The organism is Blastococcus sp. CT_GayMR16 (assembly GCF_004570875.1).
Lineage (GTDB): Bacteria > Actinomycetota > Actinomycetes > Mycobacteriales > Geodermatophilaceae > Blastococcus_B.
Window position 1 is genome coordinate 1 of sequence record NZ_SPQK01000005.1, and the last position, 56,702, is coordinate 56,702.

The 56,702-nt window shown below is 72.9% G+C and carries 55 protein-coding genes and 3 tRNA genes (1 of these 58 running past the window's edge); 14 read left to right on the forward strand and 44 right to left on the reverse strand.

The features are described 5' to 3' along the window. From E4P38_RS07725 to E4P38_RS07780, 12 genes are all read right to left on the reverse strand, one after another. Nucleotides 1-2,302, reverse strand: a 2,302-nt coding sequence (locus E4P38_RS07725) for an AAA family ATPase (RefSeq protein ID WP_167760490.1), incomplete at its 3' end; no start/stop codon positions are given. Between the two features lie 86 nt (nt 2,303-2,388). Continuing rightward, entirely contained in the window at nt 2,389-2,580 is a 192-nt protein-coding gene (locus E4P38_RS07730; protein WP_135131206.1) for a hypothetical protein, read from the reverse strand. A gap of 150 nt (nt 2,581-2,730) precedes the next feature. Beyond that, the gene (locus E4P38_RS07735) at nt 2,731-3,000 is read right to left on the reverse strand and encodes an acylphosphatase (RefSeq protein WP_135131207.1); all 270 of its coding nucleotides are present in this window, start codon (nt 2,998-3,000) and stop codon (nt 2,731-2,733) included. Then, nucleotides 2,997-3,869 (reverse strand): bifunctional DNA-formamidopyrimidine glycosylase/DNA-(apurinic or apyrimidinic site) lyase, encoded by an 873-nt coding sequence (mutM, locus tag E4P38_RS07740; protein ID WP_135131208.1) that lies wholly within the window; start codon nt 3,867-3,869, stop codon nt 2,997-2,999. Before mutM ends, E4P38_RS07735 begins: the two co-directional genes overlap by 4 nt. Nucleotides 3,870-3,872: 3 nt before the next feature. Then, nucleotides 3,873-4,619, reverse strand: coding sequence for a ribonuclease III (gene rnc, locus E4P38_RS07745; RefSeq protein WP_135131209.1), 747 nt, complete (start codon nt 4,617-4,619; stop codon nt 3,873-3,875). 25 nt (nt 4,620-4,644) lie between these two features. Next, nucleotides 4,645-4,824: a 50S ribosomal protein L32 gene (gene rpmF, locus E4P38_RS07750; RefSeq protein ID WP_135131210.1), complete on the reverse strand. Its 180-nt coding sequence runs from the start codon at nt 4,822-4,824 to the stop codon at nt 4,645-4,647. Nucleotides 4,825-4,826: 2 nt separating this feature from the next. Next, nucleotides 4,827-5,366: a DUF177 domain-containing protein gene (locus E4P38_RS07755; RefSeq protein WP_245160872.1), complete on the reverse strand. Its 540-nt coding sequence runs from the start codon at nt 5,364-5,366 to the stop codon at nt 4,827-4,829. A gap of 254 nt (nt 5,367-5,620) precedes the next feature. After that, nucleotides 5,621-6,277 carry a hypothetical protein gene (locus tag E4P38_RS07760; RefSeq protein WP_135131212.1) on the reverse strand — a complete coding sequence of 219 codons (657 nt, stop codon included), beginning with the start codon at nt 6,275-6,277 and terminating at the stop codon, nt 5,621-5,623. Then, a complete protein-coding gene (gene coaD / locus E4P38_RS07765) occupies nt 6,274-6,762 on the reverse strand; it encodes a pantetheine-phosphate adenylyltransferase (RefSeq protein WP_135131213.1) in 489 nt (162 codons plus the stop codon). The genes E4P38_RS07760 and coaD overlap by 4 nt, the downstream gene beginning before the upstream one ends. After that, nucleotides 6,759-7,313 (reverse strand): 16S rRNA (guanine(966)-N(2))-methyltransferase RsmD, encoded by a 555-nt coding sequence (gene rsmD, locus E4P38_RS07770; protein ID WP_135131214.1) that lies wholly within the window; start codon nt 7,311-7,313, stop codon nt 6,759-6,761. Before rsmD ends, coaD begins: the two co-directional genes overlap by 4 nt. Nucleotides 7,314-7,371: 58 nt before the next feature. Continuing rightward, entirely contained in the window at nt 7,372-9,576 is a 2,205-nt protein-coding gene (gene recG / locus E4P38_RS07775) for an ATP-dependent DNA helicase RecG (RefSeq protein WP_135131215.1), read from the reverse strand. A 4-nt stretch (nt 9,577-9,580) separates the two neighbouring features. Further along, nucleotides 9,581-11,188, reverse strand: coding sequence for a DAK2 domain-containing protein (locus E4P38_RS07780; protein WP_135131216.1), 1,608 nt, complete (start codon nt 11,186-11,188; stop codon nt 9,581-9,583). A gap of 172 nt (nt 11,189-11,360) precedes the next feature. On the opposite strand from E4P38_RS07780, the gene rpmB reads away from it, so the two are divergent. Then, nucleotides 11,361-11,552 (forward strand): 50S ribosomal protein L28, encoded by a 192-nt coding sequence (gene rpmB / locus E4P38_RS07785; protein WP_029339036.1) that lies wholly within the window; start codon nt 11,361-11,363, stop codon nt 11,550-11,552. 134 nt (nt 11,553-11,686) lie between these two features. Here the strand turns inward: rpmB and E4P38_RS07790 are convergent, their stop codons facing one another. From E4P38_RS07790 to E4P38_RS07805, 4 genes are all read right to left on the reverse strand, one after another. Beyond that, nucleotides 11,687-13,570, reverse strand: coding sequence for an HNH endonuclease signature motif containing protein (locus E4P38_RS07790; RefSeq protein WP_167760491.1), 1,884 nt, complete (start codon nt 13,568-13,570; stop codon nt 11,687-11,689). A gap of 139 nt (nt 13,571-13,709) precedes the next feature. Continuing rightward, nucleotides 13,710-14,339, reverse strand: a complete 630-nt coding sequence (locus E4P38_RS07795; RefSeq protein WP_135131218.1) for a cytidylate kinase-like family protein — start codon at nt 14,337-14,339, stop codon at nt 13,710-13,712. Next, nucleotides 14,327-14,869 carry a GNAT family N-acetyltransferase gene (locus E4P38_RS07800; RefSeq protein ID WP_135131219.1) on the reverse strand — a complete coding sequence of 181 codons (543 nt, stop codon included), beginning with the start codon at nt 14,867-14,869 and terminating at the stop codon, nt 14,327-14,329. Before E4P38_RS07800 ends, E4P38_RS07795 begins: the two co-directional genes overlap by 13 nt. Next, the gene (locus tag E4P38_RS07805; RefSeq protein WP_245160873.1) at nt 14,853-15,893 is read right to left on the reverse strand and encodes a thiamine-phosphate kinase; all 1,041 of its coding nucleotides are present in this window, start codon (nt 15,891-15,893) and stop codon (nt 14,853-14,855) included. The genes E4P38_RS07800 and E4P38_RS07805 overlap by 17 nt, the downstream gene beginning before the upstream one ends. Before the next feature lie 83 nt (nt 15,894-15,976). On the opposite strand from E4P38_RS07805, the gene E4P38_RS07810 reads away from it, so the two are divergent. Further along, the gene (locus tag E4P38_RS07810) at nt 15,977-16,210 is read left to right on the forward strand and encodes an Lrp/AsnC ligand binding domain-containing protein (RefSeq protein WP_135131221.1); all 234 of its coding nucleotides are present in this window, start codon (nt 15,977-15,979) and stop codon (nt 16,208-16,210) included. A 68-nt stretch (nt 16,211-16,278) separates the two neighbouring features. Beyond that, nucleotides 16,279-16,782, forward strand: coding sequence for a DUF3515 domain-containing protein (locus tag E4P38_RS07815; protein ID WP_245160874.1), 504 nt, complete (start codon nt 16,279-16,281; stop codon nt 16,780-16,782). A gap of 4 nt (nt 16,783-16,786) precedes the next feature. On the opposite strand, the gene E4P38_RS07820 is transcribed toward E4P38_RS07815, so the two are convergent. Further along, nucleotides 16,787-17,449, reverse strand: a complete 663-nt coding sequence (locus tag E4P38_RS07820; RefSeq protein ID WP_135131223.1) for a hypothetical protein — start codon at nt 17,447-17,449, stop codon at nt 16,787-16,789. Further along, nucleotides 17,446-18,573, reverse strand: coding sequence for a D-alanine--D-alanine ligase family protein (locus tag E4P38_RS07825; protein ID WP_135131224.1), 1,128 nt, complete (start codon nt 18,571-18,573; stop codon nt 17,446-17,448). The genes E4P38_RS07820 and E4P38_RS07825 overlap by 4 nt, the downstream gene beginning before the upstream one ends. 62 nt (nt 18,574-18,635) lie before the next feature. Between E4P38_RS07825 and E4P38_RS07830 the strand changes: the two genes are divergently transcribed. Continuing rightward, nucleotides 18,636-19,421 carry a CDP-alcohol phosphatidyltransferase family protein gene (locus E4P38_RS07830; RefSeq protein WP_209308999.1) on the forward strand — a complete coding sequence of 262 codons (786 nt, stop codon included), beginning with the start codon at nt 18,636-18,638 and terminating at the stop codon, nt 19,419-19,421. On the opposite strand, the gene E4P38_RS07835 is transcribed toward E4P38_RS07830, so the two are convergent. Genes E4P38_RS07835 through E4P38_RS07845 form a run of 3 tightly spaced genes read right to left on the reverse strand, consistent with a single transcriptional unit; the run spans nt 19,392 to nt 22,329 of the window. Next, nucleotides 19,392-20,522, reverse strand: a complete 1,131-nt coding sequence (locus tag E4P38_RS07835) for a cystathionine gamma-lyase (RefSeq protein ID WP_135131225.1) — start codon at nt 20,520-20,522, stop codon at nt 19,392-19,394. The two genes, E4P38_RS07830 and E4P38_RS07835, sit on opposite strands and share 30 nt — an antisense overlap. Further along, nucleotides 20,519-21,514, reverse strand: coding sequence for an NAD(P)H-dependent glycerol-3-phosphate dehydrogenase (locus tag E4P38_RS07840; protein ID WP_135131226.1), 996 nt, complete (start codon nt 21,512-21,514; stop codon nt 20,519-20,521). Before E4P38_RS07840 ends, E4P38_RS07835 begins: the two co-directional genes overlap by 4 nt. Further along, on the reverse strand, nt 21,511-22,329 hold the full coding sequence (locus E4P38_RS07845; protein ID WP_245160875.1) for a lysophospholipid acyltransferase family protein: 819 nt from the start codon (nt 22,327-22,329) through the stop codon (nt 21,511-21,513). The genes E4P38_RS07840 and E4P38_RS07845 overlap by 4 nt, the downstream gene beginning before the upstream one ends. Before the next feature lie 129 nt (nt 22,330-22,458). Between E4P38_RS07845 and cofC the strand changes: the two genes are divergently transcribed. Genes cofC through E4P38_RS07860 form a run of 3 tightly spaced genes read left to right on the forward strand, consistent with a single transcriptional unit; the run spans nt 22,459 to nt 26,113 of the window. Beyond that, nucleotides 22,459-23,088: a 2-phospho-L-lactate guanylyltransferase gene (gene cofC / locus E4P38_RS07850; RefSeq protein WP_245160876.1), complete on the forward strand. Its 630-nt coding sequence runs from the start codon at nt 22,459-22,461 to the stop codon at nt 23,086-23,088. A 39-nt stretch (nt 23,089-23,127) separates the two neighbouring features. Then, nucleotides 23,128-25,200: an RNA degradosome polyphosphate kinase gene (locus tag E4P38_RS07855; protein WP_245160877.1), complete on the forward strand. Its 2,073-nt coding sequence runs from the start codon at nt 23,128-23,130 to the stop codon at nt 25,198-25,200. Next, the gene (locus tag E4P38_RS07860; RefSeq protein ID WP_245160878.1) at nt 25,184-26,113 is read left to right on the forward strand and encodes an NUDIX hydrolase; all 930 of its coding nucleotides are present in this window, start codon (nt 25,184-25,186) and stop codon (nt 26,111-26,113) included. Before E4P38_RS07855 ends, E4P38_RS07860 begins: the two co-directional genes overlap by 17 nt. On the opposite strand, the gene leuD is transcribed toward E4P38_RS07860, so the two are convergent. Continuing rightward, nucleotides 26,106-26,720, reverse strand: a complete 615-nt coding sequence (leuD, locus tag E4P38_RS07865; RefSeq protein ID WP_135131229.1) for a 3-isopropylmalate dehydratase small subunit — start codon at nt 26,718-26,720, stop codon at nt 26,106-26,108. The genes E4P38_RS07860 and leuD overlap by 8 nt on opposite strands. 16 nt (nt 26,721-26,736) lie before the next feature. Then, nucleotides 26,737-28,149 carry a 3-isopropylmalate dehydratase large subunit gene (gene leuC, locus E4P38_RS07870; RefSeq protein ID WP_135131230.1) on the reverse strand — a complete coding sequence of 471 codons (1,413 nt, stop codon included), beginning with the start codon at nt 28,147-28,149 and terminating at the stop codon, nt 26,737-26,739. A gap of 69 nt (nt 28,150-28,218) precedes the next feature. On the opposite strand from leuC, the gene E4P38_RS07875 reads away from it, so the two are divergent. Both E4P38_RS07875 and E4P38_RS07880 read left to right on the forward strand, forming a co-directional pair. Then, nucleotides 28,219-28,920, forward strand: coding sequence for an IclR family transcriptional regulator (locus E4P38_RS07875; protein ID WP_135131231.1), 702 nt, complete (start codon nt 28,219-28,221; stop codon nt 28,918-28,920). 40 nt (nt 28,921-28,960) lie between these two features. After that, entirely contained in the window at nt 28,961-30,064 is a 1,104-nt protein-coding gene (locus tag E4P38_RS07880) for a sulfite oxidase (protein WP_135131232.1), read from the forward strand. A 209-nt stretch (nt 30,065-30,273) separates the two neighbouring features. Here the strand turns inward: E4P38_RS07880 and E4P38_RS07885 are convergent, their stop codons facing one another. Further along, the gene (locus E4P38_RS07885) at nt 30,274-30,732 is read right to left on the reverse strand and encodes a MarR family transcriptional regulator (protein WP_135131233.1); all 459 of its coding nucleotides are present in this window, start codon (nt 30,730-30,732) and stop codon (nt 30,274-30,276) included. 62 nt (nt 30,733-30,794) lie between these two features. Here E4P38_RS07885 and E4P38_RS07890 point away from each other — a divergent pair, with 62 nt between their 5' ends. Next, a complete protein-coding gene (locus E4P38_RS07890; protein WP_135131234.1) occupies nt 30,795-31,163 on the forward strand; it encodes a VOC family protein in 369 nt (122 codons plus the stop codon). Between the two features lie 195 nt (nt 31,164-31,358). On the opposite strand, the gene E4P38_RS07895 is transcribed toward E4P38_RS07890, so the two are convergent. From E4P38_RS07895 to E4P38_RS07940, 10 genes are all read right to left on the reverse strand, one after another. Further along, entirely contained in the window at nt 31,359-31,646 is a 288-nt protein-coding gene (locus E4P38_RS07895; protein WP_135131235.1) for a hypothetical protein, read from the reverse strand. A 16-nt stretch (nt 31,647-31,662) separates the two neighbouring features. Next, the gene (locus E4P38_RS07900; protein ID WP_135131236.1) at nt 31,663-33,348 is read right to left on the reverse strand and encodes a sodium:solute symporter family protein; all 1,686 of its coding nucleotides are present in this window, start codon (nt 33,346-33,348) and stop codon (nt 31,663-31,665) included. Nucleotides 33,349-33,371: 23 nt separating this feature from the next. Beyond that, on the reverse strand, nt 33,372-34,529 hold the full coding sequence (gene galK, locus E4P38_RS07905) for a galactokinase (protein WP_135131237.1): 1,158 nt from the start codon (nt 34,527-34,529) through the stop codon (nt 33,372-33,374). Further along, a complete protein-coding gene (galT, locus tag E4P38_RS07910; protein WP_135131238.1) occupies nt 34,526-35,611 on the reverse strand; it encodes a galactose-1-phosphate uridylyltransferase in 1,086 nt (361 codons plus the stop codon). Before galT ends, galK begins: the two co-directional genes overlap by 4 nt. 92 nt (nt 35,612-35,703) lie before the next feature. Continuing rightward, nucleotides 35,704-35,779, reverse strand: a tRNA-Glu gene (locus tag E4P38_RS07915). Nucleotides 35,780-35,866: 87 nt separating this feature from the next. After that, nucleotides 35,867-35,939, reverse strand: a tRNA-Glu gene (locus E4P38_RS07920). A gap of 61 nt (nt 35,940-36,000) precedes the next feature. Further along, nucleotides 36,001-36,072 (reverse strand) — tRNA-Gln (locus tag E4P38_RS07925). A gap of 78 nt (nt 36,073-36,150) precedes the next feature. Further along, nucleotides 36,151-37,110, reverse strand: a complete 960-nt coding sequence (locus E4P38_RS07930; protein WP_167760492.1) for a CPBP family intramembrane glutamic endopeptidase — start codon at nt 37,108-37,110, stop codon at nt 36,151-36,153. Between the two features lie 152 nt (nt 37,111-37,262). After that, complete coding sequence (gene gltX, locus E4P38_RS07935; protein WP_135131240.1) at nt 37,263-38,747, reverse strand: glutamate--tRNA ligase; 1,485 nt, start codon at nt 38,745-38,747, stop codon at nt 37,263-37,265. Next, nucleotides 38,744-39,556 (reverse strand): fumarylacetoacetate hydrolase family protein, encoded by an 813-nt coding sequence (locus E4P38_RS07940; RefSeq protein WP_135131241.1) that lies wholly within the window; start codon nt 39,554-39,556, stop codon nt 38,744-38,746. Before E4P38_RS07940 ends, gltX begins: the two co-directional genes overlap by 4 nt. Nucleotides 39,557-39,574: 18 nt before the next feature. Between E4P38_RS07940 and E4P38_RS07945 the strand changes: the two genes are divergently transcribed. Continuing rightward, nucleotides 39,575-39,976, forward strand: a complete 402-nt coding sequence (locus E4P38_RS07945) for a VOC family protein (protein WP_245160880.1) — start codon at nt 39,575-39,577, stop codon at nt 39,974-39,976. 1 nt (nt 39,977) lies between these two features. Here E4P38_RS07945 and E4P38_RS07950 read toward each other — a convergent pair whose 3' ends face one another. The 3 genes from E4P38_RS07950 to cimA form a co-directional block, all read right to left on the reverse strand. Next, nucleotides 39,978-41,588, reverse strand: a complete 1,611-nt coding sequence (locus E4P38_RS07950; protein ID WP_135131242.1) for a thiamine pyrophosphate-dependent enzyme — start codon at nt 41,586-41,588, stop codon at nt 39,978-39,980. A 3-nt stretch (nt 41,589-41,591) separates the two neighbouring features. Continuing rightward, entirely contained in the window at nt 41,592-42,578 is a 987-nt protein-coding gene (locus E4P38_RS07955; protein WP_135131243.1) for an ABC transporter substrate-binding protein, read from the reverse strand. Between the two features lie 148 nt (nt 42,579-42,726). Then, a complete protein-coding gene (gene cimA, locus E4P38_RS07960) occupies nt 42,727-44,343 on the reverse strand; it encodes a citramalate synthase (RefSeq protein WP_135131244.1) in 1,617 nt (538 codons plus the stop codon). Between the two features lie 220 nt (nt 44,344-44,563). Between cimA and E4P38_RS07965 the strand changes: the two genes are divergently transcribed. Continuing rightward, nucleotides 44,564-45,034: a hypothetical protein gene (locus tag E4P38_RS07965; RefSeq protein WP_135131245.1), complete on the forward strand. Its 471-nt coding sequence runs from the start codon at nt 44,564-44,566 to the stop codon at nt 45,032-45,034. Here E4P38_RS07965 and E4P38_RS07970 read toward each other — a convergent pair. Together E4P38_RS07970 and serA are read right to left on the reverse strand one after the other, a co-directional pair. Further along, complete coding sequence (locus tag E4P38_RS07970) at nt 44,969-45,991, reverse strand: 3-isopropylmalate dehydrogenase (RefSeq protein WP_135131246.1); 1,023 nt, start codon at nt 45,989-45,991, stop codon at nt 44,969-44,971. The two genes, E4P38_RS07965 and E4P38_RS07970, sit on opposite strands and share 66 nt — an antisense overlap. Before the next feature lie 16 nt (nt 45,992-46,007). Continuing rightward, nucleotides 46,008-47,621 carry a phosphoglycerate dehydrogenase gene (serA, locus tag E4P38_RS07975; protein WP_245160881.1) on the reverse strand — a complete coding sequence of 538 codons (1,614 nt, stop codon included), beginning with the start codon at nt 47,619-47,621 and terminating at the stop codon, nt 46,008-46,010. Between the two features lie 133 nt (nt 47,622-47,754). Between serA and E4P38_RS07980 the strand changes: the two genes are divergently transcribed. Together E4P38_RS07980 and E4P38_RS07985 are read left to right on the forward strand one after the other, a co-directional pair. Beyond that, nucleotides 47,755-48,495 carry a hypothetical protein gene (locus E4P38_RS07980; protein WP_135131247.1) on the forward strand — a complete coding sequence of 247 codons (741 nt, stop codon included), beginning with the start codon at nt 47,755-47,757 and terminating at the stop codon, nt 48,493-48,495. Nucleotides 48,496-48,621: 126 nt separating this feature from the next. Then, the gene (locus tag E4P38_RS07985) at nt 48,622-49,146 is read left to right on the forward strand and encodes a hypothetical protein (RefSeq protein WP_135131248.1); all 525 of its coding nucleotides are present in this window, start codon (nt 48,622-48,624) and stop codon (nt 49,144-49,146) included. A gap of 62 nt (nt 49,147-49,208) precedes the next feature. On the opposite strand, the gene ilvC is transcribed toward E4P38_RS07985, so the two are convergent. The 5 genes from ilvC to E4P38_RS08010 all read right to left on the reverse strand — a co-directional run. Further along, nucleotides 49,209-50,279 (reverse strand): ketol-acid reductoisomerase, encoded by a 1,071-nt coding sequence (ilvC, locus tag E4P38_RS07990; protein WP_167760500.1) that lies wholly within the window; start codon nt 50,277-50,279, stop codon nt 49,209-49,211. Next, a complete protein-coding gene (gene ilvN, locus E4P38_RS07995) occupies nt 50,276-50,803 on the reverse strand; it encodes an acetolactate synthase small subunit (RefSeq protein ID WP_135131250.1) in 528 nt (175 codons plus the stop codon). Before ilvN ends, ilvC begins: the two co-directional genes overlap by 4 nt. An 85-nt stretch (nt 50,804-50,888) precedes the next feature. Further along, the gene (locus E4P38_RS08000; protein ID WP_245160882.1) at nt 50,889-52,778 is read right to left on the reverse strand and encodes an acetolactate synthase large subunit; all 1,890 of its coding nucleotides are present in this window, start codon (nt 52,776-52,778) and stop codon (nt 50,889-50,891) included. Between the two features lie 208 nt (nt 52,779-52,986). Then, nucleotides 52,987-55,794 carry a GGDEF domain-containing protein gene (locus tag E4P38_RS23835; protein WP_135131251.1) on the reverse strand — a complete coding sequence of 936 codons (2,808 nt, stop codon included), beginning with the start codon at nt 55,792-55,794 and terminating at the stop codon, nt 52,987-52,989. Beyond that, nucleotides 55,761-56,702, reverse strand: partial view of a GGDEF domain-containing phosphodiesterase gene (locus E4P38_RS08010; RefSeq protein WP_135131252.1) — the 3' end only. The gene runs 1,707 nt beyond the window's last position; only the last 942 of its 2,649 coding nucleotides appear in the window; the start codon falls outside the window, past its right edge; it ends in the stop codon at nt 55,761-55,763. The genes E4P38_RS23835 and E4P38_RS08010 overlap by 34 nt, the downstream gene beginning before the upstream one ends.

Consider the following 56,702-nt stretch of genomic DNA (forward strand, 5'->3'; position numbering starts at 1 on the left):
CGAACTCCTCCGCGCTCGCGGCGATCTCGGACGCCGACCACCAGCGGTGCGGCTCGTCGCCGAGGAGCGCCTGCTCGGCCCGTACGCGGGCGGCGAGGTGCCGCTCGGCCTCGGCCGCGGCGGACCGGGCCGCCGCTCCCAGCTCCGCGAGCTCGGCGGCGACGGCGGAGCGGCCGCGGTCGGCGGCCTGACGCTCGGCAAGGGCAGCGTCGACGTCGGCGGACCGCAGGGTCGCCACTTCCCGCGCCGCGGCCAGTTCGTCGGCCAGCGCGGCAGCCTGCGCCTCGGCGGCGATCAGCTGGGCCGCCGCCTCGTCGACCCGCGCGCGGACGACGAGGTTCGAGGGAGCCTCGCTCTGCCCGCCGACGGCCCAGTCGGCGCCGACGAGGTCACCGGCCGCCGTCACGGCGCGCACCCGCGGGTGGGTCCGGACGACTGCCACGGCGGCGTCGAGGTCGGTGACGACGGCCACGCGCTCCAGCGCCCGCGCGAGCGCGGGCTGCAGCTCGGCCGGCGCCTCCACCGCGTCGAGCGCCCAGCGGACGCCGTCCGGCAGGGTCGGCCAGCCGTCCCGCGGGACCGGCGGGAGCCCGCCGGTCACGAGCAGGCCGGCCCGGCCCCCGTCGGACTCCTTGAGGTGGGCCAGCGCCGCGGCGGCCTCGGCGACACCGGAGACGACGACGGCGTCGGCCATGCCGCCGAGTGCGGCGGCGATCGCGAACTCGTCGCCCGGCTGCACGGTGAGCCGGTCGGCCACGGGTCCGCGGACGCCGGCCAGGTTCGCACCGAGCACGGCGGCGGCGCCGTCGGCGGGGGTGAGGCCCTGCGCGAGCGCGTCGCGCCGGGCCTGCCAGGAGGCGCGGTCGCGCTCGGCGGCCCGCTCCGCCTCGGTCAGTTCGGTCACCAGGCGGGCTGCGGCGGCGTGCGCGGCGACGGCGTCCTCGTGGGCGGTGACCAGGGCGATGTCGCCGTCCTCCTGGTCCTCCAGCTGCGCGCGACGGTCGGCCAGGCGCTCCGCGGCCACCTCGGCGCGATCGGCCGCCTCGCCCGCGGCGAGCGCGAGTCGCTCGATCTCCGCCTGTCCGGCGGCCATCCGTGAGCGCGCTGCTGCGACCTCGCCGGACAGCCGGGCGAGGCCTTCACGACGGTCGGCGAGCGCGCGGGCCGCGGCGACCCAGGCCTGCTCGGCCGCGGTCAGCGCGGCCTCGAGCTCGGCGCCCTGCCCGACCACCAGTGCCAGCCGGTCCCGTGCGGCGACGAGCCCGTCGCCCAGCTCCGCCTCGGTGGCGGCGATCCGGTCGGCCTCGGCGTCGAGCTGGTCGGGGTCGCGTCCGGGGGCGGCGGCCGGCCCGGCCGCGGACAGGTGACGGTGCCGCTCGGCGGCCAGCTGCGCCACCCCGCGGAACCGCTCGGTCAGAGCCGACAGCCGGTACCAGGTGTCCGAAGCGCCCTCCAGCCGCGGGGCGCTCTCCGCGAGCGCGCTCTCCAGCGCCGATTCCCGCCGCGAGGCGAGAGAGAACTCCCCCTCGACGGTGGCCCGGCGCGCGCGTGCCGCCGTCTCGTCGGCGACGTCGCGGTCGAGGGCGTCACGCAGCTGGACGAGGTCGTCGGCCAGCAGGCGCAACCGGGCGTCGCGCAGGTCGGACTGCACGCCGGCGGCCCGGCGGGCGACCTCGGCCTGCTTGCCCAGCGGTGTGAGCTGGCGGCGCAGTTCGGTGGTGAGGTCGGCGAGGCGGTCGAGGTTGTGCCCCATGCCCTCGAGCTTGCGGAGCGCCTTCTCCTTGCGCTTGCGGTGCTTGAGGACGCCGGCGGCCTCCTCGATGAAGGCCCGGCGGTCCTCGGGGCGGCCGGACAGGACGGCGTCGAGCTGCCCCTGCCCGACGATGACGTGCATCTCGCGGCCGATCCCGGAGTCGCTGAGCAGCTCCTGGACGTCGAGCAGGCGGACCTTGTCGCCGTTGATCTCGTACTCGCTCTCGCCGGAGCGGTACATGCGGCGGGTGATCGACACCTCGGTGTAAGCGATCGGCAGGGCGCCGTCGGCGTTGTCGATCGTGAGCGTCACCTCGGCCCGGCCGAGAGCGGGGCGGAGGTGCGTGCCGGCGAAGATGACGTCTTCCATCTTGCCGCCGCGGAGGCTCTTGGCCCCCTGCTCGCCGAGCACCCAGGCGATGGCGTCGACGACGTTGGACTTGCCGGACCCGTTGGGGCCGACGACGGCGGTGATCCCAGGCTCCAGCCGCAGCGTGGTCGCGGACGCGAAGGACTTGAAGCCCTTGAGCGTCAGGCTGGAGAGGTGCACAGAACGGAGACCCTAGTGGAGCGTGCGCCCCGAACCCCGGATTTCAGGGGTTTCTGGTACCGATGTGACGGAGGGGTTCAGGCCGTTCAGGCGAGCGCGGGCTCGGCCCTGTCGCCGGCCAGCGAGAGCAGCTCGTGGGCGATGGCGGCGTCGCGCTGGGCGCGCAGGTCCTCGAGCTCCCGCTCCAGCCGGCGCACCCTGGCCCGCAGGACTGCGTTCTCCTCAGCTACTCGGAGTTCCGCGGGTGCGACGACGTGACCGAACAGGGCCTTGGCCATAGCTGAAGCGGCCTTTCCGAGCGAGAGGGTGAGCCCGGCGCCCCGGGAAGCCGGTCGGCGCGAGCTGTGGTATCCCCAGGGTGACAGGCCCGACCACGCAGGTCAACGCGAAGACTGCCTACTCCCCGTGTCGGGGGTATGTCGCGTTCGTCACGCTGTGGTGAAGCCCTGGCTCCCCTGCACCTCGTCGACGTGATGGTCGACCCGCCGCACGGCGCCCGGGGCGCGCGGCCCGTCGAGGGCGTCGAGCACGGACTGGACCGACTCGGCCGGCCCCTCGAGCACGACCTCGACCCGCCCGTCGGGGAGATTGCGGGCCGACCCCGCCAGTCCGGCCGAGGTGGCGAGCTCGCGGACGTACCAGCGGTACCCCACGCCTTGGACGTGACCGGAGACGACGGCGACGGTGCGAACGGTCATGGCCTGCGGACTCTCGGCCGCGGCTGGCACTGCGGGCAGCTGTAGCTGGAGCGGTTCATGAACGACTCCCGGCGGATCGGCGTCCCGCAGCGAGGGCAGGGCCGGTCGGCCTGGCCGTAGACGGCGAGGAACCGGGAGAAGTAGCCGCTCTGCCCGTTGACGTCGACGTAGAGGGAGTCGAAGGAGGTGCCGCCCTGCGCCAGCGCCTCCCCCAGCACGTCGCGGACGCCGTCCAGGAGGTCCGCCACCTGACCGCGGGTGAGCTTGTCGGTCGGCCGGGCGCCGTGCAGGCGGGCCCGCCACAACGCCTCGTCGGCGTAGATGTTGCCGACCCCGCCGATCAGGGTCTGGTCCAGCAGCGCGCGCTTGACCTCGGTGTGCCGACGGCGCAGGGCGGCGGAGAAGGCGTCCACGTCGAAGGTCTCGTCCAGCGGGTCGATGGCGATGTGTGCCAGCCGGTCGGGGATGCCGCCGTCGCTGTCCTCGACCGCGAGACCGCCGAAGGTCCGCTGGTCGACGAAGCGCAGCTCCCGCCCGCCGTCGGTGAACGTGAAGCGCGCGCGCAGGTGGGTCTCGTCGGGCTGGGACGGCTTCTCCACCAGGAGCTGACCGCTCATCCCGAGGTGGGCGACCAGGGCGCGGCCCGACGCGGTGCCGTCGGCCTCCCGCATCGGCAGCCACAGGTACTTCCCGCGGCGGTGGGCGTCGGTGACGGTGCGGCCGGCCAGGGCGGCCACGAAGTGGTCGGCGCCCTCGAGGTGACGACGGACCGCGCGGGGATGGTGGACCTCGACGGTGGCGATCGTCCGCCCGGCGACCCACTGCTCCAGGCCGCGGCGGACGACCTCGACCTCAGGAAGTTCCGGCATCGCTCAGCTCTCGGGGACGGCGTCCGACAGTGCGCGCCAGGCGGTCTCCGCGGCCTCCTGCTCGGCGGCCTTCTTGGTCCGTCCCGATCCCTGGCCGTAGACGGTGCCGGCGAGGACGACCGCGGCGGTGAAGGTCTTCGCGTGGTCGGGGCCCGCGTCCTCGACCTCGTAGATGGGGGCGCCGAGCCCACGGGCGGCGCCGAGCTCCTGGAGGCTGGTCTTCCAGTCCAGGCCGGCGCCGCGGGTGGCGGCCTCGACCAGCAGCGGGTCGAAGAGCCGGTGCACGACCTCCGAGGCGGTGTCGAGTCCGCAGCCGAGGTGCACGGCCCCGATCAGCGCCTCCACGGCGTCGGCGAGGATCGAGTCCTTCTCCCGGCCGCCGGTGGTCTCCTCGCCGCGGCCGAGCAGCAGGTGCGGCCCGATCCCGCCGTCGCCGAGACGGCGGGCCACGCCGGCCAGCGAGGTCATGTTGACCACGGAGGCACGCAGCTTGGCCAGCTGGCCCTCGGGGAGGTCCGGCTGACTGCGGTAGAGCTCGTCGGTGACGACCAGCCCGAGCACCGAGTCACCCAGGAACTCCAGGCGCTCGTTGGTCGGCAGGCCGCCGTTCTCGTACGCGAACGACCGATGGGTCAGCGCCAGCCCGAGCAGCCCGTCCGGCAACTCGACGCCGAGAACGTCGTTCAGCCAACGGGCTGCCTGGTCGGCGTGCGCCTCGCCACCCGGCGCGGGTGGTGCGGCACCTGCCACGACGAAGCGAGACAGGGTGCTCAGCTCAGACCGAGAGGACCTGACGGCCGTCGTACTGGCCGCAGTTGGCGCACGCCTGGTGCGGGGGCTTCAGCTGGCCGCAGGCGCGGTTGGGGCACGGCGACAGGGTCGGCGCGGTGGCCTTCCACATCGAGCGGCGGGATCGGGTGTTGGAGCGGGAAGTCTTCCGCTTCGGGACAGCCACGGTCAGTTCTCCTCAGTGGTGGGGCTCTCGCCGGGGGTGCCCGGCGAGGAAGAAGGGGCGGAGGCAGCAGGCGTGCCGAACTTCTCGGCCAACCCGGCCCAGCGGGCGTCCACGATCTCGTGGTGGTGGTCGGCCGGGAGGTCGTCGAGACGCTGGCCGCAGTCGACGCACAGCCCGGCGCAGTCGTCGGTGCAGACCGGCGCGAGCGGCAGGTTCAGGACGACGGTGTCGCGCACCAGGGGCGCCAGGTCGAGGAAGTCGCCGTCGATGCGGCGGACCTCGTCCTCCTCGCTGGTGGCCTCGGTGGTGCTGCCCTCGTAGGCGTACAGCTCCTGCACGTCGAGGTGCAGGGTGTCCTCGAAGGGCTCGAGGCAGCGGGCACAGGACCCGGCAACGGGGACGTCGAGCTCACCGGTGACCAGCACGCCCTCCATCACCGACTCCAGCCGCAGGTGCACGTGCACGTCACCGCCGGTGGGCACGCCGATGAGCTCCACGCGCCAGCCCTCGAGGGCCGGCAGCGTGCGGTCGATCTCCTGCATGGATCCCGCGCGACGGCCCAGTTCCCGGAGATCGAGCCGCCACGGGTTGCCTGCGGGGCGCCGGTCGGCCCTGGTGCGTGGACCAGGGGACACAGCGCCTGAGCGGTTCGGGGCAGCAGCAGACATGTCAGTACTCGCGGTAGGCAGTGGGGTGGAGGGCCGCCCGGGGCCACCCCAGGAACAGCGGGGCCAGCGGCGGTCGGACCAGGCGTCGAGACTACCCGATCCCCTTCGGGGGGCGGCGGGCAGCGAGGTCAGGGTTCGCGCAGCGTGCTGCGGGCCTTCTCCACCGAGTGCAGCATCCGCTCCAGCGTCGTCCCGAAGTCAGCGAGCCGGCTGTCGACGTACTGGTCGACCTCCGCGCGCATGCGGGCGACGTCCGTGGCGGTCTGGGCGCCGAGCTCGTCGGCGCGGGAGACGGCGCCGCGGTAGACCTCGGTCTCGGTGATCAGCCGTTCGTGCTCGGCGAGCGCCTCGGCGATCAGGGCCTCGCGGTGTTCGCGCCCCTCGGTGATGAGCCGCTCGGCCTCGGCCTCCGCGTCGGCGAGCAGCTCCTCGGCCTCGGCCTGGGCGCGGACGAGCAGCTCGTCGCGCTGGCGGCGGGCGGTGCCGAGGAGGTCCTCGCGCTGGCGCCGCGCCGTGGACAGCAGCTGCTCGCTCTCCCCGCGGGTCCGGCCGGTGAGCCGCTCGGCCTCCGCCTGGGCCTGCTGGAGGATCTCGGTGCGCTGCTCGACGATCGCGCCGGCGGCCTGGACGTCCTCGGGGAGGGACTCCCGCAGGTCGTCGAGCAGGTCGAGCAGGTGGTCGCGCGGGACCATGCAGGACCCGGACATCGGCACGCTGCGCGCGTTCTCGATGACCGTCGTCAGCTCGTCGACGGTCTCGTAGAGGCGGTACACCACTTCGGTCATGAGCTTCCGCCCTTCCGGGCGTGCTCGATGAGCCGGTCGTTGACCGCCTTGGGCACCAGCCGGGAGACGTCGCCGCCGAACATGGCGACCTGCTTGACCAGGCTCGATGACAGGTGGCCGACCTGCGGGGCGGTCGGGACGAAGAGGGTCTCCACGGCGGCGAGCTCGCGGTTCATCTGCGCCATCTGCAACTCGTACTCGAAGTCGCTGACCGCGCGCAGGCCCTTGACGATGACCGGGATGTCGTTGGCCTTGCAGTAGTCGACGAGCAGGCCCTGGAAGCTGGCGACGACGACGTTGGAGAGGTCCGCGACGGCCTCGCGCAGCAGTTCCATCCGCTCGTCGACGGAGAACAGGCCCGCCTTGCCGGGATTGACCAGCACGGCGACGACGAGCTCGTCGTACAGGCCGGCAGCCCGGGTGATGACGTCGACGTGACCGTTGGTGACCGGATCGAAGGATCCGGGGCAGACGGCACGCCTCACGAGGAGCGACCGTACCGGAGCTGAGCCTCTCCGTACCGCCGGTCGCGCAGACCGACGAGGGGTGTCGGCCACTCCCACTCCTTCTCACGGGCCGGGCGCTCCACCACCACGACCGCCTCGGGAGCCAGCCACCCGCCGTCGACCAGCGCCCGGACCACGTCCTGGACCTCCTCGACGGGGGTCGCGTAGGGCGGATCGGCCAGCACCAGGTCGAATCGGGCGGGCGGCGCGCCGCCGAGCACAGTGGGCACCGAACCGGCGACGACGCGGCCCCCCGGCAGACCGACGGCGGCGAGGTTCTCCTTGAGCACGGGGAGCACGCCCTGCGAGGACTCGACGAAGACCACGGTTCCCGCCCCACGGGAGAGGGCTTCCAGTCCGAGGGCGCCGGAGCCGGCGTAGAGGTCGAGGACGGCGGCGCCCCGGAGGTCGAGCAGGGCCTTCATGGAGTTGAAGAGGGCCTCGCGGGCGCGGTCGCCGGTGGGCCGGACGCCTGCGCGCGGGACCTTCAGGCGCCGCCCGCCCGCGACGCCGGAGATGAGGCGCGTCACGGCCCCGTCCCGAGGCTCGCCCCGAGCGTGCGAGGGGTGAGGAGGACGGGGTCCTTCATCATGCCTTCTCCAGCCACTCGGCGCGCTCGTCGGTGGCGAGCGCGGCGACCTCGGCGGCCAGCCCCGGGTGGTCGGCGAGTCCCCGTTCGGTCTCCAGCAGCGCGGTGGCCTCGGCGCGGGCCGCGGCGATGAGGTCCTCGTCCTCCAGCAGCGACAGCATCCGGATGCCCGAGCGCTTGCCGGACTGCGCGGCACCGAGCACGTCACCCTCCCGGCGGGTCTCGAGGTCGAGCCGGGCGAGCTCGAACCCGTCGGAGGTGGCGGCGACAGCGGCGAGCCGCTGGCCCGTCGGGGAGTCCGTCCTCGCGTCGGTGACGAGCAGACAGAGGCCGGCGTGCCTGCCACGGGCGACGCGGCCGCGCAGCTGGTGGAGCTGGCTCACGCCGAAGCGGTCGGCGTCCATGACGACCATGACCGTGGCGTTGGGGACGTCCACACCGACCTCGACCACCGTCGTCGCCACGAGGACGTCGATCTCGCCGGCGCCGAAGGCACGCATGCGGGCGTCCTTGTCCTCGGGTCCTAGCCGCCCGTGCAGGACGTCGAGCCTCAGTCCGGCGAGCGGGCCGTTGCGCAGGATCTCGGCGACGTCGAGTACGGCCAGCGGCGGGCGGCGGTCGCTGACGGGGCCGTCGTCCGGGGCGCCGTCGGCGTCCTCGGGCTCGTCGTCGGCGCCGGCAGCGTCGGTGGGGCTGTCCCCGATGCGGGGGCAGACGACGTAGGCCTGCCGCCCTGCGGCGACCTCCTCGCGGAGCCGCTCCCAGGCGCGATCGAGCCAGCCGGGTCTCTCCGACTGCGGGACGACGGAGCTGGACACCCCGCCGCGACCGCTGGGGAGCTGCCGCAGGGTCGAGATCTCCAGGTCGCCGTAGACGGTCATGGCCACCGTGCGCGGGATGGGCGTGGCGGTCATGACGAGCACGTGCGGCGGCCGGTTGCCCTTGGCGCGCAGGGCGTCGCGCTGCTCCACGCCGAAGCGGTGCTGCTCGTCGACGACGACCAGGCCGAGGTCGGCGAAGTCGACGCCCTCCTGCAGCAGGGCGTGCGTGCCGATGACGATGCCCGCTCGGCCCTCTGCGACGTCCGCCCGGGCTTCGCGCTTCGCGGCGGCCTTGAGCGAGCCGGTGAGCAGGCTGACGCGGGTGCCCGCCGGATCGCCGTCGAGCTCGCCGGCCCGGCCGAGCGGACCGAGGAGCTGCCGGATGCCGCGGGCGTGCTGCGCGGCGAGCACCTCGGTCGGGGCGAGCAGGGCGGCCTGTCCCCCGGCGTCGACGACCTGTGCCATGGCGCGCAGCGCGACGACGGTCTTGCCGGAACCGACCTCGCCCTGCAGGAGCCGGTGCATCGGCTGGTCGCGGTCGAGCTCCACCGCGAGCTCCTCCCCCACCTCCCGCTGGCCCGCGGTGAGCTCGAACGGGAGGGCGGCGTCGACGGCGTCGAGCAGACCCCCGTCGCGGCGCGGCCGCGCGATACCCGGCTCCAGTGCCGCGGCCCGACGGCGGGCGGCGAGGGTCAGCTGGAGGATCAGCGCCTCGTCCCACTTGAGCCGGAGGCGGGCCCGCTCGACGTCCTCCCCGGTGGTGGGCCGGTGGATGTCGAGCAGAGCGGCTGCCAGCCACGGGAGCCCGTGCCGCCGTCGGATCTCCTCCGGCAGCGGGTCCTCGACGAGCTCGGTGAAGCCGCCCGATGCGCCGAGCAGCAGCTTGACCGACTTCTGGATGACCCAGCTCGAGACGTCCTTGCTGGCGGGGTAGATGGGCACGAGTTCGCGGGCCCAGTCGTCGTCGCTGTCGTCGTCCCCGCTGAGCAGGTGCATGTCGGGGTGGGTGAACTGCAGCTGCCCCTGGTACTTGCCGACGGTGCCGGCGAACAGACCCCAGGCGCCGTGCTTGAGCCCGGAGTGCCGGTAGTTGAAGAAGACGAGCTTCATCGAGCCGGCGCCGTCGCCGACGGTGACCTCGGTGATCGTGCCGTGGCGCTGGCGCATGCGGCGGCTGTTCACGCTCGTGATCTGGGCGAGAATGGTGACGCGGTCGCCCTCCTGCAGATCGTCCAGCCGGGCCATCTCACCGCGCCGGGCGTAGCGGCGCGGGTAGTGGCGGAGCAGGTGACGCACCGTGTGCAGCGAGAGCTGCTCGGCCATCCCCTTCGCCGTCTTCGGTCCGAGCACCTTGCTGAGCGGTGTCTCGAGGGTCACCGCCATGATGTCACTCGACCCCGACCTGCAGGAGGATTCCGTCGGGGCCGCCGCCGTACCTGGTGACCTCGATGGTGGGGTGCTGGGTCGCCAGGTGCCGGCAGACGACGTCGCCCAGGGCCTCGTCGGAACCGACCACGAGGGTCGCCATCTCACCGCCGGCCGACAGCAGGCGGTCGAGGAGGTCACAGGCGACGGCGGCGAGGTCGCTGCCGATCACCACGACGTCGCCCTCGGCCGAGCCCAGGGCGTCACCGGGCTGGCAGCGACCGGCGGAGGTGAGCGCCTCCTGCTCGGCGACGGTGACCTCGGCCCAGCGGGTCGCCGCCGCGGCCTCGGCCATCGCGATGACATCGTCGCCGAAGCGGCGGGCCGGGTCGGTGACTGCGATCGCTGCGAGGCCCTGCACCGGTGACCGGGTGGGGACGACGCCGACGTCCCGGCCCACCTCGCGGGCGCGGGTGGCGGCGCGGGCGGCGACGGCGGAGAGGCCGGCGTCGTTGGGCAGGACGACCACCTCGAGGGCGACGGAGGCCAGCACCTCGGCGAGGATCTCGTCCTCCGTGACCCCGTCCGGACCGCAGGCGACGACGCGGACCCCTTCACCCCGGAAGAGCTGGGCGAGCCCGTCGCTGGCGACGACCGCGACCACGGCACGGGTGCCCGGGACGGGAGCGGACGGCAGGACCGGCGCCAGCGGGGAGACCGAGATCCGATAGGGCCGCCCGGCCTCGATGCCGGCCTCGATGGCCGCACCGACGTCGGCGCAGTGGACGTGGACGTTCCACTCCCGGCCGGTCGGGGTGTCGACGCCGACGACGACGAGGCTGTCGCCGAGCGCGGCGAGGCCGTGGTGCAGGCGTGCGACGGCGTCCTCGTCGCTGTCCGCGAGCAGGTACTGGACCTCGCTCCCAGGGCCCGCTGGCGGCTGGTGCGGCAGGTGCTCGCCGGTGTGGTGGTGGCCGTGGTCGCGGCGGGCGAGCGCGGGACGGGACGGCTCGACGCCGGTCACCGTGGTCACGAGCGCGTCGAGGACGAGGCAGAGGCCGGCGCCCCCGGCATCGACGACGCCGGCCTCGCGCAGGACCTCGAGCTGGCCGGGGGTCGCCTCGAGGGCGACGCGGGCGCCGTCGGCTGCGGCGCGGACGACGTCGGACAGGTCGGCGTGACCGGCGTCGACGGAGGCGACCGCGGCCTCGGCGCCGAAGCGGGCGACGGTGAGGAAGGTTCCTTCCTCGGGATCGGCGACGGCCGTGTAGGCGGTCTCGGCGGCCTTCTGCATGGCGGCGGCGAAGGCGGGACCGTCGGCGGGCGGCTGGCCGGCGAGCTGGTCGGCCAGGCCGCGCAGCAGCTGGGCGAGGATCGTGCCGGAGTTGCCTCGCGCTCCGAGCACCGCGCCGCGGGCGAGGATCGACCAGGCGGACTCGGTCGTCCTCGGGCCTTCTGAATCGAGCGCGGCGATGGCGGCCTGGGCCGTCAGCAGGAGGTTGGTGCCGGTGTCGCCGTCGGGTACCGGGAAGACGTTGAGGTCGTCGAGCCGGCTACGGGACTCGGACAGGACCTCGACCGCGGCCCGGTACCAGTCACCGACCGCGGCGTCATCCAGCGCCTGCAGCACGGGCGGAGGGTACCCATGTGTGGTGACAGGACCGGTTGACGCGACCGATCCCACGCCCGGTGAGGGGGTGCGGCGACGCCTTCCCCCCGGAGCGGTTAGACTTCTGGACGGTCTTGATGCGGGTGCTGCCTTGCCCCGCCGTCTGTGAACGATTCTCTGGGAGTGATTAACCGTGGCTGCCGTGTGCGATGTGTGTGGCAAGGGGCCCGGTTTCGGTATGTCGGTGTCGCACTCGCACCGCCGCACGCCGCGCCGTTGGAACCCGAACATCCAGTCCGTGCGGGCGCTCATCGCCCCCGGAAACCGTCGTCGGATCAACGCGTGCACCTCGTGCATCCGCGCCGGCAAGGTCGTGCGCGCCTGACCTGAGGGTCTGCGCGTCCCGGTAGTCCCGGGTGAACCCCGGAGGTCCTCGACCTCCGGGGTTCTTCGCGTTTCGAGCACGTGCGCGCTGCGAGGCGCACCCAGGGACGACACGCCACCCTCCGAGAGTCGCCATCAGAACGGTGCCTCCTGCCCGGGCGCAGCCTCGAGCGAGCCCGGGCGCCATAGGCGGAGCCGTTCCAGCGTGCTGGGGCCCCGGGTCGCGGTAGCCGCCGACGGTGACTGTGACGGTGACGCTGTCGGTGGCGGGAGGTTGTCGTCGGTGCCGTAGCGGGGTGGTCGGGTGGTGACGGTGTCGCCGCTGGGGGTGGTCCATCGCAGGGCGCCGTCGGGGAGGGGGGTCATGGTCCAGCCGGGTGCCTGGTGGCTGAGTCGGTGGTGGTGGCGGCACAGGCAGCACAGGTTGGTCTCGCTGGTGGGTCCGGTCGGCCAGGGGGTGTTGTGGTCGAGGTCGCAGCGGATCGCGGTGGCGCGGCAGCCGGGGAAGCGGCAGCGGCGGTCGCGGGCGCGCACGAACCGGGCGAGCGGGGCCGAGGGGCTGTAGCCGGGGCTGTCCGGTGGTGGGGCGAGTCCGGGGCCGGTGGGCGGGTGGTGGCAGGCCCGTTTTCCGGTGCGGCAGGCCCTGCGGCCGCAGGTGGCGGTGTGCCGGATCCAGGTGGCGTCGGTGAGGGCGAGCAGTTGGCCGGAGATTTCTTCGACGACCGCGATCTGCGGGAGGTGGGCGAGGCTGGTGCCGGCGATGGTGCGGAGGCCGAGCAGGTCGGCCAGCCGCCCCGCGGGGGGCTCCATCGCGACGGCGGCGGGCTCTTCCGCGGGGGGCTCGATCGCGGCCGGCTCGACCGCGGCGGCCTCGCCCGCGTCGCCGTGGGTCTCGGTTTCGGGGGCTTCAGGTCGCGGGAGCAGGCCGAGGGTGTGGGCGAGTTCGCGCACCAGGACCGCCGGCACCGGGTGGCCGTCGACCTCGCCGGGTCCGCCGCCGCCGGTCAGCGTGTCCACGCCGGCGACGACGGTCAGCCCGATCCGCACCGGACCGTTGCTGCCCGGCCGCAGGATCAGATCCACCAGGCAGTCGATCATCCGCTGGTCCTTGGTCCGGGTGTCGCCGGGCGTGCGGCAGTCCTCGGCGTAGGCCTCCAAAGCCTTCCGGCACGCCTGCGCGACCGGCAGCGGCAGCGTCGCCGACAGGCTGCCCATGCCGTCCTCACCCGGATACACCCGCACGCTGCGGTCCCGGATCGCGGCGGCCAGCCGGCGGGCGGCCGCCGCGGCGTCGGCGCGCAGCACCGCCCGCCGGGCCGCCACCTTCAGCTGGGTCACCGTCCTGCCCTCGGCGCCGCCCAGCAGCCGGGCCTCGACCTCCGCCCGGGCCTCCTCGGTCACCGGCCCGACGATCTCGGCCATCGCCCGCGCGTGGTCCCAGCCGATCACCCCGGCCTCCAACGCGGCCAGCGTCGCCGGCAACCGCTCGGTCAGCGTCACCGACTCCGCCAGCAGCCCGGCCGCGGCACGCGACGACAGCCCGAAGGCGACCATCACCTCATCGACGGCCCACTCGCTCACCGCCGTCAACGCTTCCGCTCGGGCCGCCCGCGACGCGACCGCCGCCGCCCCCACCTCCTCATCGGGCCGGTCCAGCACGACCGCCGGCCGAGACCTGGCGAACGCGGCCAACGACCGGGCCTGCACCGCCGCCAACCGACGCTGCTCCACCTGCGCCGCACTCGCCGCGGCCAGATGTTCCGCACCGGCCTCCAACAGCCCGCGGAAAACCGTCAGCCCCGGGAACCGGTCGTCGCCAGCCGCGCCGTCGTCGACGGGCGCGGATTCGCCGGCAGGCGGGACGGGCTCGGGCCCGTTCACCTGAGGACGCTCGGGCGGTTCGTGCCGCGGACACACGTCGACGAGGTATCGGCGCCCCGACAGCTCGACGAGCCAGCGAGCCAGCACCGCCTCGAACAGGGACACCCGCGGGGGAGGCGGCGTCAGCTGTTCGATCATGTGTTCGATAGTAGCCGACTCACACGCCTCTGACCAGCGCGAACACGGCCTGTGGACAGTGCCTGGCGATGTGGAAAACATCGCGGCGGAATCCTCGCGGCACCGCACAGTGGCGACATGCAGCAGCGCCCACCAACCCTCAGACGGGGCCTATCCCCCGCCCCCGCGCCGCGGTCACCACGAGCTCGACGACCGCCTCCACTGGCAGCGCCGTGGTGTCCACCACCAGGTGGTAGTGCTGCGCCGACGCCGGATCGCACCGGTAGAAGTGCCGCACGTAGGCCTCGCGCGTCCGGTCGTTGGCCTCCATCTCGCGCAGGATGTCCTCTCGGGACCGCCCCGACCGCTCGATGGCCGACTCCAGGCGGCGCTCCCGCGGACCGTCCAGGCGCACGTGCAGCGCGTCCGCCCGCTCCTTCAGCACGAGTGCCCCGGCACGGCCGAGCACGACTCCTCCGGCCCCGTCGGCGATCTCGGCCAGCACCCGCTCGGTCTGCTGCCGGTACGCCCGGGCGTCGGGCAACGCCGACATCGGGAGCACCCCGCCGACCGGATCGGGCATCGTGCCCAGGGAGGCGACGAGCCGCCACAGCCCGCGCAGGACCGTCTCGTCGTTCGCCTCGGCCTCCGACACCGTCACACCGAGCCGGCCGGCCACCTGCGCCGCGATCGCCCGGTCGTGGAACGGCAGCCCCAGCCGCTCGGCGACCGCCCGCGAGACCTCCGCCCCGGCCGCTCCGTACGCCGCCGACACGGTCACGATGCCCATGACGACCCCTCCTCGCCCGACTCCGGGGCCACAGCCAGCTCCTTGCCCAGGAACACCGCCTCGGGCGAGCACGCGTAGATCCCGTAGCCGCCGACCGGGAGGTACCCGAGATCCGCGTACAGCGCCAGGGCCTCCGGCTGCTGCTGCCCGGTGTTCAGCACGACCGAGCCGTGGCCCGCCCGTGCGGCGCCGTCCTCCAGTGCCGCGACGATCACCTGGGCAAGCCCCTTGCGGCGGAAGGCCGGCTCGACGTAGACCCGCTTGATCTCCGCCACGCCCTCGGGCAGCGCTCGCCACGCTCCGCACCCCGCCGGCACGCCGTCCACCTCGGCGACCAGGAAGATCCCCAGCGGCGGCAGGAACTCCGCCGGATCCACGACGGCGGCGTCCCGCCCGCCGTAGCGCCGCACGTACTCCTCCTGCACCTGCTCCACGAGGTAGTGCGCCACCGGGTGGTCGTAGGGCAGTGGCCGCAGACTCGCCCGCGTCCCGTCGCGCAGGACCACCTTTCGATCAGCCGAAGTGGACATGCCCGGCTCCCTCCGCTCCGACGGCCCGGACGACGTCCGCGGCCGACTCGCCGTTCACGAGCACTCCCGGCCTCTTCCCGCCCTTGCGGACCTCGCCGATCACGGTCCAGCCCTCGGGCAGCACCGCACGCGGTGAGAACGTCGCGACCAGGGCGTGGTCCTCCCCGCCCGTCAGCACCCACGCCATCGGGTCGACCCCCAGCGCAGCGCCCACCTGCTGGAGCGGGCCGGGCGGCTCCAGGCACGCGCGCTCCAGCGCCGCCCGGTCCAGGTCGACGACGACGCGGCTGTCGGACGCGATGTGCCCGACGTCGGCCAGCAGGCCGTCGCTCACGTCGCACATCGCCGTCGCGCCCGCCTCGGCAGCGGCCGGACCGGCCGCGTACGGCGGGGTGGGCCGGCGGTGCGCCGCCACCGCGGCGATCGGGCTGGTGAACCCCCGGCGCAGGACGGCGAGACCGCAGGCGGCCCAGCCGAGCCGCCCGGCCAGCGCCACCACGTCGCCCGCACGGGCGCCGGACCGCAGGACGGGCGCCCGCCCACCCAGGTCGCCCAGCGCAGTCACGGAGAGCACCACAGCGGCACTGTCGGCAGCGGCAGCGACCAGGTCGCCACCCACCACGGCGGCACCGAGCGGTGCGCACTCCGCTGCCAAGCCCGCGGCCACACCCTCGAGCCAGGCCGTCTGGGTGGTCGACGGGCAGGCCAGCCCGACGAGCAGGGCGGTCGCCGTCCCACCCATGGCGGCGATGTCGGCCAGGTTCGCGGCGGCGGCCTTGTGGCCGATGTCCTCGGCCGTCGACCAGTCACGCCGGAAGTGCCGGCCCTCGACCAGGACGTCGGTGCTCGCCGCGACCCGGCCGTCACTGGTCCGGAGGACGGCGGCGTCGTCCCCCGGCCCGACTTCGGCGGCGCGCGCGGAACCGGCCTGGGCCAGTACCCGGGCGATCACGCCGAACTCCCCGACGACGCGGACGCTGTCGGCCGGGTCACCGCGAGGGACGAGGGGGCGGGGGCGAGTCACCTGCCCCATCCTGCCGCTGCGGTAGGTTGCCGAACTGACCGCCACCCGGCGGGCGGCAACGAAGCCCTGAGGAAAGGTCTCCCGTGGTCCACGCCTACATCCTCATCCAGACCGAAGTCGGCAAGGCGGCCCAGGTCGCCGCGACCATCGCCGAGATCGACGGCGTGTCCACGGCCGAGGACGTGACGGGTCCCTACGACGTGATCGTCCGCGCCGAGGCCGAGAGCGTCGACGAGCTCGGCCGGCTGGTCGTCGCCCGCGTGCAGTCCGTCGACGGCATCACCCGTACCTTGACCTGCCCCGTCGTCAACATCTGAGTGCCCTGACCGAGAACCCCGACCCGCTGCGGCGCATCGCCCTCATCGCGGCCGCCGTCCTCGTACCGGTGATCGTGGCGTTCGCCGTCCTGGTGAACGTCCGCGGCGGCACCGAGGACACCGGCGGGCCGGCCGAGGTCGCAGGCGACACGTCCTCGCCACTGGAGGACCTTCCGGTGCTCCCGGTCGAGGTGCCCCCGGTGACGCCCGACGCCGACGCCGCCTGCCCCGCGCTGATGAGCGCCCTGCCCCTGGAGCTGTCCGGGGAGCCCTCCCGCCGGGTGCAGTCGGACTCGCCCTACGCCTACGCGTGGGGCGACCCGGCGATCGTGCTGGTCTGCGGCGTCGACCGCCCGGCCGGATACGTGGTCGGGGTCAGCGCCATCCAGATCAACGGCGTCCAGTGGTACGTCGACACCGACGACCCCGAGACCACCGTCTGGACGACGGTCGACCGGCCCGTCTACGTGCAGATCTCCCTGCCGGCGTCGGTCGACAGCGCGCCCGTCACCGCGCTGACCACGCAGATCGCCCAGGCCCTCCCCTACCGGGAGCCGCGACCCGGCCCGTGAGCGGTCACGGCGGCAGCCGGTCCAGCTGCGCCTCGACCACCGCCCGGACCTCTTCCTCGGCCGCGCCCAGGGAGTCGGCGACCGAGGTCACCGCGACGCTGAACCGCCCGTGGCCGCACCAGGCGAGCGCGGCAGGGCCGCCCAGCGCCTCCTGCCCGTCCGCGTCGTCCACGGTGAGCATCCGACAGCCACCCGGCAGCTCCGCCGGGTTCTCGTGGAGGACACCGTCGTAGTGCTCGGCGTCGTTACGCGCGAGGTCCTCGGCGTACGCCCCCGCACCGGCCCGCGACTCGAACTGGTCGACGAAGACACCCGTCATCGGTCCGGAGCCGGTACCCCAGAACCGCTCCCACCCGTGGCGGTAGCCGTAGCCCTCGAGCACGTCCCGCTCCCGGGCCGGGTCGTCGGAGTAGTCGGCGATGTCGTCGACGGCCTTCGCCCCCGCCGGCGGCTCCAGCTCCTGGTCGGGCAGCCGCGGCAGACCCGAGGGCACCTCGCCGACCACGAGCGCGCCCAGGTCCGCGGAGGACTCCGGGAACGTCCCGGTCTCCGCCGCCGCCGGCACCCCGTCGACGTAGCGGGAGCAACCGACCGTGGCCGGCAGGCACGGCAGGACGACGAGCAGGACGGCGGTCCGGAGGTTCGGGGACGACCGCCCGGGGATCACCGCGCCGGCCGCGGGACCGAGGCGAGCGCCGACTCGATCAGCCGGTCGACCAGCTCCGGGTAGGTCACGCCGCTGGCCGCCCACATCCGCGGGAACATCGAGATCGGTGTGAAGCCGGGCATCGTGTTGACCTCGTTGATCACGAGGTGGTCGCTGCCGTCGGGCGCCGTCGCGAGGAAGAAGTCCACCCGCGCGAGGCCGCGGCAGTCCATCGCGAGGTAGGCCCGGCGGGAGGCCTCCTGCACGGCCGCGGTCTGCTCGGGGCTCAGGTCGGCCGGGACGTCGAAGTCGACCGAGTCGTCGAGGTACTTCGCCGAGAAGTCGTACCAGTCCACACCGGGCCGCAGCCGGATCTCGGCGGGCAGGCTGGCCTCGGGCAGCCCGGCGCCCCGGGGGGCAAGCACGCCGCACTCGATCTCCCGGCCCGGCACCGACGCCTCGACGATCACCTTCGGGTCGACCGCCGCCGCCGTCGCCACCGCGGAAGGGAACTGCGCCCAGTCGGTGACCTTGGTGATCCCGATGCTCGACCCGGCCCGCGACGGCTTCACGAAGACCGGGAGGCCCAGGCGCTCGCGGGCGGCCTCGTCCAGAACGGCGGGATCGGCGCACACCGCACCGTCGGCGTCGCGGAGCACCACGTGGTCGCCCTGCGGCAGGCCCGCGGCCGCGAGCAGCTTCTTGGTGAACTCCTTGTCCATGGACGCCGCGCTGGCGAACACGCCGGAGCCCACGTACGGCAGGCCGGCCATCTCCAGCAGGCCCTGGATCGTCCCGTCCTCACCGTAGGCGCCGTGCAGGACGGGGAAGACGACGTCGACCTCGGTGAGCGCCGGGACGATCGCCGCCGCGGGGTCCAGGACGGCGAGTCCCGGACCGGCCGGATCGCCCACGAGGGACACCGCCGTCCCGCCGGACACCTCGGGCAGCGTGCCGTCGGTGATCGCCAGCCGCTGGTCGGGATCGGCGAGCACCCAGCCCCCGTCGGCCGTGATGCCGACGGGCACGACCTCGTAGCGGTCGGGATCCAGTGCGCCGATGACGCTCCCGGCCGACACGCAGGAGATGGCGTGCTCGGCGCTACGGCCCCCGAACACGACCGCGACACGCACCTTGTCACCCATGCAGGGCCCCGTTCCGGCTCATCGTCGCGACCCTAGCCGAGGCGGTGTGGCAACCTCTCGACGTGCGCGAGAACGCGGTCCCCGTCGACAGCGCCGCGCCCCCCTCCTTCCCGCTCGGCCTGCGGCTGGCCGGTGCCGCCGTCCACCTGTACACCGCCCTGGGCGCCGTCCTGGGGTTCTGGATCGTCATCGCCGCCTTCCGGGGCGAGGTCGTCGCCGCGCTGTGGCTGGGCCTGGCGACGCTGTTCGTCGACGGCACCGACGGGATGCTCGCGCGGCACTTCCGGGTGAAGGAGACGATCCCCTGGTTCGACGGGGCCCGGATGGACGACATCGTCGACTACCTCACCTACGTCTTCGCCCCGATCGTCCTGCTCTGGACGACGGACCGGCTCCCCGACGGCCTGATCGGCTGGGTGCTGGCGGCGCTGCCGCTGCTGGCCTCCTGCTACCAGTTCTGCCGGGTCGACGCGAAGACGGCCGACCACTTCTTCCTGGGCTTCCCCAGCTACTGGAACGTGGTCGCCTTCTACGCGATCGTGCTCGACGTCGGCCCGACGGGAGTGGCGATCGCGCTCGTCGTCCTCACCGTGCTGGTGTTCGTGCCGGTGCGCTACGTCTACCCGTCGCGCACCAAGTTGCTGCGCAGCCTCAACCTGGCGCTGGCCGGCACGTGGCTGGTCACCTACGCCGTCCTGCTCGCGCAGTACCCGGACCCGCACCCGGTCGTCGTGGCTCTGAGCCTCGCCTATCTCGTCTACTACGTCGGCCTGAGCCTGTACCTCACGGTCGGCACGCGGCTGGGCTCACGTCGCGGCTCACGTCAGGCCGTCGAGCCCGGCCGCTAGGTCCACGACGAGGTCGTCGGTGTCCTCGATGCCGCACGACAGCCGCACGAAGCCCGGCGGGACGGCGTCCCCGCCCCACTGGGCACGGCGGTCGATCGTGCTGTGCACCCCGCCGAAGCTGGTTGCGGCCGTCCACAGCCGGGTGCGCGACAGCAGCGTCGAGACGGCGGCCTCGTCGGCCAGGACGGCGGACACGACCCCGTTGGGACGCAGCATCTGCCGGGACGCGAGCTCGAACGACGGGTCCCCGGCGCGCCACGGCCAGCGGACGCCGGTCACCGCCGGAGAGCCGGCCAACAGGTCGGCGACCGCCGCGGCGTTCGTCGCCTGCCGGGCCAGCCGCAGGTCCAGCGTGCTCATCGAGCGATGGCCGAGCCAGGCCTCGAACGGCCCCGGGGTGTTCCCCGTGTTGTTGCGCCACCGCTGGATCGCGGCGAACAGCTCGTCGTCGGTCGTGCTCACGTGGCCGAGCAGCAGGTCGCTGTGCCCGGTCAGGGCCTTGGTGTCGCTGCCCACGGTCAGGTCGGCGCCCAGTTCCAGCGGGCGCTGCCCGAGCGGCGTCGCCGTGGTGTTGTCGACGGCGACCAGCGCCCCGGCCGCGTGCGCCGCACGCGCGACGGCGGCGATGTCGCAGACGTCGAGCAGCGGGTTGCTGGGCGTCTCGAGGAAGACCAATCGGGCGCCGTCCAGATCACCCCGCGCCGCGACCGCCTCGATCTCCGGCGTCGCGACGTAGTCCACCCGGACCCCGAACCGCTCCAGCTCGTCCCGGGCGAGGAGACGGGTCGTGTAGTAGCCGTCCGACGGCAGGACCACCCGGTCTCCCGCGCTCACGCAGGCGAACACGGCCGCACTGATCGCGGCCATCCCCGTCGCGAAGGACAGGCAGCGACCGCCGTCGAGCGCACCGACCGCGGACTCGAAGTCGCGCAGCGTCGGGTGCTCGGTGCGGGCGTAGGCGTCCGCGCCGTGGGCGCGCGGCGGCTGGTCGCCCAGGTGGAACGGCGCGGCGAACACCGGGGACGGCCGCAGCGGCGCCCCCGGGACGGCGACCCCCTCCCCCGCGCGCACCGACCGGGTGCCATCACCCCACGAGCTCACTCCGGCTTCGCCTCGCGCGACATGATCTCCTTCACCATGTTCGCCGGGGACTCCCCCTCGTGGCAGACCCGGACGACGGCCTCGGTGATCGGGACGTCGACCCCGTGGGCGCGCGCGAGGTCGAGCACCGACCGGCAGCTCTTCACGCCCTCGGCGGTCTGGCGGGTGCTCTCCTGCACCTCCTGGACCGACATGCCCTGGCCGAGCTTCTCCCCGAAGGTCCGGTTGCGGGACAGCGGCGAGCTGCAGGTGGCCACCAGGTCACCGAGCCCGGCGAGACCGGCGAACGTGGTCAGCTCGGCACCCAGCGCCATGCCCAGCCGGGCGGTCTCGGCCAGCCCTCGGGTGATCAGCGAGGCACGCGTGTTGTCGCCGAACCCCAGCCCCTCCGCGATGCCCGCGGCGAGCGCGATGACGTTCTTGACCGCCCCCCCGAGCTCGCAGCCGACCATGTCCGGGTTCGTGTACGGCCGGAAGTACGGCGTGTGGCACGCCGCCTGCAGCGCCGCCGCACGGTCGGCGTCCAGGCAGGCGATCACGGTCGCGGCGGGCTGCTGCTCGGCGATCTCGCGGGCCAGGTTCGGGCCGGAGATGACCGCGACGCGCTCCGGAGCTGCGCCGGTCACCTCGCAGATGACCTCGCTCATCCGCTTCGTCGTCCCCAGCTCGATGCCCTTCATGAGCGAGAGGAGCGTCGAGTCCGGCGGCAGCAGCGACGCCCACTCGGTGAGGTTGTCGCGCAGCGACTGCGACGGGACGGCGAGGACGACGATCTGGGCGTCCAGCAGCGCCTCGGCCGGGTCCGCGGTCGCGCGCACCGCCGAGGGGAGCTGGATGCCGGGGAGGTAGTCGCGGTTCTCGCGGTCGTCGGTGATGGACTTCGCCAGTTCGGGACGGCGGGCGTGCAGGGTGACCTGGCAGCCGGCGTCGGCCATCACCTTGGCGAAGGTGGTGCCCCACGAGCCCGCCCCCAGGACCGCGGCGCGGATCATGCCGCGCTCCCGGACAGGTCACCGGGGAGCTCGTGCCGGGGGCGGGGGTGGAACGTCAGCGGAGCGGGTTCCTGGCGGAGCTCGGCGAGCTGCTCGCGCACCCGGGACATGATCAGGTCGGTCGTCTCCCTCAGCAGTTGGCCGGACAGCGGCGCGCCGTCGCGGACGGCCGCCCTGGCGGCGGACAGGTCGACGGGCTCGCCGACCAGGTAGTCGGCGGGCACGCGGAAGCGCAGGTACAGCTTCTTGCGGTGGTAGTCGTGCACCCGCTGCGGTCCCCACTGCGCGACCGGGAGGACGACGGCGTCGGTGGTCAGCGCGAGGCGCGCCACCCCGGTGCGTGCCTGCATGGGCCACCAGTCGGGGTCACGGGTGACCGAGCCCTCGGGGTAGATCACGATGACGTTGCCCGCGTCGAGGTCGGCCTTGGCGGCGTCGAGGGCGGCGTGCGCGTCGACGGAGAAGCGGGCGACCGGGATCTGCCCGGAGCTGCGCAGCAGCGTTCCGGCGAACCCCTTGAACACCGACTGCTTCGCCAGGAAGTGCGGCAGCCGGCCGCTGTCGAAGACGAGCCGGGCGCAGGCGAGCGGGTCGAGCACCGAGACGTGGTTGGCCACCAGGAGCACCGGCCCACGGGCGGGAATCCGCTCCGCGTGCCGGTAGCGCAGCCGGAACATCAGCGAGGCCACCGGGTAGACGACGATGATCGCCGCCCACATCCCGTAGGACAGCCATCCGCGGGTGCGCCACTTCGCGGGACGGCGGTCGGCCCGGTCCTCGACCGCAGCGACCCCCGTCGGCGTCTCCTCGGCCACTGGCCCCCTCCCTGGTCTGCTCCAGCTGGTGTGATCCTGCCCATGATCGACCCCTCGCGTCGGCCTGGCGCGCACCGGGGGGTGACGCCACCCGTTCGGGCCGACCGGCCTGTGTGCTCACATGGGTGGGTGCAGAGCTGGTCGGTCGTCGTCCCGGCCAAACGCCTGGCTGTCGCGAAGACCCGCCTGCGGCCGCTCACCCACGCCCTCGGGCCCGCGCATGGGGAACTGGTGCTCGCCCTGCTGGCCGACACGGTCGCCGCGGCGGTCGCCTGTCCCGCCGTCGCCGAGGTGGTCGTGGTGACCGACGACCCCGCCGCGACCGACGTGGTGCACGGGCTCGGCGCCCGCACGGTCACCGACGAGCCCGACCGGGGGCTGAACCCCGCCCTGGAGCACGGCGCGCGCAGCGCCGCCGGGCCCGCCGTCGCGGCGCTCTCCTCCGACCTCGCCGCGCTGCGCCCCGAGGAGCTCGCCGCCGCACTGGAGGCGGCGACCGCGTTCCTCCGCGCCTTCGTCGCCGACGCACAGGGCACGGGGACGACGCTGCTCACGGCCGTCGGCGTCCCACTGGACCCGGGGTTCGGTCCCGGCTCCGCCCAGGCCCACCGGACCAGCGGCGCCAGGGCGCTCACCGGTTCGTGGCCCGGTCTGGTCCGCGACGTCGACACCGATGCCGATCTCGACGCGGCGCTCCTCCTCGGGGCGGGGCCCCGGACGACCGAGTGGATCCGCCGGCTCCGGCCGGCCGGCACCTGAGGTGCCGCACCGTTCACCTCGGTGCGGCACGATGAGCCCGTGCCCACCGAGAGCCCGACCCGGACCACTCCGCTGCCGGCCGACCGGTTCCTGAACCGGGAGCTGTCCTGGCTCGACTTCAACGCGCGGGTCCTGGAGCTCGCCGAGGACGACACCCTGCCGCTGCTGGAGCGGGTGAAGTTCCTGGCGATCTTCGCGAGCAACCTCGACGAGTTCTACATGGTGCGCATCGCGGGCCTGAAGCGCCGCCAGACGACCGGTCTCACGGTCCGGTCACCCGACGGCCTGACCATCCGCGAGCAGCTCGAGCTCGTCACCCAGCGGACCCAGGACCTCGTCCAGCGGCAGGCAGAGGTGTTCATCAAGGACATCACCCCGCGGCTCGAGGACGCCGGCATCCGGATCGTGCACTGGGAGGACCTGGCCGACGACGACGCCCGGCGGCTGCGCGAGTACTTCCGCGACCAGGTGTTCCCGGTGCTGACGCCCCTGGCGGTCGACCCGGCGCACCCCTTCCCCTACATCAGCGGCCTGTCGCTGAACCTCGCAGTGAGCGTCCGCGACCCCGACTCGGGTGTCGCCCACTTCGCCCGTGTGAAGGTCCCGAACAACGTGCCGCGGTTCGTGCAGGTGGGTCCGGTCGCGGAGACGGCGACCTTCCTCCCGCTCGAGGACCTCATCGCCGCACACCTGCCGGCGCTCTTCCCCGGTCTCGACGTCGTGTCCCACCACCTGTTCCGGGTCACCCGCAACGCCGACCTGGAGGTGGAGGAGGACCGCGACGAGGACCTGCTGCAGGCCTTGGAGCGCGAGCTCGCCCGGCGCCGGTTCGGTCCCGCCGTCCGGCTCGAGGTGACCGAGACGATGGACCCGCAGATCCTCGAGGTCCTGCTGTCGGAGATGGAGATGAAGCCGCACGACGTCCTCCAGGTCCCCGGCCTGCTGGACCTGTCCGCACTCTGGGCCCTCTACGCCCTCGACCGGCCCGAGCTCAAGGACGAGCCGTTCGTGCCGGCGACCCACCCGCGCCTGTCGGACGGCGAGACGCCCAAGAGCGTCTTCGCGACCCTGCGCGAGGGCGACGTGCTGCTCCACCACCCGTACCACTCGTTCGCCACCAGCGTGCAGCGGTTCATCGAGCAGGCTGCCGCCGACCCGAACGTGCTGGCGATCAAGCAGACGCTCTACCGCACCTCGGGCGACTCCCCCATCGTCACCGCGCTGATCGAGGCAGCCGAGGCCGGCAAGCAGGTCGTCGTCCTGGTGGAGATCAAGGCGCGGTTCGACGAGGAGGCCAACATCACCTGGGCCCGCTCGCTGGAGCGCGCCGGGTGCCACGTCGTCTACGGACTGGTCGGCCTCAAGACCCACTGCAAGACCGCGCTCGTGGTCCGGCGGGAGCACGGGGTGCTGCGCCGCTACTGCCACATCGGCACGGGCAACTACAACCCGAAGACCGCCCGGCTCTACGAGGACCTCGGCATCCTCACCGCCGACCCGCGGGTGGGGGCCGATCTCACCGACCTGTTCAACACCCTCACCGGCTACTCCCGGCAGACGAACTACCGGACCCTCATGGTGGCGCCGCACGGCGTCCGCGCGGGGCTGATCGAGAAGATCCGCCGCGAGGCCCGGCACGCGGGCGAGGGCAAGCCCTCGGGCATCCGGTTCAAACTGAACTCGCTGGTCGACGAGCGCATCACCGACGCCCTCTACGAGGCATCGGGCGCGGGCGTCCCGATCGACCTGCTGATCCGCGGCATCTGCGCGCTGCGCCCGGGGGTGCCCGGGATGTCGGAGAACATCCGGGTGCGGTCGATCGTCGGCCGATTCTTGGAGCACTCGCGGGTGATGTCGTTCGTCAACGACGGGGACCGGGAGTTCTGGATCGGGAGTGCCGACCTGATGCACCGCAACCTCGACCGCCGGGTCGAGGTCCTGCTCCGGGTCTGCGACGAGTCCGCCCGCGCCGAGCTGCACCGGATCCTCGAGGCCGCCCTGGACCCGGACGTCCGCTGCTGGGAGCTGGGCAGCGACGGGGCCTGGACCCATCAGGACGGGCAGGACTTCCAGGCCGCGATGCTGGAGCGTGTCGGTGAGCTCACCGCCTGACCGGATCGTCGCGGCGGCCGGCGGCGCGGTGTGGCGGCACGCCCCGGACGGCGGCACGGAGGTCGCGGTGGTGCACCGCCCCCGCTACGACGACTGGTCGCTGCCCAAGGGCAAGCTCGACGCGGGTGAGCACGCGCTCGCCGCGGCGGTGCGCGAGGTCGTCGAGGAGACGGGGCTCGAGGTCGACGCCGGGCGGCGCAGCGTGCAGACCTGCTACGCCGTCCCCGAGGGCACCAAGCGCGTCGACTACTGGCTGATGCAGGCAGTCGGCGGAGACTTCGAGCCCAACGACGAGGTCGACGAGCTGCGCTGGCTGCCGATCTCCGTGGCCGGGGAGCTCTGCTCGCACCAGCAGGACCGGGACGTGCTGACGGACCTGGCGCGGACCGACGTCCCCCGCACGCCCACGCTGCTCCTGGTCCGGCACGGCCGGGCCGGGAACCGCTCGGACTGGGACGGTCCCGACGACCTGCGGCCGCTCGACCAGCGGGGCCGGGCGCAGGCCCAGCGGCTGGCCGAGGCCCTGCCGGTCTTCGGCCCGACGGCGGTGCTCTCGGCCCGGCGGACCCGGTGCGAGCAGACCGTCGCCCCGCTCGCCGAGGGCCTCGGGATCCCGGTGGCCGCCCTTCCCGAGCTCGGGGAGGAGGAGTTCTCGGCCGACCCCCAGGCCGGGATGGTCGCGATCGAGCGGCTGCTGACGCCTCGGACGGACCCGGGCGTGGTCGTCGTCTGCAGCCAGGGCGGGGCGATCCCGTCGGTGCTCATGGCCCTCGGCGTGCGCGCCGAGGGCGACCGGCTCTACCCGCCGTCGGCCAAGGGCAGCGTCTGGGTACTGGGCGGCCGGGCCGGTGCGCTGAGCGCGGACTACTACCGCAACTTCGACCCCGACCCGGAGGCGCCGGCACTCAGATGACGGGAAGCGCCTTCGGGAGGAACGACGGCCGGCGCGCCTCGAACGCCTCGATGTCGGGCAGGTTCCGCTCGGTCAGCCCGACGTCGTCGAGTCCCTCCAGCAGTCGCCAGCGGGTGTACTCGTCGGTCCGGAACGGCACGGTCACGCCCTGTCCGCCCCCGGGGGAGTAGGTGACCTGCTGGGCCTGCAGGTCGACGGTCACGGGCAGTGCGGGCTCGGCCTCGACCGCGGCCCAGAGCGCCTCGACCTCCGGCTGCGGCAACAGCACCGTGAGCAGCCCCGACTTGGTCGAGTTGTTGCGGAAGATGTCGGCGAACCGGGAGCTGATGACGACGCGGAAGCCGCCGTCCAACAGCGCCCAGCACGCGTGCTCGCGCGAGGAGCCGGTGCCGAAGTCCGGTCCGGCCACGAGGATCGAGGCGCCGGCACACTGGGGCTGGTTCAGGACGAAGTCGGGCTCGTTCGTCCGCCAGGCCTTGAACAGGCCGTCCTCGAAGCCCGAGCGGGTGATCCGCTTGAGGTACTCCGCGGGGATGATCTGGTCGGTGTCGACGTTCGACCGCCGCAGCGGGGCGGCGGTGCCGGTGTGGGTGATGAACGCGTCCATATTCAGAACTCCAGGGTCAGACTTCGACAGTCGTCAGGTCGGCGGGGGCGGTGAGCTTGCCGGTGAGTGCGGTCGCGGCGGCCACGGACGGCGACACCAGGTGGGTGCGGCCGCCCTTGCCCTGACGGCCCTGGAAGTTGCGGTTGCTGGTGGACGCCGAGCGCTCCCCCGGCTTGAGCTGGTCGGGGTTCATGCCCAGGCACATCGAGCAGCCGGCGCCGCGCCACTCCGCACCCGCGTCCAGGAACACGCGGTCCAGGCCCTCGGCCTCGGCCTGCGCCTTCACCCCCACCGAGCCCGGCACGACGAGCATCCGGGTGTCGGGGTCGATGTGCTTTCCGCGCAGCAGCTCGGCGGCGACCCGGAGGTCCTCGATCCGGCCGTTGGTGCAGGAGCCGACGAAGACGGTGTCGACCTTGATCTCGCGCAGCGGGGTGCCCGCGGTCAGGCCCATGTAGGCCAGCGCCTGCTCGACGTCGCGGCGCTCGTCCTCGTCGGCGAAGTCGGCCGGGTCGGGGACGCTGCCGGTGAGTGGCAGCCCCTGTCCGGGGTTCGTGCCCCAGGTGACGTACGGCGTCAGCAAGGACGCGTCGATGTGCACCTCGCGGTCGAAGACGGCGTCCTCGTCGGTCTGCAGCGTCGTCCAGTACGCGACGGCGGCGTCCCAGTCCGCCCCCTGCGGGGCGTGCGGGCGGCCCTGCAGGAAGTCGAACGTGGTCTGGTCGGGGGCGATCAGGCCCGCCTTGGCGCCGGCCTCGATCGACATGTTGCAGATCGTCATCCGCGCCTCCATCGACAGCTTCTCGATGGCGCTGCCGCGGTACTCGATGACGTGGCCCTGGCCGCCGCCGGTGCCGATCCGGGCGATGACGGCCAGGATGACGTCCTTCGCCGAGACGCCGGGCGGCAGCTCGCCGTCGACGGTCACGGCCATCTGCTTCGGCCGGTACTGCGGCAGGGTCTGGGTGGCCAGCACGTGCTCGACCTCGCTGGTGCCGATGCCGAACGCGAGCGCGCCGAACGCCCCGTGGGTGGAGGTGTGGCTGTCACCGCAGACGATCGTCATGCCCGGCTGGGTCAGCCCGAGCTGCGGACCGATGACGTGCACGATGCCCTGGTCGCGGTCGCCCATCGGGGCGAGCCGGATGCCGAACTCTCGCGTGTTCTTCCGCAGCGCCTCGATCTGCGCACGGCTGACCGGGTCGGCGATGGGGCTGAGGATGTCGAGGGTCGGGACGTTGTGGTCCTCGGTCGCCATGGTGAGGTCGGGACGGCGGACCGTGCGGCCCGCGGCCCGGAGGCCGTCGAACGCCTGCGGGCTCGTGACCTCGTGCACGAGGTGCAGGTCGATGTAGAGCAGGTCGGGCTCGCCGTCGGCGCTGCGCACCACGTGGGCGTCGTAGACCTTCTCCGCCAGGGTCTTCGGCACTGTTCTTCCCCTCAGCCGGCAAATCTCGCGCAGTTGAAATCTCATAGTGTGAGATGCGAGTATTGCTGTGTGGGACAGCCTAACCCCGTTGCCGTGTTGGACAAAGCGGTGTCGATTCTCCGCGCCGTCGCCGACGAGCCGGCCACGCTCGCCGAGCTGGTCAGCCGCACGGGCCTGCCCCGGGCCACCGCGCACCGGCTCGCCGTGGCGCTCGAGGGGCACCGGCTGGTCCGGCGCACCGCCGAGGGCGCGTGGGCGCCGGGGCCGGCGCTCGGCGAGCTCGGGCGCGAGGGGGCCGACCTGGCCGATCTCGCCGCCCGGCACCTGGTGGTGCTGCGCGACGTCAGCGGGGAGAGCGCCCAGTTCTACGTGCGCGACGGCGCCACGCGCGTCTGCATCGCCGCGGCAGAGCGCACGAGCGGGCTGCGCGACACCGTGCCGGTCGGCGCCCGGCTGCCCATGACGGCCGGGTCCGCAGCGCACGCGCTGCTCGCCTTCACCCCCGCCGACGAGGTCACGCGCCTGCTGCCGTCGGCCAGCTTCACCGCCCGCACCCTGCTCGAGGTCCGCCGCCGCGGCTGGGCGCACAGCGTCGCCGAGCGCGAACCCGGCGTGGCCTCGCTCTCGGCTCCCGTGCGCGACATCTCCGGCGCCGTCCTCGGTGCGGTGTCGATCTCCGGTCCGGTGGAGCGGCTGGGCCGCCGCCCCGGCCCGGAGATCATCGGCGCCGTCCTCGACGCGGCCGCCGCGATCTCCCGCGCCGCGCGCTGAGCCCCTTCCCCGTGCCGGGCCGCCGGCGTACACACGCCCCATGACTGCCACCGACAACTACCGGGGCATGGCCCGGATCGCCGAGCCCGGGGAAGGTGTCGGACTCGACGAGCTCGCCCTCGCCGCCCGCAACCACGGCATGCCGCTGGAGGCGCTCCGCTACGACGTGACCCCGCCGGGGCTGCACTACGTCCTGACCCACTACGACATCCCCGCGGTCGAGCCCACGTCGTGGCGGCTGGAGATCGGCGGCGCCGTCGAGCGACCCCTGAGCCTCTCGCTCGGAGAGCTCCAGAGCCGGCCGAGCGTCACCTCCCGGGTGCTGCTCGAGTGCGCCGGCAACGGGCGGGCCCGCCTCGAGCCGCGCCCGGTCAGCCAGCCCTGGCTGCTGGAGGCGGTGGGCACCGCCGAGTGGACGGGCACGCCGCTCGCCCCGCTCCTGGAAGAGGCCGGTCTGTCCTCCGAGACCGTCGACGTCGTCTTCACCGGCGCCGACCACGGCGTGGAGCGCGGCGTCGAGCAGGACTACGCACGAGGTCTCCCCCTCGCCGAGGCGATGCGGCCGGAGACGCTGCTGGTGTGGGCGATGAACGGCGCGCCGCTGCCGCCGCAGCACGGCGCTCCCCTGCGCCTCGTCGTCCCCGGCTGGTACGGGATGGCGCAGGTGAAGTGGCTGACCCGGGTCGACGTCGCGACCGAGCCGTTCACGGGGTTCCAGAACGCCACCGCGTACCGGCTGAAGGTCGACTCCGACGAGGACGGCGAACCGGTGACGCGCATCCGGCCGCGGTCGCTGCTCGCCCCGCCCGGTTGGCCGGACTTCATGACCCGGGAGCGCTACCTCCGGTCCGGGCCGGTCACCCTGTCGGGCCGGGCCTGGTCCGGCCGGGCGCCCGTCACCCAGGTGGAGGTCAGCACCGACGGCGGGAACTCCCGGGGTCTCGCCGAGCTGGCGCCGGCCGATCCGGCCGCCCCGTTCGCCTGGCGGAGCTGGCGCTTCGGGTGGGACGCCCGGCCCGGCCGCTACCAACTGCTCACCCGGGCGACCGACGAGGTGGGCCGCCAGCCGGTCGAAGCCGAGTGGAACCGCCAGGGGCTGGCGAACAACCTGGTCCAGCGCGTGCCCGTCACCGTCCAGGAGTAGGGCCCCGTCCGGCCCTACGATCCGCGAGTGTCCCGGAGAACCGTCGGCGTGACGGTCACGGTGCGCACGGCTCTCTTGCCGGCCCGAGGCACCAGAGGGTGCAGTCGGGATCTGTCGTTTTCGAGGTCGCCCGCGCGGATTTCACGCGGCTGCACTATTCCCTGGGCACGACGATCCCTGGGCACGACGAGACGTGCGCCGGGAACGAGCTATGCACCATCGTTGCCACCGCGCAGGGAATGGATCATCCGCTGCAGGATCCGGAACGCGCCTGACTGCTCGGTCTCGGTCATGCCGACCAGCATTCTGACCTCGACGGACCGGACCGCCACGGTCGCCTTCGCGAGGCTCCGTCGGCCGCGAGGCGTGAGCCGCGCGGGCAGAACCTTCCCGACGGGTGCCTCCGCAGGCCTGGTCACGTAGCCCTCTCGTTCGAGGGCCTGGAGCAGCACGTTCATCGACTGCCGTGTCACGAACGCGCCGCGCGCGAGCTCGGAGTTCGACAAGCCCGGTCGTTGAGCCAGCAGTTCGAGGCAGGAGTAGTGCGTCACGCTCATCCCGAGCGGCCGCAGCACCTCCTCCATGGCTGCGCGGAGGGCGCTCGAGGCCTCTTTCAGCAGGTAGCCCAGTGACGTCTCCAGGTCGACGCCGGCACCGTCTTGACTCATGTCAGTATTCTGACATACATTGGCCCGTGTCAGAAACCTGACACAAAAGAAGGAGCATCATCATGCCCGCCACCGGCCCCGACTTCATCTCGCTCCAAGCGCGCGACCTCGACGCTTCGCAGGCGTTCTACGAGCAGTACCTCGGCCTCGTCCGCTCGCAGGCCGGACCTCCGCACGCCGTCGTCTTCGAGACGAAGCCGATCGCGTTCGCACTTCGCGACCTCGTTCCCGGCACCGATCTCGCCTCAGTTGCCCAGCCCGGCATCGGTGCCGCGATCTGGCTCCACGCCACAGACGTCCAGGCCACTCACGATGCTCTCGTCGCCGACGGTCACACCATCGTCTCCGCACCGATCGACGGCCCGTTCGGTCGGACATTCACCTTCGCCGACCCCGACGGCTACCAGATCACCCTCCACGACCGCGCCTGATGGGGCTCATCGCAGTCGTGGGTGCGGGGCCGGTCGGGTCGTCGAGCCCGACCAGTGGTGTCGGCGGTGCGGCTGCGAAGGAGCGCCGCGGGACACGGTGACCCGTCGGCTGGCGCCGCCAGCACCAGCGGCTCACCGCCGCACTCGGCTCAGCCGTGCCAGTAGCCCTCGGCCCAGCCCCCGTCCCCGGCCGGGTCAGCGCGTCTCCTCGGGTGCCTGCTCGGGCTTCGTCTCGACGACGATCGGCCGCAGCCGCGACCACAGGGCGAAGGCCGCCGCGAAGACGATCATGGCGAGGCCGACCCAGAGGTTGGCGTTGAAGCCGTCGGTCTTCTCCAGGGCGGCCTCGCCGTTGTCGACCAGGCCGACGACGACCAGGACGACGCCGTAGAAGCCGATCAGGGCCGCGATGACGTTGCGGACGTCGAACGCGCCGGCCGCGTGCTTCGTCCCGGTCTCGGTACCTCCGGTCGATGTGCTCATCGAAGTGCCTCCTGGCTCAGCGGAAGATGACGTTCAGGATGATGACCATGACCAGCGAGATGCCGGCCAGCTTCGTCGGCGACCGGTACCACGGCAGCAGGTGCGCCTCCGGGTCGGTGCGCTGCTCCTTCGGCGTCTCCGAGTAGACCAGCCCGGCAAGCTCCGAGGCCGGCTTGGGCTGGGTCACCTGGGTGACGATCACGCTGACGACGATGTCGACGACGAATGCGGCACCGGCCGCCACAAAGCTGGCGCCCTGGCCCCCGAGCGGGATGACCCCGAGGGACGTCGCACCGAACGCGTCCTCGCTCAGCAGCGCGACGGTGACGGCGGCGAGCGTGCCCGAGACCAGGCCCGTCCAACCGGCGGTCGGCGTCATCCGCTTCCAGAACATGCCGAGGATGAACGTGGCGAACAGCGGCGCGTTGAAGAACCCGAACAGCGTCTGCAGGTAGTCCATCAGGTTGGTGTAGCCCGAGGCGATCAGCGCCGTGCCGATGGCGATGACCGTGGCGCCGACCGTCGCCCATCGACCCACCTTCAGGTAGTAGTCGTCGGGCCGGTCCTTCTTCACGTACTGCTGCCACAGGTCGTAGCTGAAGACGGTGTTGAAGGCGGAGATGTTGGCCGCCATGCCGGCCATGAACGCCGCCAGGAGCCCGGCCAGCGCGACGCCGAGCAGGCCATTGGGCAGGACGTCGCTGACCAGGTACAGGATCGAGTTGTTGTAGTCGAAGTCCGGGTTCCCCGACGCCTTGGCCTCGACGACCTCCGGCACGAGGACCGTGGCGATGATGCCGGGGATGACCACGATGAACGGCACGAACATCTTCGGGAAGGACCCGATGATCGGTGTCGCGCGGGCGGCCGAGATGGAGTGCGTGGCCATGGCCCGCTGCACCTCGACGAAGTTCGTCGTCCAGTAGCCGAAGGACAGGACGAACCCCAGACCGAAGACGATGCCGACGACCGACCAGAACGGGCTCTCGAAACCCGTCAGGTTCGTGGCGGGCCAGGACGACAGCATGTCCTCGTTGCCCGCTTCGGTGACCTTGTCGATCAGCCCGCCGACGCCGCCCACCCGGTGCAGGCCGATGAGGGTCAGCGGCACGAGCGCGGCGACGATGACGAAGAACTGCAGGACCTCGTTGTAGATGGCGGCCGACAGTCCGCCCAGGGTGATGTAGCTGAGCACCACGATCGCCGCGATGATCAGCGAGACCCAGAGCGGCCACCCCAGCAGCAGCTCGACGATGTGCGCCAGCAGGTAGAGGTTGATGCCGGCGATCAGGATCTGCGCGACGGCGAAGCTGATGGCGTTGACCAGGTGCGCCCCGGTGCCGAACCGCCGGCGCATGAACTCCGGGACGCTGCGGACCTTCGACCCGTAGTAGAAGGGCATCATCACGATGCCCAGGAAGAGCATCGCCGGCACCGCGCCGATCCAGAAGTAGTGCATGGTCGCCATGCCGAACTGGGCCCCGTTGGCCGACATGCCGACGATCTCGACCGCGCCCAGGTTGGCGGAGATGAACGCCAGGCCGGTCACCCAGGCCGGCAGCGACCGGCCGGACAGGAAGAAGTCGAGGCTGTCGGAGACCCGCCGTCGGGCGGCGAACCCGATTCCCAGGACGACGCCGAAGTACGCAGCGACGAGCGCGTAGTCGACGAAGTTCGCGTCCAGCTGCAGTGCGTCGTCCATCGGGATCCTCTTCTCGGAGTCGGTCAGGCCAGCCGTCGCGCCCCGGCGGACGGGACGGTGACGAAGATGCGGGGCGCGGGGTGTCCCTCGCGCTCGAAGCGGGTGGCGACCGCGGCGGTGACCGCGTCGACGGCGTCGGCCTCGACCAGCGCGATGGCGCTGCCGCCGAACCCGCCACCGACCATCCGGGCGCCGTGCGCGCCGGCCGCGAGGGCCGCCTCCACGCAGGCGTCCAGCAGCGGGATCGAGACGTCGAAGTCGTCGCGGAGGGACGCATGGCCGGCGGTGAGGACCGGCCCGATCGCGCGCGGGTCGGCGTCCTCGCGCAGCGCGGCGACCACCTCCAGGACGCGGGCGTCCTCGGTGACGACGTGCCGCGCCCGGCGCAGCAGCACGTCCCCCTCCGGGGTGCCGTCGGCGAGGACGGCGAGACCGGCGACGTCGTCCACCTCGCGCAGCAGCGCGACGCCCAGCCGGTCGGCCGCCGCCTCGCACTCGCGACGGCGGTCGCCGTAGCCGCCCTCGGCGTGGTCGTGGGTGGTCCCCGAGTCGATCACCAGGAGGGCCAGTCCCACCGCGGCCAGCGCGAAGGGCACCTGCTCGCTGGTGCGCTCGCGGGTGTCCAGGAACAGGGCGTGCTCGGCGGTGCACAGCAGCGACGCCGACTGGTCGAGGATGCCCGTGGGGGCGCCGACGAAGTCGTTCTCCGCCCCCCGGGCCAGCTCCACCAGGTCCTGCCGGCGCAGCTCGGGGGCGGCGAGGTCACCGAGGGCCAGCGCCACCGAGCAGGTGAGCGCGGCCGACGACGAGAGGCCCGCCCCCACCGGGACGTCGGTGTCGACGAGGATGCTCACTCCCCCGGCCAGGCGGTCGCGCAGACCCACCACGACACCCGCCGGGTATCCCGCCCAGCCCTCGGGGTGACCGGGCCTCAGCTCGGCGAGGGCGATCTCGACCGCCTTCTCCGGGTGCTGCATGGAGCCGAGCGCGACCAGCCCGTCGTTCCGCCGGGCCACCGCGGCCCGCGTGGTGTGCGGCAGCGCCACGGGCAGCACGTACCCGCCGTTGTAGTCGGTGTGCTCACCGATCACGTTCACCCGGCCCGGGGCGGCCCACACGCCCTCGGGCTCCGTGCCGAACAGGTCGCTGAACTCGTGCGCCACGCGTTCGGCCGCGGTCACGCCACGACCACGCTTCGCAGCTGCTCGGCGACGTCCTCCGGGTTGGTGTCGGTGATGAACGCCCCCATCCCGGACTCCGAGCCGGCGAGGTACTTCATCTTCCCGGGCGCCCGCAGCAGCGAGAACAGCTGCAGGTGCAGCCACCAGTCCTCCCGGCCCTCGCGGACCGGCGCCTGGTTCCAGGAGGCGATGTAGGGCATCGGACGGTCGAACCGGCGCGCGAAGCGGGCGAGCACGTCGAGGTACACGTCGACGAAGGCGTCGCGCTCCTCCTCGCTCAGCGCCGGCAGGCCGGGCACCTTCCGCACGGGGAACAGCTGCACCTCGTAGGGCCAGCGGGCGGCGGCCGGCACGAAGGCCGTCCAGTGCTCGTTGCTGCCGACGACGCGCGGACCGGACCGTTCGGCCGCGACGACGTCTGCGAACAGGTCCCGCCCGGTCCGCTCGCGGTGCCGCCGGGCGGACGCCAGGATCTTCTCCACCCGCGACGGGAGGTAGGGATAGGCGTAGATCTGGCCATGGGGGTGGGACAGCGTGACCCCGATCTCCTCCCCGTGGTTCTCGAACGGATAGACGTACTCGACGCCGTCGATGGCGCCGAGGGCCTCCGTGCGGTCCGCCCACACGTCGACGACCAGGCGCGCGCGGTCGGGTCCGAGGTCGGCGAAGACGCGGTCGTGCTCGTCGGTGAAGCAGACGACCTCGCACCGGCCGAATCCGGGGCGGAGCTCGGCCACCGGGTCACCCGGCGCCGACGGAGGCACGTCCCGCTCGACTCCCGTCGCCAGGGACGGGAAGCGGTTCTCGAAGACCACCACCTCGTAGGAGCTCTCGGGGATCTCGGTGGGGCGCCCGGGGCGGGACGGGTCCAGCGGGCACTCGTCGGCCGGCGGCAGGAAGGTGCGCGACTGCCGGTGCGAGGCGATGGCCACCCACTCCCCCAGCAGCGCGTCCCAGCGCAGCTGCGAGTGCGTGGCGACCGGAGGGAGGTCTCGTGGATCCGTCGCGTCGCGCGCCACCGGCTCGCGGTCGAAGTACAGGATCTCCCGGCCGTCTGCCAAGCGGCGACTCGTCCGGATCACGGCGAGACGCTATCGCCAGCAGTGATCATCGGGCCACTCGGTGCCGGAACGGCGAGAGCCCCCGGCCCGTGGGCGCCGGGGGCTCTCGTGCGTGGTAGCCCCGAAGGGATTCGAACCCTCGCTACCGCCGTGAGAGGGCGGCGTCCTGGGCCGCTAGACGACGGGGCCGAGCTGTGCTCCGGAGAAGATTCTGCCACGGCGCCCGGCCGGAACGGCGAGAGCCCCCGGCCGGTGGCCGGGGGCTCTCGACTGCTGTAGCCCCGAAGGGATTCGAACCCTCGCTACCGCCGTGAGAGGGCGGCGTCCTGGGCCGCTAGACGACGGGGCCGTGCTGCGCAGCCGGGAAACTCAGCTGCGGAGGCGTGCATCTCAGGACCGATGCTGCCTCGCTGGGGTACCAGGACTCGAACCTAGACTAACGGAACCAGAAACCGTCGGGCTGCCAATTACCCCATACCCCATGGGTGGCACCTCGCGGCGCCGCAGAAGACGATACCCGACGGGCCGACGGCGGCGAGCACCCACCCCGGGCAGGCGGGTCAGCCCGCGGCGACCGGATACGGGGTCCCCGGCGTCCGCAGGTTCACGGCCGCAGTGTGCGTCTCGGGGCACGACCGCCGCCGCGACCTGCCCACCAGCACGACGTAGGCGCCCATGGTCGCAAGGCTCACGAGCAGGAACAGCAGCCCGGTGCCGTCCGGGACCTGCTCGGTGGCGACCCCCTCCCCCAGCGCCCCGGCGAGGATGAACACGATCACGTTGTTGGCCGCGTGCAGGACGATCGCCGCCTCCAGCCCGCCGGTCAGCCAGACCACCGCCGAGGCCGCCAGGCCGAACGCGAACCGGTCGAGGAAGGTGGGCACGTCCGGGGGCAGGTGCGCGGCGGAGAACAGGGCGGCGGTGACGACGCCGGCGACCACCGCACCGACGGCGGGGCGCCGTACCCATGCGGCGATCGCCTGGCTCAGGTACCCGCGGAACAGGTACTCCTCCGCGGCCGACTGCAGCGGCGTGGTGAGCAGGACCACCAGCAGCAGCCAGCCGAACGAGGCGACCGGCCCGGTGACCTTCTCCTCGCCGAGGAGGAACCCGCCCAGGACCGACAGCCCGATCCCGGCACCGAGGGTGACCAGGGCGATCAGCGAGTACGGCAGCAGCAGCCGCCAGCGCAGGCGGGCCAGCACCGAGGAGGACCAGCTCCGGCTCATGGAGTGGGCGGTGATCCAGGCCAGCCACACCACCGGGATGGCGACGATCAGCGAGAGGTTGGTGAACAGCAGCGTCCACGGGTCGACCAGGTCGAGCTGCGCGTAGTCGGGGCCGACCCCGGTGGCCAGGGTGAGGACGACGACGACGGTCGCGGCCACCACGTAGACGACGCCGAGGAGCAGCAGACCGAGCAGGGGCCGCCACCACGACCAGTCCCGTGACCGCATGGCGAGCAGATAGGGCTGCGGGACGTCGTGCGGCGGCGTGCCGGGCGGCGGTGCCCAGTGCACAGCAGGCAGAGGTGGAGGCGGCGGCGGCGCGGGCTGCCACCACAGCACCGGCCCCGGAGCCGTCCACCCGTACGCCGGCCCGCGTTCCCACGGTTCCGGCCGGCGGGTCGGGGGCGGTCCCCAGTACGGCTCGTCGCCCGCCCCGGGCCAGGTCATCCGGCGGTCGGCCGCTCGGTCAGCGCCCGGGCGGCGGCCAGGCGGTCCAGGGTGCGCTCACGGCCGAGCAGCTCCATCGACTCGTAGAGCGGCGGGGAGACCGTGCGGCCGCTGACGGCCACGCGCACCGGGCCGAACGCCTGGCGGGGCTTGCGGCCGAGCCCCTCGACCAGGGCGGCCTTGAGCGCCTCCTCGATCGCGGGCGTCGACCACTCGGGCAGCTCCCGCAGGACCGCGGTCGCCGCGTCGAGGATCTCGGCGTCCTCGGGCCGCAGGTTCTTGGCCGCGGCGGCCTCCTCGACCTCGACCTCGTCGACGAACAGGAAGCGGAGCAGGCCAACGGCGTCGGACAGCACGATCATCCGCTCCTGGGCCAGCGGGGCGATGGCCTCGAGGATCCGCCGCTGCTCGGCGGTCGGGGGTTCGCCGACCAGCCCGGCGGCGGCGAGGAACGGGAGTACCCGGGTGATGAAGTCCTCGAGCGGCAGGGCCCGCAGGTGGGTGGCGTTGATCGCCTCGGCCTTCTTCAGGTCGAAGCGCGCGGGGTTGGCGCTCACCCGCGTGACGTCGAACGCCTCGACCATCTCCGCCAACGAGAAGATGTCCCGGTCCTCGGCGATCGACCAGCCGAGCAGCGCCAGGTAGTTCCCGAGCCCCTCGGGCAGGAAGCCCCGCTCGCGGTAGATGTCGAAGTTCGCCTGCGGGTCTCGCTTGGAGAGCTTCTTGGTGCCCTCGCCGGTGACGTAGGGCAGGTGGCCGAACCGCGGGGTGCCGGAGGCGACGCCGATGTCGGTCAGCGCCGCGTACAGGGCGAGCTGCCGCGGCGTCGAGGGCAGCAGGTCCTCGCCACGCAGGACGTCGGTGATGCCCATCAGGGCGTCGTCCACGGGGTTGACGAAGGGGTACAGCGGCGCGCCGTTGCCCCGGACGAGCACGAAGTCGGGGACGGACCCGGCGGCGAAGCGGATCTCGCCACGGACGAGGTCGGTCCACACGATGTCCTCGTCGGGCATCGTCAGCCGCAGCACCGGCTGCCGGCCCTCGGCCCGGAAGGCGGCCTTCTGCCCGTCGGTGAGGAACCGGTCGTGGTTGTCGTAGCCGAGCTTGGGATCCTGGCCGGCGGCGAGCCGGCGCGCGTCGACCTCGTCGTTGGTCGAGAACGACTCGTAGGCGTGCCCCGTGGCGAGCAGCTTGGCGGCCACCTCGCGGTAGATCTCGGAGCGCTCCGACTGCCGGTACGGGCCGTGCGGGCCCCCGACCTCGGGGCCCTCGTCCCAGTCCAGCCCGAGCCAGCGCATGCAGTCGAGCAGGTGCCGGTAGGACTCCTCGGAGTCGCGGGAGGCGTCGGTGTCCTCGATCCGGAAGACGAGGGCGCCACCCGTGTGCCGTGCGTGCGCCCAGTTGAACAGGGCCGTCCGCATCAGGCCGACGTGCACCATCCCGGTCGGGGACGGGCAGAAGCGGGTGCGGACATCGCTCATCGCGCGCCGCCGGCGGTGGACACGGCCTCGGCGGCGGTGACGGTGTTGCTCAGCGTGCCGAGTCCCTCGATCGTCACGTCGACCCGCTGGCCGGGCCGGATGGGCCCGACGCCCGATGGCGTGCCGGTCAGCACGACGTCGCCGGGGAGCAGGGTCATGACCTGCGAGATGTAGGAGATCAGGGTAGGGACGTCGAAGATCAGCTGGCTGGTGCGGCCCTGCTGGCGGGGCTCGCCGTCGACTGTGCAGGTGACCTCGAGGTCGGCCGCGTCGAGACCGAGGCCGGGGAGGTCGGTCTCGATCCACGGCCCGATCGGGCAGAAGGAGTCGAAGCCCTTGGCGCGGGTCCACTGCCCGTCGCTCTTCTGCATGTCCCGCTCGGTGACGTCGTTGCCGATCGTGTAGCCGAAGATGCTCACCGTCGCCTGCTCCGGCGTGACGTGACGGGCCCCGCGGGCGCCGATGACCACGGCGAGCTCCGCCTCGTGATGGACGTTGGTGCTGCCCGGCGGGATGCGGATCGCGTCGCCCGGGCCGATCACCGAGGTGGACGGCTTGAGGAAGAGCAGGGGCTCCTTCGGGGCGTCGCCGGTGTTCATCTCGGCGATGTGCGCCGCGTAGTTCTTGCCGACGCAGACCACCTTGCTCGGCAGGATCGGCGAGAGGAGCCGGACGTCGGCCTGCGCGTAACGGCCCCCCGTGAAGGAGATGCGGCCGAAGGGATGGCCCTCGATCTGGGCCACCTGGCCGTCCCCGTCGAGAACGCCGAAGGACATGCCCTGAGGTGAGGCGAAACGGACGATGCGCACGTCCACGAGGTTAGTCGGGTGCGTTTCCTGCCTACCCTGCCCGTCATGGCCTGCCGCTTCTCCGAGCTCGTCGTCGACTGCCGCGACCCCGAGGCCCTGGCCGCGTTCTGGGCCGCCGTCCTGGACTACCGGGTGCTCTCCCGCGAGGAGGGAGCGGTGGAGATCGGTCCTGAGGCGGGCTTCGGCGGTCCGGCCCCGACGCTGGTCTTCGGCCCGGTCGACGACCCGACACCCGGCAAGCTCCGCCTCCACATCGACGTCAACCCCACCGACCGCGACCAGGACGCCGAGCTGGAACGCCTCCTCGGTCTCGGGGCGACGCCTGCCGACGTCGGACAGACCGGGAACGAGAGCTGGCACGTGCTGGCCGATCCCGAGGGCAACGAGTTCTGCCTCCTCCGCCGGCGGCTCGAGCCCTGACTCAGGGGTTGAACTCGCGCTCCGGCGCCACGTCGATGTCGAGGAGCAGTGGGGCGTCCATGTCGCGCAGCCGGGGCAGGACGTCGTCGAGCACCTCGAGCAGTTCCTCGTAGCTGCTGATCCGCCGCGCCGGGCAGCCCAGGGCCGTGGCCAGCGCCGACAGCCGGACCTCCGGGAAGCTCGGCCAGGGCGCCTTGCCGCCGGCCCGCTCCGCCAGCTTGTCCATGATCGCGTAGCCGCCGTTGGCGAACACGAGAAACAGGGTGCCGACGCCGTAGTTCGCCGCCGTCCACAGCGACTGGACGGCGTACATGGACGACCCGTCGCCGAGGATCGCGATGACCGGGCGGTCGGGCCGTGCCATCCGGACGCCGATCGAGGCGGGCATGCCGAACCCGAGGCCGCCCATGGCGACGCCGAGGTATCCCAGCGCCTCGCGCGCGGGCACCATCTCCTCGAGCACCTGCCGGGTCGAGGGCGTCTCCTCGACGATCACGGTGTCGCGGTCGGTGCGCTCGGCCAGCAGCGCGAACACGTGCGGCGCGCGCATCGGCTCGCCGGGACCGGGCGGCGGCACGGTCGGCACCACGCGGGGCGCGCTGCCGGAGGGCTCGCGGGGGGTGACCCGCTCGGCCAGCGCGGCGCAGAAGCCCTCGGGATCGGTCAGCACCGCGAGGTCCGCCGGGCTGCGGTGCACTTCAGCCGGGTCCTGGCTGATCTCCACGATCCGCACGCCGTCGGCGACGAACGGGCCCGGCTCGTACGGGTACTGCCGGAAGACCGGGGCGCCGACGACCAGGACGACGTCGTGGCCCTCGAGCGCCCCGCGGAGCCGGCCGCGGGCCGCGGGCAGCAGCCCCTGGTAGTTGGGGTGGTCCTGGGGGAAGCCGGCGCGCGCGCCGAAGGCCTCCTGGCGGACCGGGGCGTCGAGCCGCTCGGACAGCGCGACCAGCGCGGCCCGCGTGCCGGTGGTGTCGGCCCCGGCACCGACGACGAGCAGCGGGGACCGCGCGCCGTCCAGCAGGCCGGCCACCTCGGCGAGGGTGGCCGCGTCGACACCGGGGCGTCGGCGCACCTGCGCCGGGGCCGCGACCGGGCCGGTGGCCGTCATCGGCTGCGCCCAGTCGTCCATCGGGACGATCACGATCGCCGGTCCGCGCCCGGTGATGGCCTCCTGGTACGCGCGGGCGATGGCGCCGGGAACGTCCTGGGCCGTGACCGGCTGGTTGACCCAGACCGGGTAGTCGCCGGCCAGGCCCTCGAGGCGCCCCGTGAGGAACGGCTCGAGGGCCAGGTGCCGACGGTCCTGCTGGCCCACCAGGACCACCAGGGGTGCCCGGTTGACCCGGGCGGTGGCCAGTGCCCCGACGGCGTTGCCGAGGCCGGCCGTTGTGTGCAGGTTCACCAGGGCCGGGCGCTCGTTGGCGATCGCCCAGCCGGTGGCGATCCCGACGACGGAGCCCTCGTGCAGGGCCAGGACGAACCGGATGTCGTCCGGCAGCCCGGTGAGGAAGGGCACCTCCGTGGAGCCGGGGTTGGCGAAGATCGTCGTCAGCCCCAGCCGGCGGAAGACGTCGAAGGTGACGTCCCGGACCGTCGTCGGATCAGCCACGGGTCAGTCGGTCGCCATCAGCGCGTCGACGTCGGCCTGCTCCTCGGTGATCCCGAAGTCCTGCATCAGCTCGGCCACGGTCTCCACCGACTCCACGTTGATCTCCTCGGGGAACGAGGGGAGCGCGATCGCCTCGGCCGCCGCGGGCGGGACCTGGGTGTAGGTCAGGATGATGCGCCGGACCTCGTCCGGGTTCGCCTGGGCGTAGGCCAGGGACTCCTGCATGGCGGCCTGGAAGTCGTCCACCAGGTCGGGGTCCTCCTGCAGCATCTGCTCGGTGGTGAAGTAGCAGGCCACCGTCAGGTTCTCGATCGGCTCGGCGAACGGGGCGAGCACGGAGCGAGCACCCTGACCCTTCGAGACGGTCAGGAACGGCTCGACCACCCACGCGGCGTCGACATTGCCGCCGGCCACCGCAGCGGGCATCTCGGGGAACGGGAGCTCGACGAACTCGACGTCCGACGGGTCGCCACCGGCGTCCTCGATCGCCTTCCGGATGGTGACCTCACCGATGTTCTTGAGGTTGTTCACCGCGACCGTCTGGCCCACCAGGTCGGCGGCCGACTGGATCGGGCTGTCCCCCGGCACGACGACGCCGGAGAAGTCGGTCGCCGGGTCACCCGTGGAGGAGACACCGTTGGCCACGATGCGCAGCGGCAGGCCCTGCGAGCCCGCGAGCAGCACCGAGGTCACGTTGCCGAAGGAGAAGTCGTAGTCCCCGGACACGACACCGGGGACGGCTGCCGCGCCGCCGGAGCCGGGGACCAGCTCGACGTCGATGTTGCGGTCCTCGAAGAAGCCCTGCTCGACCCCGAGGTAGATCGGGGCGACGTCGACGATGGGGATCACGCCGACGCGGATCGAGCGGACCTCCTCGGAACCGCCGCCTCCGCTGCCACCGCTCGAGGAGTCATCGGAACTGTCGCCACCGCAGGCGGCGAGGGTGGTGGCCAGCGCCAGGGCGGCGGTGGTGGCGAGCAGACGACGCATGAGGGCTCCTTTGCCGAGCGAACGCCCGGTCATCGGTGATCGAGTGTCGTGTTCGCATTGCGAACACATGTTCACCCAATGAACCTAAGGCGTGCTCCAAGTCACGTCAAACGGGCCTTCCGGGACGTGACGAGACCGTGACCAAGGCTCAGCCGGAGACCGCCGGGCGGTGCAGGACGGCGTAGGTCAGCGCGTCCACCAGCGCGTGCCACGAGGCCTCCACGATGTTGTCGTGCACCCCCACGGTGGTCCACTCCCCCACCCCGTCGGTCGAGCTGATGAGCACCCGCGTCGTCGCGCTCGTGCCGCCCTTCCAGCCGAGGATGCGCACCTTGTAGTCGGCGAGGGAGACCTGGGCGAGGTGCGGGTGGCGGCTGACCAGCGCCTGGCGCAGCGCGTTGTCCAGAGCGTTGACGGGCCCGTTCCCCTCGGCGGTGGTGATGATCCGCTCGCTTCGGCCGTGCTCGTCGAAGATGTGCACCTTCACCGTCGCCTCGCTGACCACGACCCCGTTGCCCCAGTGCTCGACGGAGGTCTTGTAGCTCTCCAGCTCGAACAGGGGCGCGGGTGCGCCCGGCAGCTGGGCGCGCAGCATCAGCTCGAACGACGCGTCGGCCGCCTCGAAGGACCAGCCGTCGGCCTCCAGCACCTTCACCTGGTCGACCACCCGGCCGATGGCGTCGGCCTGCCCCGCGAGGTCGACGCCGAGCTCGCGGCCCTTCAGCTCGATGGAGGCCCGGCCGGCCATCTCCGTGACCAGGATGCGCATGTCGTTGCCCACGACGGCGGGGTCGAGGTGGTTGTAGAGCTCGGGGCTCACCTTGATCGCGCTGGCATGCAGCCCGGCCTTGTGGGCGAACGCCGAGGCACCGACGAACGGCTGGTGGTCGTCAGGGGCGATGTTGGCGAGCTCGGCGATGGCGTGGCTGACCCGCTGCAGCTCCGGCAGGCACTCCGCCGGCACCACGGGCAGTCCCATCTTCGTGACCAGGTTGCCGATCAGGGAGAAGGTGTCGGCGTTGCCGGCCCGCTCGCCGTAACCGTTCGCCGTCCCCTGCACGTGGGTGACGCCGGCCTCGACGGCGGCCAGCGAGTTGGCGACGGCGCACCCGGTGTCGTCCTGGCAGTGGATGCCGAGCCGGCCGGAGACCCGGGCCCGGACGTCGGTGACCACGCGGCCGATACCGGTCGGGAGCATGCCGCCGTTGGTGTCGCAGAGGACGCCGACCTCGGCCCCCGAACCGAACGCCGCCTCCAGCACGCGGATGCCGTAGTCGGGGTCGTGGGAGTAGCCGTCGAAGAAGTGCTCGCAGTCGAGGAAGACCCGGCGGCCGTGCCCCACGAGGAAGGCGACCGTGTCGGCCACCATCGCGAGGTTCTCCTCCAGCGTCGTGCGCAGGGCATCGCGGACGTGCCGGACGTCGGACTTCGCCACCAGGCACACCACCGGCGTCTCCGCCTCGAGCAGTGCCCGCACCTGCCCGTCGTCCTCGACCCGGACGCCGGCCTTGCGGGTCGCCCCGAACGCGACCAGCTGGGCGTGCTTGAGCGACAGCTCGGTGCGTGCCCGCGAGAAGAATTCGGTGTCCTTCGGCAGCGCGCCCGGCCACCCGCCCTCGATGAAGCCGACGCCGACCTCGTCCATCAGCCGGGCGACGGCGAGCTTGTCGGCCACGGAGTAGCTGACGCCCTCACGCTGGGCGCCGTCGCGCAGGGTGGTGTCGAAGACGTGGAAGTCGGTTCCGTCGACAGGGTCGGTGCTCATGGGTTCTCCCGGGTGCGGTGGCCTTCGGCCCGAACACGAAAAAGACCCCCCGGGTACGGGAGGTCTGCGCGCAGTCGGGGAGGGGACTGCGCGCTAGCTGATGATGATCGTGCCGGTGGTGTGCATCGGGTCCATGAAAGCACGCACATCGGAGCTGTGACGGCACGAGGTCCGCGGAATTCGGGCGACGCGGCCTCGCCCGGCCTGGTACCCCACTCCGGTGATCGCCTCCGACTGGACCCCGGTGCACCGCGCGGACGGCGAGCACGTCGGCTACCTCGTGCCCGACGGCGCGCCGGACCTCGTGCTGCCGATGACCCTCGTCGGGTCGCCGCTGGGCCCTCCTACCGGTCCCGACGTGGCCCGGGCCGACCTCGTCGAACGGGGGCTGAGGTACCTCGACCGGCGGTGGTGGTGCCGGCTCCCGGCGCAGCTCCCCGGCGGTGTGCTGCCGGCCGGCAGCCCCCTCCCGGGGTGGGACTGGCGCCCCGTCCTCCTCGTGGAGGTCTCCCCCGGCGGTTGCCGGGTGCGCCCGGAGTGGCCACCGCCCGAGGAGCTCACCGCGCCGGCCCTCTGCAGGGTCCCGTCGCCAGCTTGCGAGCGGCGGGGGGCAGAGGGTCCTTTCTCAACCGCTGGCGAGCGCCGCGAGCCGGTCGCCGACGTCGGTCGTGCGGACCGGCCCCTGCGGTGAGCGCGTGGAGAGGTCGAAGGCCACGGCGGCGTTGACCTTCTTCGCCTGGTCGGTGCGTCCGAGATGGTCGAGCAGCAGCCCGATGGAGAGCACGGTCGCCGTCGGGTCGGCGATCCCCTGACCGGCGATGTCGGGGGCCGACCCGTGCACCGGCTCGAACATGCTCGGGTTCGTCCCGGAGACATCGAGGTTGCCGCTGGCGGCCAGCCCGATGCCGCCGGTCACCGCTGCCGCGATGTCGGTGACGATGTCGCCGAAGAGGTTGTCGGTGACGATCACGTCGTAGCGGCCGGGGTCGGTGATGAAGAACATCGAGGCGGCGTCGACGTGCTGGTAGGCGACGGTGACCTCGGGGAACTCCGGCGCCACCTCCTCGACGGTGCGCGACCAGAGCCCGCCGGCGTGGGTGAGCACGTTGGTCTTGTGGATCAACGTGAGGTGCTTGCGCGGCCGGGCGACGGCCCGCTCGAACGCGTAGCGCACGACGCGCTCGACACCGAACGCGGTGTTGAGCGAGACCTCGGTGGCCACCTCGTGCGGGGTGTCCTTGCGCAGCACGCCGCCGTTGCCGACGTAGGGCCCCTCGGTGCCCTCGCGGATGCAGAGCATGTCGATGGCGCCGGGGTCGGCCAGCGGACTGCGCACGCCGTCGTAGAGCTTGGCCGGGCGCAGGTTGACGTGGTGGTCCAGCTCGAACCGCAGCCGGAGCAGCAGCCCGCGCTCCAGGATCCCCGGTGGCACACCGGGGTCGCCGATCGCGCCGAGCAGGATCGCGTCGTGCTGCCGGAGCTCCTCGATCACGGTGTCCGGCAGCAGTTCGCCGGTGTGCTGCCAGCGCGTGGCGCCGAGGTCGTAGTGGTTGCTCTCGATGTCGGGAGCAACCTCCCGGAGGACCTTCAGGCCCTCGGCCACCACCTCGGGACCGATTCCGTCACCCGCGATCACTGCCAGCCGCATGACGAACGACCCTAGGTCAGACGGTGTGGAGGTCTGCGGCCCGGGCCTCGCGGGCACCGATCCGGCCCGCGATGTCGCCCAGCAGCTCCGCCGGCACCTGACCGTCGACGGTGACCGCCATGAGTGCCTCGCCGCCGCGGGTGGTGCGGCTGACCTGGGCCCCGGCGATGTTCACCCCGGCCTCCCCGAGCGCCGCGCCGACAGTGCCCACGACACCCGGGCGGTCGGTGTAGATGAAGAACAGCAGGTAGCCCGAGAGGTCCAGGTCGATGTCGAACCCGTCGACCTCGGTCAGCTTCGGCACCTGGTTCTTGCCGAAGAGCGTGCCGGACACGGTCACCGCGGTGCCGTCGGCCATGGCGCCGCGCACGGTGATCAGGTTGCGGTAGTCGGGGCTCTCGACGTCGCTGGACAGCGACACCTCCAGGCCGCGCTGGTCGGCCAGCAGCGGGGCGTTCACGTAGGTCACCTGCTCCTCGACGACGTCGGAGAAGACGCCCTTGAGGACGGCGAGCTGCACCACGGAGACGTCGAACTCGGCGATCTTGCCGCGCACCTCGACGTTCACCGACTGGGCGAGCCCCCCGGCGACGGCGGTGAACACCCGGCCGAGCTTCTCGGCCAGCGGGAGGCCCGGGCGGACGTCCTCCGCGACGACCCCACCGGCCTGGACGTTGACCGCGTCCGGGACGAACTCGCCCTGCAGCGCGAGCCGCACCGAACGGGCCACGGCCGTGCCGGCCTTGTCCTGCGCCTCGGTCGTCGACGCGCCCAGGTGCGGCGTGACGACCGTGTTCGGCAGCCCGAACAGCGGGCTGTCGGTGGTGGGCTCCTTGGCGTAGACGTCGAGGCCCGCGGCGCCGACCTGGCCGGACCGGAGTGCGTCGGCCAGCGCGGCCTCGTCGACCAGACCGCCACGGGCGGCGTTGACGATGATGACGCCCTTCTTGGTGGTGGCCAGCTCCGCGGCGCCGATCAGGCCCAGGGTCTCGGGGGTCTTCGGCAGGTGGATGGTGATGAAGTCCGACTCGCGGAGCAACTCGTCCAGGGGGACCAGCCGGACGCCGAGCTGCGCGGCCCGGCCGGGCTGGATGTAGGGGTCGTAGGCGATCAGCGTGACGCCGAAGGCCGCCAGCCGCTGCGCCACCAGGACGCCGATGCGCCCGAGGCCGACGACGCCGACGGTCTTGTCGGTGACCTCCACGCCCATGAACTTCGAGCGCTTCCAGGCGCCCTCGCGCAGCGAGGCGTCGGCGGCCGGGATCTGCCGGGCGGCGGCAAGGAGCAGGGCGACGGCGTGCTCGGCAGCGCTGACGATGTTCGACGTGGGCGCGTTCACCACCATGACCCCGCGCTCGGTGGCGGCCGGGACGTCGACGTTGTCCAGCCCGATGCCCGCGCGCGCGACCACCTTGAGGTTCGGCGCCGCTGACAGTGCCTCGGCGTCGATCTGCGTGGCGCTGCGGATCATCACCGCGGCCGCCTCGGCGAGCGCGGGGAGCAGCGCCGCACGGTCGGCGCCGTCGACGTGCCGGATCTCGACGTCGTCGCCGAGCACCTCCAGGACGCTCGGGGCGAGCTCTTCGGCGATCAGGACGACGGGCGGAGTCCCCGGCACGATGGCGGTCACAGGGCGACAGCCTAGGAGCGCGCCCGGAACGTCTCGACACCGCACCGGCAGGAGCGGCGTCCTTGTGCCCGACCGGCGGCCCCGACATCCTGGCCCGACGAGATCCGGGACCGCCGGACCGACGGAGGAGACCATGAGCCAGACCGACGACCCGGGTCGTTCCGATTCCCCCTACGGCCAGGGTGCCGGCAGCGGGCAGCCCTACGGCGCACCGGCCGACCCCTTCCAGAAGCAGCCGGGCCAGCCCGAGTACGGCCAGCAGCAGCCCCAGTACGGGCAGCCACCGGCCTACGGGCAGCCCGAGTACGGCCAGCAGCAGCCGTACGCGCCCGCTCCCTACGGCGCCCAGTACGGGCAGCAGCCGTCGGCGTACCCCCCCGGCTACGGCCAGTACGGCACGTCGGCGGTGCCGGCCAAGCCGCCGCACGTGATCATCGCCGCCGTCCTCGGCTTCGTCTTCGGTGCGCTCGGGGTGCTGGTCTCCCTGTTCGCCATCATCGTCGGGGCCGTCGCCTCGGGGGCGGGCGACGCCGCCGACGAGGAGATCCCGGGCCTCGGGGCCGTCGCGGGCGCCGTGGGCGGGGTGCTCATCGTCATCGGGCTGCTGGCGCTCGCCTGGACGGTGGTCATGATCTGGGGCTCGGTGTGGGCGCTGAAGGGGCGCAGCCGGGTGATGCTCCTGGTGGGCGGATCGATCGCCCTCGCCTTCACGCTGATCGGTTTCTTCGGCAGCGTCGGGGACAACAGCACCAGCGGAGGCGGCATCTTCTTCAACCTGCTCCTCCTCGTGGCGGCGGTGGCCATCGTCGTCCTCCTCTGCCTGAAGCCGGCGGCGGACTTCTTCGCCGCCCACCGGGCCCGCCGCGGCGCCTGAGCGTCGCCCGTCCGTTCGACCGGCGTATCCGGATCGACACCGGAGATCTCCCCCTGGCGGTGTGACGCGCCTTACACTCCGCCACCACCCGCCACCCCGGCGGCCTGCCCAGGAGGAAGCTGCCCCATGTCCAGCCCCACCCCAGGTTCCGACCCGAACTATCCGCAGTCGGGTGCTCCACAGGGCCAGCCGGCCTGGGGAGCGCCGCAGCAGCCGCCCCCGGGATACAACCCCGCCCCGTCGTACTCGGGCGGGCCGCCGGCGGGCAACCAGCGCCCCGGCCAGGTCACCGCGGCGGCGATCATCGGCATCGTCATCGGCGCCCTCGGCGTCCTCGGCCTGTTCAGCATCGGCGTGTACTTCGCGTTCGACACGGTCCTCGGCCTGCTGAGCCTGCTCGCCGTGGTCGCGGCGGTCGTCACCCTGATCGGTGGCATCCAGGCCATCCAGGGGAACTCCCCCCGGCTGCTGATGCTGGGCAGCTACGCGTCCATCGGGGTCCAGCTGCTCACGCTCATCTGGGCCGTGGTCAGCGGCTACGGCTTCGTGTTCCTCGGCATGCTCGGCTTCCTCCTGCCGGGGCTGATCGTGTTCCTGCTCATGCAGCCCCAGGCGAAGCAGTACTACGCCTCTCGCGGCATCAGCTACTAGCCGCACGCGGAATGGCCCCCCTGCCAACCGGCAGGGGGGCCGTTCTGCTCGTTGGTGCTCGATCAGCTCCGGGCGGCGGTGCCGGTGTAGTCGTCGGAGGCCGACACCCAGCTCATGAGCCCGCGCAGCTTGCGACCGGTCTCCTCGATCGGGTGCGCCTCGGCGGCGGCGCGCTTGGCCTTGAAGTCCGGCGCGCCGGCGTCCTGGTCGGCGATGAAGGCGGCAGCCCACGAGCCGTCCTTGATGGCGGCCAGCACCTCGCCCATGGACTGCTTCACGCGGCCGTCGATGACCTTCGGGCCGGAGGTGTAGTCGCCGTACTCGGCGGTGTCGGACACCGACCAGCGCTGCTTGGCGATGCCACCCTCGTACATGAGGTCGACGATCAGCTTGAGCTCGTGCAGGCACTCGAAGTAGGCGACCTCGGGCTGGTAGCCGGCCTCGGTGAGGGTCTCGAACCCGGCGGTGATCAGCGCGCTGGCGCCACCGCAGAGGACGGCCTGCTCGCCGAACAGGTCGGTCTCGGTCTCCTCGGCGAACGTCGTCCGGATGACACCGGCGCGGGTGCCGCCGATCGCCTTCGCGTAGGACAGCGCGAGCTGCAGGGCCGCGCCACTGGCGTCCTGCTCGACGGCGACCAGGCAGGGCACGCCCTTGCCGTTCTCGAACTCGCGGCGCACCAGGTGGCCGGGGCCCTTCGGCGCGACCATGGCGACGTCGACGCCGGCCGGGGGCTTGATGTAGCCGAAGCGGATGTTGAAGCCGTGGCCGAAGAACAGCGCGTCGCCGTCCTGCAGGTTCGGCTCCACCGACTCCGCGTACAGGGTCCGCTGCACGTGGTCGGGCGCGAGAATCATGATCAGGTCGGCCTCGGCGGCCGCCTCGGCGGGGGTGACGACGCGCAGGCCCTCGGCCTCGGCCTTCGGCCGGCTCTTGCTCCCCTCGGGCAGGCCGACGCGGACGTCGACCCCGGAGTCACGCAGGGACAGCGCGTGGGCGTGCCCCTGGCTGCCGTACCCCAGGACGGCGACGGTGCGCCCCTGGATGATCGAGAGGTCGGCGTCGTCGTCGTAGAAGATCTCGGCGGCCATGCGGTAGGTGCTCCTTCGGTGTCTTCTTGTGAGGTTTTTCAGGCGGAGCGCTCGACGGGGCGCAACGTACCGGCGCCGGACATCGAGCGCGGACCCCGGCCCAGTGCGACGGTGCCCGACTGCGCCATCTCCTTGATGCCCAGCGGGGCGAGGACGGCGAGCAGCGCCTGCAGCTTCTCGGGGGTGCCGGTGGCCTCGAGGGTCACCGTGTCGGGGTTGACGTCGACGACGCGGGCCCGGAACAGCTCGGCGGTCTGCAGCACCTGGGTGCGCTCGGCCAGCGGCGCGCGCACCTTCACCAGCAGCAGCTCGCGCTGCACGGCCGCACCGCCGTCCAGTTCGACGATCTTGATGATCTCGATCAGCTTGTTGAGCTGCTTGGTGATCTGCTCGAGCGGAGCGCTCTCCGCGTCGACCACGATCGTCATGCGGGACAGGTCGGGGTTCTCCGTCGGCCCGACGGCGAGGGACTCGATGTTGAACCCGCGGCGACTGAACAGCGCCGAGACGCGGGCCAGGACACCGGACTTGTTCTCCACGAGGACGGAGAGCGTGTGGCGCATCAGATGACCTTCTTCCGTTCCGTGGTCCGGCCCGCTCTCAGGGGCCCGCCGCGAGCCTGCGAGTGGTGGGGGGAGAGGGGGTCCTTCATCAGACTTGTCCCTCTCCGAACACGGGCCGCGTGTCGCGTGCGGCCAGGATGTCGTCGTTGCTCGAGCCCGCGGCGACCATCGGCCACACCTGGGCGTCGTGGCCGACCACGAAGTCGATGACCACCGGGGCGTCGTTGATCGCCATGGCCTTCTCGATCACCGCGTCCACGTCGTCCTTGGTCTCGCAGCGCAGTCCGATGCAGCCCAGGGCCTCGGCGAGGGTGACGAAGTCGGGGATCCGCACCGCCTTGGGCGTGCCGTCGGCGTTGCGCGCGTGCAGCTTCGTGTTGGAGTAGCGGCCCTCGTAGAACAGCGTCTGCCACTGCCGGACCATGCCGAGGTTGCCGTTGTTGATGACGGCGACCTTGATCGGGATGCCCTCGATGGCGCAGGTGGCGAGTTCCTGGTTGGTCATCTGGAAGCAGCCGTCGCCGTCGATCGCCCACACGGTGGCCTCGGGGCGGCCGTACTTCGCGCCCATGGCGGCCGGGACGGCGTAGCCCATCGTGCCCAGACCGCCGCTGTTGAGCCAGGTGCCCGGCTTCTCGTACTTGACGAACTGGGCGGCCCACATCTGGTGCTGGCCGACGCCGGCCGTGTAGATCGCGTCCGGGCCGGCGATCGCGCCCAGCCGCTCGATCACGTACTGCGGGGACAGCGAGCCGTCCTCGGGCCAGTCGTAGCCGAGCGGATAGCGCTCCCGCCAGTCGTCGAGCTGCGCCCACCAGGCCGTGAGGTCGGGCGTGCGCCCGCCCTCGCGGTCGACACGCAGCGCCTCGACCAGCTGGGTGATCGTCTCCTTGGCGTCGCCGACGATCGGCACGTCGGCCTTGCGGTTCTTGCCGATCTCGGCCGGGTCGATGTCGGCGTGCACCACCAGCGCGTCCGGCGCGAAGCTCGACAGCTGACCGGTGACGCGGTCGTCGAACCGTGCGCCGAGCGCGACGAGGAGGTCGGCCTTCTGCAGCGCGGTGACCGCCGTGACGTTGCCGTGCATGCCCGGCATGCCCAGGTTCTGCCGATGGCTGTCCGGGAACGCCCCGCGGGCCATCAGGGTGGTGACCACCGGGGCGCCGGTGAGCTCGGCCAGCTCGGCGAGCTCCGCGCTGGCCTGTGCCTTGAGGACGCCGCCACCGACGTAGAGCACCGGACGGTGGGCGGCGGCGATCAGCGCGGCGGCCTCGCGGACCTGCTTGCCGTGCGGACGCGTGGTCGGCTTGTAGCCGGGCAGGTCCATCCGGGGCGGCCAGGAGAAGTTCGTCGTCGCCTGCAGCACGTCCTTGGGGATGTCCACGAGGACCGGCCCCGGGCGACCGGTGCTGGCCAGGTGGAAGGCCTCGGCGATCCGCTGCGGGATCTCGTCGGCGTTCGTGACCAGGAAGTTGTGCTTGGTCACCGGCATCGTGATGCCCCGGATGTCGGCTTCCTGGAAGGCGTCGGTGCCGATCGCGGCGCTGGGCACCTGGCCGGTGATCGCCACGATCGGGACGGAGTCCATGTGCGCGTCGGCCAGCGGCGTCACCAGGTTGGTCGCGCCGGGGCCGGAGGTCGCCATGCAGACGCCGACCTTGCCGGTGGCCTGCGCGTAGCCCGTCGCGGCATGCCCGGCGCCCTGCTCGTGCCGGACGAGGACGTGGCGGACGGCGGAGTCGAAGAGCGGGTCGTACGCGGGGAGGATCGCCCCGCCTGGGATGCCGAAGATGACCTCGACGCCGACGGCCTCCAGCGAGCGGACGAGGCTCTGCGCCCCGGTGATGCCCGTGGCGGGCTCGGCGGCGGCGGCGCTGACGGAACGGGCCGTGGTCTCGACGCCGGCCAGGGAGGCAGCGGCCTCGCGGGTGGCGGCCTCGCGGGATCCCTCGCGGTGCTCGCTCGGAGTGGTGGTCATCTCGGCGTTCTCCTGGGCCTTGCTGAAGTGGGGCGGTCTCTACGGGCAACAAAAAACCCCTCGTGCCACAGGCACGGAGGGGTCAGCGCGTCGGTCGGCAGACCGACGCGCTAGGCGACTACGAGGCTGCCGGTGACAGGCGGGCAGCCGGTGACGGGCAGGCAGACGCGAGGCACGTGCACACTGTGCGCCTTCCCCGCCGGGATCGTCAACCAGCCTGTCCCACTGTATGGACAAGCGTGTCCATTTCTCGCGCGGGGTCGGCGTCCAGCACGCTGGGGTCGAACGTCTCCATCAGCGGCCACACCTCGGCGAGCGGCATCGGCCGGCCGAACAACCACCCCTGGACGTACCGGCAGGACATGCCGCGCAGGGCGTCGAGCTGACCGGCGGTCTCGACGCCCTCGGCGACGACGTCCATGCCGAGGGTGCGCCCCAGCTCGACGATGGCGGCCACCAGGGCGGCCGCCCGCTCGTCGCGCTCGATGTCGGCGAAGAACTCGCGGTCGAGCTTCAGGATGTCGACCGGCAGCCGGGCGAGATAGGCCAGCGAGGAGTAGCCGCGACCGAAGTCGTCGACCGACAGCACGCAGCCCATCCCCTTGAGGGTCGCGAGGTCGCTCTCGAGGCGGTCCTCGGCGTCGAGCATCACCGACTCGGTGATCTCCAGGATGAGCTTCTGCGGGGGAAGCCCCGACTGGGCCAGCGCGAGAGCGACGTCGGGGGCCAGGCACCCCGCCTGCAGGTGACGCACGGAGACGTTGACGCCGATCTGCACGTCCCAGCCCGCGGCGAGCAGGGCGGCGCCGTCGGTCGTGGCCTGCTGGAGCACCCAGCGCTGCAGCGCCACGATCAGGCCGTCGTCCTCGGCGAGGGAGATGAACTCGTCGGGCGGCACGGTCCCGAGGACGGGGTGGTCCCAGCGCACGAGCGCCTCGAGGCCGAGGATCCGGCGCTCAGCCACCCCGACGACCGGCTGGTAGACCACCCGGAACTGCTCCTCGTCGAGCGCCGCGGGGAGGTCCCGGCCCAGCCGGGTACGCCGTCCGGCGGCACTGTCGACCGCGTGACCCGCGGTCCGGACGCAGCTCTTGCCCGCCGCCTTGGCCGCGCGCAGGGCGAGGTCGGCCTGCCGGATCGTGGTCGACACGTCGTCGGCCGGGTCGAGCGGGGTGACGCCGATGCTGCCGGACACGTCGAACACGACACCGGAGGCGTAGCCCTCGGTCCCGGGCGCCCGGTGCACCGTCCCCAGCCCGGCGACGATGCGCTCGGCGAGGGCCGTTGCCTCCTCCAGTTCGTCGGTGACGAGGATGGCGAACTCGTCCCCGCCGAGCCGGCCCACGAGGTCGCCGTCGCGGACCGTCGCCCGGAGGCGGGCGGCCACCTGGACCAGCAGGTCGTCACCCGCCTCGTGCCCCGCCACGTCGTTGACCGGCTTGAAGCCGTCGAGGTCGAGCAGGAGGAGACAGGCCGGCGCGCCGCCCCCGGCCACGCGGGCCCGGGCGGCCGCCAGGCCGGCCATCAGCCGGGCACGGTTGGGCAGCCCGGTCAGGTAGTCGGTGTGCGCCAGCCGCTCCAGCTCGAGCTCGCTGCTCCGCCGCCCCGCCACGTCGCGCAGGTGCAGCACCAGCCCGTCCCGTCCGGCGCCAGAGCGCCGCCCCGCCAGTCCGGGAGCGGCCGGCAGACCCGACGACGGCGCCGTCCGGACGGTCTCGAACTGCCGCCAGGACCCGTCGCGGCCACGCAGCCGGAAGACCGGACCGCGCTCGTCGTCGTCGGCCGTCGGATGCAGCGCCCGGTAGAGCTCGTGCCGGTCGTCCTCGTGGACGAAGTCGCGCAACTGCCGTCCCTCGAGATCCCGCGGGGACCACGTGGACTGGCTCTGGGCCGCCGAGGTGGAGGCCCAGGTGACCTGCCCACGGGAGTCGAGCACGAGCGTGACGTCGGCCGAGCGGTGCACCAGGGACAGGAAGAAGGCCTCGGTCCGCAGCACCTGACGGGTCAGCCGGGCCCCGTCGCGCGCCCAGACCAGCGTGCGGGCGAACGTCAGGACCATCAGGCCCGCCACCGTCGCCGCCTCCAGCGGCACGTGCGGCCGGCCGAGGGCCAGACCACCGAGCAGCAGGAGCAGGACGCCGAAGCCGAGGCAGTAGCTGACGACGACGCCGGCCAGCGGCACCGCGGCGGTCGGCTCCTCGGCGCGGGCCCGCGGCCCGGGATCGACGGCCAGCGCCTGGGTCGCCGCGGCCAGCATGGCGAGGTAGGCCGTGCTCGCCACGACGTCCAGGATCGGCGACGGCCGCCCGACGGCCAGCGCGCCGCAGACCATGGTCACCGCGAGCGAGCCGAAGGTGAGCAGCAGCCAGGCCGCCGCGGCCCGGCGCGGGGCGGAGACCCCGGCGAAGGTGACCAGGCCGACCGCGGACAGGACAGCGCTGACCGCGGGATATCCGACGGTCAGCAGGGGCTCGGTCTGGCCGCTGGCGGTCAGCGGGACCAGCATCTCCAGCAGGACGCCGAGGGCGGCGAGCGCGACGGCGGCGTCGAGGACCGTCTGGACGCGGACGCGCCCGCCGGTGGATCGGACCAGTCGGATGCAGACCAGGACGGCGACCGGGCCGGTCGCCACCAGCGGCAGGTCCGACAGCCCGGCCTCGGGTGCGTTGACGCCCAGCCCGGCGGCCGCCCGGATGACGTGACCCAGGGCCAGCAGCGCGGCGATCGCGGCGAATCCCCGCCATGTCGTGGTCGCGAGCGGGTCCATCCGGCGGCTGTGCCGGAGGACGAGGACCCCGACGACGACGGTGGCGAGTGCCAGGACGGCGGGCCCGGTCCGGCCGTTCCAGTCGGGGCGCACCAGTTGGAGTGCCCCGGTCGCGACCGCGGTGACCGCGAGGGAGCTCAGGACCGCGGCCCGCGGCCAGGGCCGCACCGGCGATGCGCCGTCCTGGTCGACGGGATCCGGGGCGCCGGACCGGGTCACCGCGAGCTCGAGCCGACCAGGCCCGGCCACAGGGAGCCCTCGGTCTCGGCGAACATCGCGGTGAAGCCGGCGAGCGACAGCGGGCGGGAGATCAGGAAGCCCTGGGCGAAGCCGCAGCCGAAGCCGCACAGGGCGGCCAGCTGCGCCGGCGTCTCCACGCCGTCGGCCACCACGTCCACCCCGAGGGCACGGCCGATGCCGACGATCGACTCGCACAGCGCACGGCTCTGCGGGTCGCGGTCGATCCGGCTGATCAGCGAACGGTCCAGCCGGAGGACGTCGATCGGCAGCCGGGTGAGGTGGGCCAGCGCGGACGAGCCGCTCCCGAAGCCGTCGAGCGCCACGTGCACGCCCATCAGGCGCAGACTCGCGACATCGAGCCCGGTCCGCTCGTCGTCCGACGTCACGGCGGGCGCGTTGATCTGCAGGACCAGCCGTTCCGGCGCGAGGCCGGACCGGCGCAGCGCCTGGTCGACGTCGGTCACGACGGCGCCGGTGGCCAGGTAGCCGAAGGGGATCTTGACGCCGATGCGCAGCGGGTCCTCGCGCTCGGGCAGCCCGGCGGCGGCGCGGGCGGACTCCTCGACCGCCCACCGCATCAGCTCACCGATCAGGCCGGCGCGCTCGGCCAGCGCGAGGAACTCCGCCGACGGCACCTCCCCGAGCTCGGGGTGCATCCAGCGCAGCTGCGCCTCCATGCCGGTGATCCGCTGCTGCTCGAGCGACACGATGGGCTGGAAGAGCAGGAACAGCTCGTCGCGGGACTGCGCACCCTGCAGGTCGCGCCGGAGACGGTCCCGCCGGACGGCCGCGTCCCCGAGGGCTGCGGAGTAGCGACGCGCCGACCCGGCGCCGGCCTCGTGCGCCGCGCGTACCGCGAGGTCGCCGCGGGCGAGCAGTCCCTCGACGCCGAGCCCCTCCTCGAGCGGGACGACTCC

Coding starts and splice junctions, on each gene's coding strand:
- E4P38_RS07735 (WP_135131207.1), bottom strand. CDS start 3,000: ATGACCGTTCGCACCGTCGCCGTCGTCTCCGGTCACGTCCAAGGCGTG.
- recG (WP_135131215.1), bottom strand. CDS start 9,576: ATGGCGGTGACCCTCGAGACACCGCTCAGCAAGGTGCTCGGACCGAAG.
- gltX (WP_135131240.1), bottom strand. CDS start 38,747: ATGAGCGATGTCCGCACCCGCTTCTGCCCGTCCCCGACCGGGATGGTG.
- E4P38_RS08000 (WP_245160882.1), bottom strand. CDS start 52,778: ATGACCACCACTCCGAGCGAGCACCGCGAGGGATCCCGCGAGGCCGCC.
- leuD (WP_135131229.1), bottom strand. CDS start 26,720: ATGGACGCGTTCATCACCCACACCGGCACCGCCGCCCCGCTGCGGCGG.
- E4P38_RS07885 (WP_135131233.1), bottom strand. CDS start 30,732: ATGAGTCAAGACGGTGCCGGCGTCGACCTGGAGACGTCACTGGGCTAC.
- E4P38_RS07900 (WP_135131236.1), bottom strand. CDS start 33,348: ATGGACGACGCACTGCAGCTGGACGCGAACTTCGTCGACTACGCGCTC.
- E4P38_RS07825 (WP_135131224.1), bottom strand. CDS start 18,573: ATGGGTGACAAGGTGCGTGTCGCGGTCGTGTTCGGGGGCCGTAGCGCC.
- E4P38_RS07755 (WP_245160872.1), bottom strand. CDS start 5,366: ATGCAGGAGATCGACCGCACGCTGCCGGCCCTCGAGGGCTGGCGCGTG.
- E4P38_RS07790 (WP_167760491.1), bottom strand. CDS start 13,570: ATGATCGAACAGCTGACGCCGCCTCCCCCGCGGGTGTCCCTGTTCGAG.
- E4P38_RS07800 (WP_135131219.1), bottom strand. CDS start 14,869: ATGTCCACTTCGGCTGATCGAAAGGTGGTCCTGCGCGACGGGACGCGG.
- E4P38_RS07730 (WP_135131206.1), bottom strand. CDS start 2,580: ATGGCCAAGGCCCTGTTCGGTCACGTCGTCGCACCCGCGGAACTCCGA.
- E4P38_RS07895 (WP_135131235.1), bottom strand. CDS start 31,646: ATGAGCACATCGACCGGAGGTACCGAGACCGGGACGAAGCACGCGGCC.
- E4P38_RS07970 (WP_135131246.1), bottom strand. CDS start 45,991: ATGCGGCTGGCAGTGATCGCGGGTGACGGAATCGGTCCCGAGGTGGTG.
- E4P38_RS07795 (WP_135131218.1), bottom strand. CDS start 14,339: ATGGGCATCGTGACCGTGTCGGCGGCGTACGGAGCGGCCGGGGCGGAG.
- cimA (WP_135131244.1), bottom strand. CDS start 44,343: ATGAGCACCGACCCTGTCGACGGAACCGACTTCCACGTCTTCGACACC.
- mutM (WP_135131208.1), bottom strand. CDS start 3,869: ATGCCGGAACTTCCTGAGGTCGAGGTCGTCCGCCGCGGCCTGGAGCAG.
- E4P38_RS07980 (WP_135131247.1), top strand. CDS start 47,755: ATGAGCCAGACCGACGACCCGGGTCGTTCCGATTCCCCCTACGGCCAG.
- E4P38_RS07760 (WP_135131212.1), bottom strand. CDS start 6,277: ATGACCGAAGTGGTGTACCGCCTCTACGAGACCGTCGACGAGCTGACG.
- E4P38_RS07890 (WP_135131234.1), top strand. CDS start 30,795: ATGCCCGCCACCGGCCCCGACTTCATCTCGCTCCAAGCGCGCGACCTC.
- E4P38_RS07985 (WP_135131248.1), top strand. CDS start 48,622: ATGTCCAGCCCCACCCCAGGTTCCGACCCGAACTATCCGCAGTCGGGT.
- E4P38_RS07880 (WP_135131232.1), top strand. CDS start 28,961: ATGACTGCCACCGACAACTACCGGGGCATGGCCCGGATCGCCGAGCCC.
- E4P38_RS07955 (WP_135131243.1), bottom strand. CDS start 42,578: ATGCGTCGTCTGCTCGCCACCACCGCCGCCCTGGCGCTGGCCACCACC.
- E4P38_RS07840 (WP_135131226.1), bottom strand. CDS start 21,514: ATGATCCGCGCCGCGGTCCTGGGGGCGGGCTCGTGGGGCACCACCTTC.